43 protein-coding genes and 1 riboswitch (1 of these 44 running past the window's edge) are annotated in these 57,671 nt (G+C 43.6%); of the genes, 17 read left to right on the top strand and 26 right to left on the bottom strand.

Annotated features, from left to right (window positions below; genetic code table 11):
- Positions 1-803, bottom strand: the 5' portion of a protein-coding gene (locus KUV50_RS11445; RefSeq protein ID WP_222580291.1) for an IPT/TIG domain-containing protein. Its footprint begins 379 nt before the window's first position; 803 of the gene's 1,182 nt are visible here — the first part of the coding sequence; its start codon is at positions 801-803; its stop codon lies off the left edge, out of view.
- A 473-nt stretch (positions 804-1,276) separates the two neighbouring features.
- Here KUV50_RS11445 and KUV50_RS11440 point away from each other — a divergent pair, with 473 nt between their 5' ends.
- Positions 1,277-2,458 (top strand): 6-bladed beta-propeller, encoded by a 1,182-nt coding sequence (locus tag KUV50_RS11440; protein WP_222580290.1) that lies wholly within the window; start codon positions 1,277-1,279, stop codon positions 2,456-2,458.
- A gap of 27 nt (positions 2,459-2,485) precedes the next feature.
- Here KUV50_RS11440 and KUV50_RS11435 read toward each other — a convergent pair whose 3' ends face one another.
- From KUV50_RS11435 to KUV50_RS11415, 5 genes are all read right to left on the bottom strand, one after another.
- Positions 2,486-3,478 carry a phosphotransferase gene (locus KUV50_RS11435; protein WP_222580289.1) on the bottom strand — a complete coding sequence of 331 codons (993 nt, stop codon included), beginning with the start codon at positions 3,476-3,478 and terminating at the stop codon, positions 2,486-2,488.
- A gap of 222 nt (positions 3,479-3,700) precedes the next feature.
- Positions 3,701-4,729, bottom strand: a complete 1,029-nt coding sequence (locus KUV50_RS11430; protein ID WP_222580288.1) for a nucleoside hydrolase — start codon at positions 4,727-4,729, stop codon at positions 3,701-3,703.
- Positions 4,730-5,029: 300 nt separating this feature from the next.
- Positions 5,030-6,637: a SusD/RagB family nutrient-binding outer membrane lipoprotein gene (locus KUV50_RS11425; protein ID WP_222580287.1), complete on the bottom strand. Its 1,608-nt coding sequence runs from the start codon at positions 6,635-6,637 to the stop codon at positions 5,030-5,032.
- Between the two features lie 681 nt (positions 6,638-7,318).
- Positions 7,319-10,534 (bottom strand): SusC/RagA family TonB-linked outer membrane protein, encoded by a 3,216-nt coding sequence (locus KUV50_RS11420; protein ID WP_222580286.1) that lies wholly within the window; start codon positions 10,532-10,534, stop codon positions 7,319-7,321.
- 116 nt (positions 10,535-10,650) lie between these two features.
- A complete protein-coding gene (locus KUV50_RS11415) occupies positions 10,651-11,364 on the bottom strand; it encodes a DUF2064 domain-containing protein (RefSeq protein ID WP_222580285.1) in 714 nt (237 codons plus the stop codon).
- A 428-nt stretch (positions 11,365-11,792) separates the two neighbouring features.
- On the opposite strand from KUV50_RS11415, the gene KUV50_RS11410 reads away from it, so the two are divergent.
- Entirely contained in the window at positions 11,793-13,193 is a 1,401-nt protein-coding gene (locus tag KUV50_RS11410; protein ID WP_222580284.1) for a Gfo/Idh/MocA family protein, read from the top strand.
- 644 nt (positions 13,194-13,837) lie between these two features.
- Here the strand turns inward: KUV50_RS11410 and KUV50_RS11405 are convergent.
- Complete coding sequence (locus KUV50_RS11405) at positions 13,838-14,827, bottom strand: aldo/keto reductase (protein WP_222580283.1); 990 nt, start codon at positions 14,825-14,827, stop codon at positions 13,838-13,840.
- Between the two features lie 378 nt (positions 14,828-15,205).
- Between KUV50_RS11405 and KUV50_RS11400 the strand changes: the two genes are divergently transcribed.
- From KUV50_RS11400 to KUV50_RS11385, 4 genes are all read left to right on the top strand, one after another.
- A complete protein-coding gene (locus KUV50_RS11400) occupies positions 15,206-16,543 on the top strand; it encodes a Gfo/Idh/MocA family protein (protein WP_222580282.1) in 1,338 nt (445 codons plus the stop codon).
- A 44-nt stretch (positions 16,544-16,587) separates the two neighbouring features.
- Positions 16,588-17,805: an SGNH/GDSL hydrolase family protein gene (locus KUV50_RS11395; protein WP_222580281.1), complete on the top strand. Its 1,218-nt coding sequence runs from the start codon at positions 16,588-16,590 to the stop codon at positions 17,803-17,805.
- A gap of 109 nt (positions 17,806-17,914) precedes the next feature.
- On the top strand, positions 17,915-18,976 hold the full coding sequence (locus tag KUV50_RS11390) for a BNR repeat-containing protein (RefSeq protein WP_222580280.1): 1,062 nt from the start codon (positions 17,915-17,917) through the stop codon (positions 18,974-18,976).
- Positions 18,900-19,178, top strand: a complete 279-nt coding sequence (locus tag KUV50_RS11385; RefSeq protein WP_222580457.1) for a hypothetical protein — start codon at positions 18,900-18,902, stop codon at positions 19,176-19,178. The genes KUV50_RS11390 and KUV50_RS11385 overlap by 77 nt, the downstream gene beginning before the upstream one ends.
- Before the next feature lie 59 nt (positions 19,179-19,237).
- Here the strand turns inward: KUV50_RS11385 and KUV50_RS11380 are convergent, their stop codons facing one another.
- Complete coding sequence (locus KUV50_RS11380; protein WP_222580279.1) at positions 19,238-20,335, bottom strand: Gfo/Idh/MocA family protein; 1,098 nt, start codon at positions 20,333-20,335, stop codon at positions 19,238-19,240.
- Between the two features lie 52 nt (positions 20,336-20,387).
- Here KUV50_RS11380 and KUV50_RS11375 point away from each other — a divergent pair, with 52 nt between their 5' ends.
- Complete coding sequence (locus KUV50_RS11375) at positions 20,388-21,899, top strand: BNR-4 repeat-containing protein (protein WP_222580278.1); 1,512 nt, start codon at positions 20,388-20,390, stop codon at positions 21,897-21,899.
- Between the two features lie 191 nt (positions 21,900-22,090).
- Here the strand turns inward: KUV50_RS11375 and KUV50_RS11370 are convergent, their stop codons facing one another.
- Together KUV50_RS11370 and KUV50_RS11365 are read right to left on the bottom strand one after the other, a co-directional pair.
- Entirely contained in the window at positions 22,091-22,810 is a 720-nt protein-coding gene (locus tag KUV50_RS11370; protein ID WP_222580277.1) for a DUF481 domain-containing protein, read from the bottom strand.
- 509 nt (positions 22,811-23,319) lie between these two features.
- A complete protein-coding gene (locus KUV50_RS11365; protein WP_222580276.1) occupies positions 23,320-25,692 on the bottom strand; it encodes an outer membrane beta-barrel family protein in 2,373 nt (790 codons plus the stop codon).
- A 234-nt stretch (positions 25,693-25,926) separates the two neighbouring features.
- Here KUV50_RS11365 and KUV50_RS11360 point away from each other — a divergent pair, with 234 nt between their 5' ends.
- The 3 genes from KUV50_RS11360 to KUV50_RS11350 all read left to right on the top strand — a co-directional run bounded on the left by KUV50_RS11360 (position 25,927) and on the right by KUV50_RS11350 (position 28,503).
- On the top strand, positions 25,927-26,943 hold the full coding sequence (locus tag KUV50_RS11360) for a sensor histidine kinase (protein WP_222580275.1): 1,017 nt from the start codon (positions 25,927-25,929) through the stop codon (positions 26,941-26,943).
- 4 nt (positions 26,944-26,947) lie between these two features.
- A complete protein-coding gene (locus tag KUV50_RS11355) occupies positions 26,948-27,652 on the top strand; it encodes a LytR/AlgR family response regulator transcription factor (protein WP_222580274.1) in 705 nt (234 codons plus the stop codon).
- A gap of 194 nt (positions 27,653-27,846) precedes the next feature.
- Positions 27,847-28,503, top strand: coding sequence for a DUF1080 domain-containing protein (locus KUV50_RS11350; RefSeq protein WP_222580273.1), 657 nt, complete (start codon positions 27,847-27,849; stop codon positions 28,501-28,503).
- A 280-nt stretch (positions 28,504-28,783) separates the two neighbouring features.
- Here the strand turns inward: KUV50_RS11350 and KUV50_RS11345 are convergent, their stop codons facing one another.
- The 3 genes from KUV50_RS11345 to KUV50_RS11335 all read right to left on the bottom strand — a co-directional run bounded on the left by KUV50_RS11345 (position 28,784) and on the right by KUV50_RS11335 (position 31,803).
- A complete protein-coding gene (locus tag KUV50_RS11345) occupies positions 28,784-30,136 on the bottom strand; it encodes a cytochrome-c peroxidase (protein ID WP_222580272.1) in 1,353 nt (450 codons plus the stop codon).
- 78 nt (positions 30,137-30,214) lie between these two features.
- Entirely contained in the window at positions 30,215-31,378 is a 1,164-nt protein-coding gene (locus KUV50_RS11340) for a trans-sulfuration enzyme family protein (protein WP_222580271.1), read from the bottom strand.
- Complete coding sequence (locus KUV50_RS11335) at positions 31,375-31,803, bottom strand: OsmC family protein (RefSeq protein ID WP_222580270.1); 429 nt, start codon at positions 31,801-31,803, stop codon at positions 31,375-31,377. The genes KUV50_RS11340 and KUV50_RS11335 overlap by 4 nt, the downstream gene beginning before the upstream one ends.
- A 90-nt stretch (positions 31,804-31,893) precedes the next feature.
- Positions 31,894-31,994: riboswitch (SAM riboswitch) on the top strand.
- A 112-nt stretch (positions 31,995-32,106) separates the two neighbouring features.
- Between KUV50_RS11335 and KUV50_RS11330 the strand changes: the two genes are divergently transcribed.
- The 6 genes from KUV50_RS11330 to lptC all read left to right on the top strand — a co-directional run bounded on the left by KUV50_RS11330 (position 32,107) and on the right by lptC (position 43,801).
- Complete coding sequence (locus tag KUV50_RS11330) at positions 32,107-33,402, top strand: O-acetylhomoserine aminocarboxypropyltransferase/cysteine synthase family protein (protein ID WP_222580269.1); 1,296 nt, start codon at positions 32,107-32,109, stop codon at positions 33,400-33,402.
- Between the two features lie 45 nt (positions 33,403-33,447).
- Positions 33,448-34,467: a homoserine O-acetyltransferase gene (gene metX / locus KUV50_RS11325; RefSeq protein ID WP_410000047.1), complete on the top strand. Its 1,020-nt coding sequence runs from the start codon at positions 33,448-33,450 to the stop codon at positions 34,465-34,467.
- 202 nt (positions 34,468-34,669) lie between these two features.
- Positions 34,670-38,134: a pyruvate carboxylase gene (locus KUV50_RS11320; protein WP_222580267.1), complete on the top strand. Its 3,465-nt coding sequence runs from the start codon at positions 34,670-34,672 to the stop codon at positions 38,132-38,134.
- 330 nt (positions 38,135-38,464) lie between these two features.
- Entirely contained in the window at positions 38,465-39,907 is a 1,443-nt protein-coding gene (locus KUV50_RS11315) for a sulfatase (protein ID WP_222580266.1), read from the top strand.
- Positions 39,908-40,151: 244 nt separating this feature from the next.
- Complete coding sequence (locus KUV50_RS11310) at positions 40,152-43,166, top strand: gliding motility-associated C-terminal domain-containing protein (protein ID WP_222580265.1); 3,015 nt, start codon at positions 40,152-40,154, stop codon at positions 43,164-43,166.
- Positions 43,167-43,234: 68 nt separating this feature from the next.
- Entirely contained in the window at positions 43,235-43,801 is a 567-nt protein-coding gene (gene lptC, locus KUV50_RS11305) for an LPS export ABC transporter periplasmic protein LptC (RefSeq protein WP_222580264.1), read from the top strand.
- Between the two features lie 132 nt (positions 43,802-43,933).
- Here lptC and KUV50_RS11300 read toward each other — a convergent pair whose 3' ends face one another.
- The 12 genes from KUV50_RS11300 to KUV50_RS11245 all read right to left on the bottom strand — a co-directional run bounded on the left by KUV50_RS11300 (position 43,934) and on the right by KUV50_RS11245 (position 56,138).
- Positions 43,934-46,036: a Tex family protein gene (locus tag KUV50_RS11300; RefSeq protein ID WP_222580263.1), complete on the bottom strand. Its 2,103-nt coding sequence runs from the start codon at positions 46,034-46,036 to the stop codon at positions 43,934-43,936.
- 15 nt (positions 46,037-46,051) lie between these two features.
- Positions 46,052-46,636 (bottom strand): hypothetical protein, encoded by a 585-nt coding sequence (locus KUV50_RS11295; protein WP_222580262.1) that lies wholly within the window; start codon positions 46,634-46,636, stop codon positions 46,052-46,054.
- Positions 46,637-46,641: 5 nt separating this feature from the next.
- A complete protein-coding gene (locus KUV50_RS11290; RefSeq protein ID WP_222580261.1) occupies positions 46,642-47,292 on the bottom strand; it encodes an NUDIX hydrolase in 651 nt (216 codons plus the stop codon).
- Positions 47,293-47,351: 59 nt separating this feature from the next.
- The gene (locus tag KUV50_RS11285; RefSeq protein ID WP_222580260.1) at positions 47,352-48,125 is read right to left on the bottom strand and encodes a uroporphyrinogen-III synthase; all 774 of its coding nucleotides are present in this window, start codon (positions 48,123-48,125) and stop codon (positions 47,352-47,354) included.
- Positions 48,126-48,155: 30 nt separating this feature from the next.
- A complete protein-coding gene (locus tag KUV50_RS11280) occupies positions 48,156-49,172 on the bottom strand; it encodes a DUF4271 domain-containing protein (protein WP_222580259.1) in 1,017 nt (338 codons plus the stop codon).
- Positions 49,147-50,121 (bottom strand): porphobilinogen synthase, encoded by a 975-nt coding sequence (hemB, locus tag KUV50_RS11275; protein WP_222580258.1) that lies wholly within the window; start codon positions 50,119-50,121, stop codon positions 49,147-49,149. The genes KUV50_RS11280 and hemB overlap by 26 nt, the downstream gene beginning before the upstream one ends.
- A gap of 52 nt (positions 50,122-50,173) precedes the next feature.
- Complete coding sequence (gene yidD / locus KUV50_RS11270; protein WP_261395162.1) at positions 50,174-50,413, bottom strand: membrane protein insertion efficiency factor YidD; 240 nt, start codon at positions 50,411-50,413, stop codon at positions 50,174-50,176.
- 452 nt (positions 50,414-50,865) lie between these two features.
- A complete protein-coding gene (ahcY, locus tag KUV50_RS11265; RefSeq protein WP_222580256.1) occupies positions 50,866-52,176 on the bottom strand; it encodes an adenosylhomocysteinase in 1,311 nt (436 codons plus the stop codon).
- A 90-nt stretch (positions 52,177-52,266) separates the two neighbouring features.
- Positions 52,267-53,373, bottom strand: a complete 1,107-nt coding sequence (locus tag KUV50_RS11260) for a glycosyltransferase family 4 protein (protein ID WP_222580255.1) — start codon at positions 53,371-53,373, stop codon at positions 52,267-52,269.
- Positions 53,370-54,422 carry an NAD-dependent epimerase/dehydratase family protein gene (locus KUV50_RS11255; RefSeq protein WP_222580254.1) on the bottom strand — a complete coding sequence of 351 codons (1,053 nt, stop codon included), beginning with the start codon at positions 54,420-54,422 and terminating at the stop codon, positions 53,370-53,372. Before KUV50_RS11255 ends, KUV50_RS11260 begins: the two co-directional genes overlap by 4 nt.
- Positions 54,423-54,427: 5 nt before the next feature.
- Complete coding sequence (locus KUV50_RS11250; protein ID WP_222580253.1) at positions 54,428-54,757, bottom strand: c-type cytochrome; 330 nt, start codon at positions 54,755-54,757, stop codon at positions 54,428-54,430.
- Positions 54,729-56,138: a phosphoglucomutase/phosphomannomutase family protein gene (locus KUV50_RS11245; protein ID WP_222580252.1), complete on the bottom strand. Its 1,410-nt coding sequence runs from the start codon at positions 56,136-56,138 to the stop codon at positions 54,729-54,731. The genes KUV50_RS11250 and KUV50_RS11245 overlap by 29 nt, the downstream gene beginning before the upstream one ends.
- Positions 56,139-56,386: 248 nt before the next feature.
- Between KUV50_RS11245 and KUV50_RS11240 the strand changes: the two genes are divergently transcribed.
- Positions 56,387-57,055: a protein-L-isoaspartate(D-aspartate) O-methyltransferase gene (locus KUV50_RS11240; protein WP_222580251.1), complete on the top strand. Its 669-nt coding sequence runs from the start codon at positions 56,387-56,389 to the stop codon at positions 57,053-57,055.
- 161 nt (positions 57,056-57,216) lie between these two features.
- Here the strand turns inward: KUV50_RS11240 and KUV50_RS11235 are convergent, their stop codons facing one another.
- On the bottom strand, positions 57,217-57,432 hold the full coding sequence (locus KUV50_RS11235; RefSeq protein ID WP_222580250.1) for a four helix bundle protein: 216 nt from the start codon (positions 57,430-57,432) through the stop codon (positions 57,217-57,219).
- Positions 57,433-57,671: the final 239 nt, after the last annotated feature.

Here is a 57,671-nt window from a genome sequence, read left to right as displayed (position 1 = left end):
TAAACACGCCGATCAATCTGTGAATAAGCTACATATACATAGTCTCCATTCCTGGTTGCATTCTGATGAAGATAGTCCCATTGATCATTTTTGGTGTCTACTTTAAATAAATGTCCGTTTTCAGCACCGAAGTAAATTACATCATCTTCGTCTATCGCGATCGATGAAACCCAATCCACATCGGAAGCAGGAATACCGGTTGGAATAACATAAGGATTCCATTGACGTTCTGGATCAAAGCAATACACCCGTCGGTCATTAGCGCTGGCTTTCCATACATAAGCACCGATATATACCCTTTCTCCATCCGTCGAGGTACATCCTCCGACCGGCCGGGCAATGTTGTCAGCCAATGTGATGACCTGGCCCAGTTGCGGAGATACAAGTCTGACTCTGTTTTCATTATCTGAAATAAATAGATTATCATCTAAGTCGCAATGAATAAAGCGTGGTGATTCAAACATGGCTTCTCCGATCGGGCCATCTTTGAACCCTCCGTTCCCATTGGCATCGACTACACCCGCATAAGGGAGCACGTTGGTCGAAAGCAAATACTTGAACTGTTTTTCCGCACAGACTACACTATCTGTACCGATCACGATTGATATATCACTCAGTTCTCCGGGTTGTCGGGGAGTTAATACATACATAATGTCATCGGACACCCCGACCACTGTAGCTTTCTTTTTATTGAAGTAGACATTAATCAGGGAGGGATCGTTACCGAAATTTTTGCCAAACAAAACCATCTTTGTCGCAATACCTCCTGAATCCGGTAAAAACGAATCAAATGTAACCGGCATGGATGGGTCGTATGGCTTTACTTTTATCGGATTTTCTTCACTGTCACAAGCGAAAATTAACCCCAATGAAAGCCAAAATAAAAGTTTAAATCTAACTGAAAGAGTCATATGATTAATTGTTTATCAGTACCGCTGTGGTGAATGTCAGCAGTTGGCGTGTAATTATTAATGGCGTAACGTAAGTATAGTCATATAAATGTATAGAACTTTGATTGTGCTTTAGAGAATATAAATGGTTGAAAATACATATTAGGCTTTTCACAATATGCCGGGTAAATGTAACAAATTATTTAGAAATTTTCCAGCTGTTTTGAAAATATTATAAATTGTATAATCCCAAGTAAAGCGATAGGCGATGAGTGTCAATGGGTTGCCATGAGCGTATTAAGAAAAACTTATTCTAAATTGAGCGCTCATCGATTGGAAATGAATAGAAACAGACTTGGTCTGAGATGGAAGTTAATATTACAAGTATGGAATTTAAAATGTATTCGGTAATTCTTTTGACTTTAACAGGGATTTTGCAGTCGTGTATTGATTCTAGAAATGCTGATTTTGAACCCAGCCCTACCTTGATTACTCTGGATTTAACCCGGGATATCGAATTCAAAAATGCTCAGCTCGACGATCTGGCGGATCACCTGGAAGTCATTCAACTGGAAACGACTCCTGAATCGATCCTAAGATCAATTCGCGCCGAATTTTCTGAGAATTACATTCTGTGCCTGAGTGGAGTGCGAGCATTGCTTTTTAACCGGCAGGGGCACTTCCTGGGAAGCATGAAGCGGACCGGCATAGGTGCTGATGAATACTGGGACAGTAATCGTTGGGCGATCGATGAAACAAACAATAGGATCTATACCTACAATCCTTACAACAGTAAATTGATTCGATATTATCTCGACCGCCGGCAGGTAGAAGACGCGTTTAGCACGGAGACGAATGGATCTTTACAGGAGATGATTGTACTGAATAAGGATTCCATTTTCGCCATCCGGCACGTCAACCGTATTTTTCCTTATCAATATTACTACCTATCTCCCGAAGGTCACCTACTGGATGGGAAATCCTGGGATACCACTCACTACACGCATAGTAATACAAGTTCTTCACCGTTTTTACAGATAGATCATAAAAACCGGATTATCTTTCAGCCATCAGATACGGATACGATCTTCGAGATTCGTGGTGTTATTGATCACCCCTTGATCGCATTTAAAAAGAAAAAATATTCCAATTTTGGAAAGAAAGAAACGATCCAGCATATATATCTGAAGGGACTGGATCTTCATCGAAATGCTATACTGCATATGGTTCAAGAGGAACGAATCACAGATGGCCCTGTCGTCGTGACAAGCAAACCCATGGATCAATTTTTATTTAGATATCATGCCGGAATTAATGAAATTGAAAAATTTGATACCATTTCCTTTAATTTTCAAGGTCTGGAACTAAACCTTAGTGAACATTACTTCAGAGTTAGTGGGATTAATTCTTTTTACATCAGTATCCCTATCAATGATATCCTGGAAAAATGTGAGGACTTTTTAAATACCAACCCGGAACCTGATAAAGCTGCCCAGGTGCAGGCGTTGCAAGCCAGTTTGGATATCAACAGTAATCCGTTGCTGATTACAGGACGCTGGAAATGGTAGTTAGTGAACGTTATTGTGTGTGCTCGTTTACTCTTTCCTTATCATTTCTTCCACTGCTTCCTCCACCAACGCTTTCCTCCGCTCTAGGCCAATCGCCAATGGAAGCTGAGCCAGACCTAAAATCCGACGCAGGATTTCTGCGCTGGAAAACCGACGCTGCAACCAGGGGTCAAAACCAATCACAGCACCATATTGTAGTAAGACAGACTCAATAATCTCTTCCGGTTGATTAGCCATTTTTAAGTGGGCAATCATCACGCCGATTTCAAATTCAACGGGCCCAAAAAAGCAAAACTCGGGATCGATAACCTGGATGCCTTCGTTCGTCCTTAACCAACTGCCAGGAAAATAATCACCATGTAATAGATGATCACCATCCGCCAGATATATTGCCCCCAATTTTTTAAGTTCCTTTTTAAGTGTGGTGTTCCCTTTTGCGCGATGAGCCACTTTCTGTAAACCCGGCAGAATATCATCAAGATTTATACCATTGTCATCCAAATAAGGATATACAAAAATGTGCTCGTGATTGAGCTCCCGCATAGCCTTATTGGAGATGTAATGATCTGTATTTTCCCTGGAAATCGAACCATGTAATGTGGTGACGAATCGGATCAATGCCGAAAGATCCTTTTGGTTCAAAACCTGGTTTTCCTGGTAAAGAAAAGTGAAGTCCCTTCCAGCACCCAGATCCTCCATATTCATCACATTGTTTATGGTGTCCAGCCCGATCAATCTGGGCATCATTCTACTCAATGCATCAACAGTGCCGATCAATTTATAAAACATTGCCTCTCGCTGGACCCGCTCTGGTGGGGCGGGGACGGAGGGATATTTCTCCACAAAATCCCGGCTTTGTTTGATGATAAAGCTTCGACGGTTGGTGATGATCCGTAGGGTGAAATTCATGTTTCCCTCTCCAGGTTTTTCAACGCCTTCGATCGTTTCGTTATCCTGAAGCCATCCCTGATTTTTCAGATAGGTTTCTAAGGGTTTTATCGTTGGTTGTAATATTTGCATAATTGCTTGATGTTAAGAGTTAAAGCACAAATTCATTTTTAATTCCGTCAAACATGACGGGGCAAAAACACTCCCTGTATAACAATTCTTGGACGCTAAACACAACCGGTCTCAAGAACCGGGAAACGCGTCTGTTTTGAATGTTCCTATCATGTAAGGCATTGAAATTATTTTGTATTTTTCAAATCAGATGAATGGCTTCGGGTACTGCATCATACTTAATCATTGTTTCAATAAGCTCCTGATCAATTTTTCGTGATAGCCATCCGTCACCTCATAACAATAGAGGACCGGATACCCCGGACCCTTGTCACATATCAGGTATTGTTTGAAAGTCCTTTCCTGAGATTCTCCGGCAGTATCATCCGGATGTATTTCCAACCTTGCATTCAATGATTCAAAGACCAAATCCCCGGGAGCGGTGATAAAATGACTGGCCAACACATCAAAGGGATTGAAGCCCTCAGCGCCCTGATTCAGCCATTGCTTAAGCCAAGGACGAGAAGCCTCTGCAAGCCATCGATTGGCCGGCATGCCATTGTTGATTCTATCCAGATCATTTTTCTTCAACCACACCTTATTGGATATTTCAAAAGGACACAACACGATGGGCACTTTGTTTTCGAAAAGTACCCGAAATGCCGTATTATCCAAATCAAAATTCAGGTCTTGGGCTCGATTCCCCTGCGTGCCAATTTTGAAATAATCGGTGGGCTTTCGCCGGCCGGCCACCAGGACTATCTTTTCAATCTGATCACTGATTTCCGGGTAATTCAATAGCAGCAGACCGATGTTGGTCGCGGGACCAATTGCCAGAATGGTTAATTTTTCTTCCTGGAGAGCCTTATGCAGCGCTTCTGCTGCATCATTGGTTTGGACTGCATTCAGATCAATAGGTTCACCGGCTCCTTTGTACACAGGTACTTCTTTCCTGGAAAATTCCTTGCTCATTTTTTGGCCTATTGCAAAGGCATTATCAATCGTGGTGTTCCCAAAAACAGTGCTTATCCCGACAATGTCCACCACCGGAGATTTCATAAGTTGGAGCACCGCATAACCATCATCCACATCGCTGTAACCTGGTTTGTGGTGACGCTTCATGCCTACGGCCAGGTCCGCATCAATCCAGACTTTAGTTTTGGCCGGGGAGGGATTGGCGGGTTGAGTGTGGACGGATGCCGGCCACACGAGAAGGAGGGTAAAAAAGAAACCGGCCAAAGATGTTGTAATTAATAAGTTGTTTTTGGTCATAAAAGTTGTTTTAAATTTTTAGATATTGGTGGTCTGGTCTAATAACTTAGGCTGGTTATGAAGGTACTGCAGTATTTCAATTTACTCATTGCGACCTCGCGAAGGTCGACATTTGGTCAAACACCTTTGCTAACATAGTTTTGATCTCGCTGAGGTCTTTAAGTTTCCACATATTATCAACTTCTTGCCATATTGAAATTATTAAATTTGAGGATGAACCCAAAATATTAGAGCACAACCCCATGTGAATACCGGTGGCATCGTGCACAAACCTGTTGCAGTCAAACCATTGCAATGGCTTTATTGGAATCGTTCCCACCATCCTTTATTGTTGATATTATCCCCGCCCATTCGGGACACGGCTCCCTTATAATTTTCAGCATTGGTGGCTTGTTCGGATTCGGGATAGAGGTACCGGACCGGATACCGATCCTCGTTCAGATTATCCGGCCCGGGCTTCAATTCTGGAATTCCGGTTCGACGTACATTGAACCAGGCTTCATGACCTATTCCTATCAGTGAAAGCCATTTTTGTGTCATTATTTTGATCAGGTTATTCTCACCATTCAATGCTACGGATGTTTGATTAAAGTAATCATTGGGGACCTCCAGCCCATAATACTCAAAACTGGCGCGGATGCCTTCTTTGTAATATTTCCCAGCATCTGCCTCGATAAAGTCTCGTTCAGCCGCTTCTGCCAGAGCAAATTGCACTTCGGAATACTGCATAAACTGCGCATTTACTCCATTGGGAATGTCTCTGAATATAGAACCAAAAAGGGAGATGTCACTGAGATTGATGCCTTTCTCGCTAATCGTTTCAGGGGTTTGTCCATTTTGCAAGCCCTTATATTCGGGATGACCACTTGTTGTGCTTTTTTCGGTTGGCTGGTATAAAACAGCAATCCGGGGATCATTCCAGAGAGTCAGCACAGAATCTACCGTTTTAGACATCCGGTGTTCCTGGTAAAGTCCCAATGCCGATGCTGACATTGGCCATTGATTTGGAGCTGAACTGAGGTATGGAACTACAGCATTTTGAGAGTTGGATGAGATCAATTTATCCGACTCAGCCAATTCTTGGATCTCAGAGTAGTCCGAAAGCCTATGGCTAATACGCATCAGATACCGCAAACGGAGTGAATTGGCAAATCGTATCCAACCATCCAAATTATTATCAAACAGGATGTCACCGGCAATGGGGGAGGAGGTGTTTTTCAGGGTGTGCGCTGCCCGCTTTAGCACAGCGAGAATGCCGGTTTGGGGATCGGTGTAAATATTTTTCTGCGTATCATATTTTGGAGCATAATTTCCGTCGATGGCTTGTACGGCTTCTGTGTACGGTACATCACCCCACAGGTCGGTGAGTTGTGAAAAGAGGTAGCTACTTATTATGTCCCCTACGGCCTGGTAGGCCTCATTGGTTCCTTCGAGTTCCTGCATCGAACGGATATCGCTAAGTAATCGAAATATGGTATTCCAGTATGCGCTGTTTCCTCCCATTTCATACCGGTCTATCCGCTCGAACTCGGGACTTGCCGCAAACTGAGCCAGAAAATTGGCCAAACGAAATCCCTGATTATAAGCACTTTGGTCTGCGGCTTCAAAAATCACATTGGTCAATAAAAACTGTGGGTGTACTTTTTCCGGGGTGTTTGGGTTTTCATTGATTTGATCAAAGTCATTGGTACAACTGGACAAGAATAAAATGAAGAAAAGCACTAGTGCGCTGGGAACTAAATAGCTAAAGTTATGCTTCCCGCTGATTTCGCAGATTCTCGCTGATTTACTCTCTAACCACGCCGATGACGTGGTAATATCTGCGCTGATCTGTGTGATCTGCGGGAGACATTGGTAGCAATAGAGACTTAGTTCTGCGTGCACTAGTGCAAGTGGAACAAAGTTCATGATACTATAAGATTCTGGCTGGGCAATCTTTGCTCTTTCGCTAATCCTCCCCGCTAGGTTTCCAATCCTTTTCCGAACCAGATTGGTAAGCCAGCGGATTGATCTGAACCATTGGAAGGATTGCCGAGCTAAGGTTAGGGATATAGTAGCCGGCGGGGAGCAAAAGGGTCGTAGGGATATACGCCAGAGTCGGACACGCTGCTGAACCCCTAAATACCACCAATTTAGTTTCCAAAAGGCTAGTGTATGAAACGCTAAGTGAGTATACCTATTTAGATGATGGTGCTTATTTTCTTTTTCTACTTTGCCTTGATGCAAAGTAGAGCAAAAATCAAGAAAAAATGAATACTCACGCGCAGGCAGGCACCCGCTCCCACGCATTTTTTCCGGGCGACCCGTCCAATTAGTCGTGTTCCACGCGTGCTCTTTACTAGTACTATCCACTTGAGCAAGTTTTATAAATTGAGAGTTTATATATAGAATTTGTTCTATACTTGGTTTTGGACCAAAATTCGAATGGGTATTTTTGATCTGACGGATAGCCGTAAAGCTAGGGATGAGTTGCCTGGCCATTAAACTTTGGCTTAAGAACCTGGAAAGCCTTTTGAAATTAAATGGAGAAGAGAATATTCTCCATGAATGTACCAGGAAATAATATATTTGATGTTTCATATCTGTGTTTTAAAATTGAGTTTTTAAACTGACGCCAAAACTCCGGGTCGAAGGATAGGAAATGTCTTCGACACCATAGACGATATTGCGATCCTGGAAGGCATTCAGTTCTGGATCAAAATGCGGGTTTTCTGTAAATAATAGCAAATTGGTTCCTACGAATCCCACCCGGATTTTTTCAAAACCGATCGATTTCACCATGCTTTCCGGGAGCATGTAAAAAATACTGAGCTCACGCAACTTGAGGTAGGAGGCATCGTACAAAGCGGTTGCTTCGTTGCCCCGATCATAAAAGTTATTATAGAACAGACTGGCGCTAACCGATTTATTGTTAGGAATATACTGAGGTGCCTCATTGGTTCCGATGTTCACAATCCCTTCGCCCACTACGCCATTTTCCCGACCCTTCAAGGTCTCTTTCAGAACACCAGATGTACTTCCAATGGCTTTGGTCCGAGAAACGATCGTTCCGCCCTTTCGCCAATCCACCAAAACGGTCAATGCAATATTTTTATAAGTGATTTTATTATTGAATCCCATGATAAAGTCGGGATTGTAATTACCCAATAACCTCAGGTTCCCATCTTGGATCGGTAGCCCGTTCAAGCCATAAACGATTTGTCCATTCCTTTCCTCAAATCCGGTCCCATACATATCACCTACCTGGCCATTTTTACGTGCAATGTAAAAAACGGTATTCGACCCTCCACCACCTCCGAAAATTTTTGCTGTGGCAGTGACGAATTGATCAACCCCTTCCGGAAGCCGCGTGACCAGACTATGAAAGGCCATAAAGTTCACGGAAGACCACCAACTAAAATGATTTGATCTGATGGTCTCTGCACTCAGCATCGTTTCCAATCCCCGAGTGCGAACCTCCCCACCATTAACATTGTAATTCTGAAATCCGCCGGCCGCCGATATGGGGCGAGATATGATCTGATTGATGCTCACATTTTGATATATCGCGAGATCAATCTGCAATTTATCCTGAAAGAACCACGATTCCAGTCCGGCTTCATACGCATTGAGCCGTTCAGGTTTTAAATCGGCATTTTTGAGCACTGTTTCATTGGTCACTTTAAATTGACTGCCATAGTTTTGATTAAATAGGTAAGTCTGGGTGTTTTGGTAGGGCTCGGTGTCATTGCCTACACTGGCTGCACTCAAGCGGAGTTTTAAGTAGGACATCCATTTAGGAAGTTTCACCCGGTTGGAAACGATGTAGCTCATTCCGGCAGAATAATATCCGAATGAGTTGTTGTCCGCAGGGAGGGTGCTGCTCCAGTCATTTCGGAAGGTTAGATCAAAATACAAGGAATTTTGCATCGCGATATTTCCGGTGGCATAGACGCTGTTGATCCTTTTTTGAAATCGCTGGCTGTTTCCTTTCAGCGGTGTTCGTGAATTGGACAGCGTATAGATGCCCGGAATTGCCAGTTGGGAGGCTTCGGAATATTGATAGCCGATCTTTTGGTCAAATCGATTGATGCCGGTCGTGAGGGTGTATCGCCAGACATTTCCGGGGGCTGACCGGTAGGATACGTCCGCATTAATATTGAGTTCACTGAATTTTACCTGGTCTTCCCGGTAGGAGCCCTGAGGATTGGCGTTGGTACTCACTGCTCTGCGGAAGGCCCGATTATCGTTGTAGGTGTCATACCCTGAGCGGTAGGTCAAACTTAGATTATCTGTCAGGTCATACGATATGGTACCATTACCCAGCACTCGATTTTTATGGAAACTGTTGGTGTTTTCATACAGGGTCAGATAGGGATTGGTTATCCACAGATAATTAAAGTCGTAATGCTGGATCCCTTCCTGACCAGCCTGCCAATAATTTTTCAATGATCGGATGTCGGTTTGCCGGCCGGTCCATATGAATCCGTACATCACATTTTCGTAGCCATAACCCAGGTTGGGCCGGTTTTTACTTCTGCTGTTGATGTAGTTTAAAAAACCAATTACGTTTAGTCGCTCATTGATATCTTGGTTGAAGCTGATCGACAGACCGTCTCTTTTAAGATCTGTATTGGGCAGGATGCCTTCATTCCGTAAATTGTGGTACGAAATCCGGGTGCTTCCTTTGTCGTCCGTAGAGCTTAGTGCAATGGTGTTTTGATAGGTCAGTCCAGTATTAAGAAAATGGCGAACATTATCGGGCCTGGATACCCAGGGCGTGGGCGTAATGGGAGTGTATGAACCATCTGGTAAGGTCCGGGCGATCACATCACCCGCGCGTACCGGATTTCCTTCGATGTCTATGGATGGACTGTCAAACTGCGGGATCTGTATCCCCTGGTCTAGTCTGGGCCCATAACTGCTGATCCCCCCATCGTTCACCCCGGCACCCTGACCATTCTCGAAAGCGTATTGACCGTTGGATCCACCACCGTAGGTGTTTTGATAGTCGGGGAGGGTTAACGGTGTTTCGGCCGTGATGGAGCTACTGGTGGTTATTCCCAATCCCTTGCTTCTTTTACCCTTTTTTGTCGAGATCAGCACGACGCCATTTGCAGCACGGGCTCCATAAAGCGCTGCAGAACCGGCACCTTTGAGGATGGATATGGACGCGATGTCATCGGGATTGATTTCCGCGCCGCCATTGCCGTAATCCACCTCCTGCAATGCACCATCATTTGTGAGGTCGCTCGTCACCAACTCGTTACTGACCGGCATTCCATCGACGACGAACAACGGTTGATTACTTCCACTAAGTGAATTTTCACCTCGAATCACGATGCGGGAAGAAGATCCTACGCCCGATGATCCATTTGTAACCTGAACGCCGGCTACCCGGCCGGATAAATTATTGAGTAAGTTGGTGGATGGCACTGTAGTTAAGTCTTCAGAATTCAGCTCTGAAACCGAGGAAACCAGCGATTGTTTATTCCGTTCGATACCCAGAGCAGTAACTACAATTTCATCGAGTGTTTCGAGGGCATTTTGCAAAATAATCGTGTCTGATATTTTGTTGTTTTGGACTCGGATGTCCCGGGTTTTGTACCCAATGGATGAGATCCGGACGGTGAAATCATCAGAGTTGACTTTTAGTTTAAAACTTCCGGATTCATCCGTAATGGTATAATTCTGGGTTCCTATTTCATTCACTGTAGCATATGGAATTGGTTTGTAATCAGTTGATAATACCACTGATCTTAAAGTATGTTGTGAAATGGATGCCGTAGCAATTAATTGAAAAATTGAAAGGAATACAATCTTCATTTTATATGTACCTGTTAAATGGTTTCAATGACTAAAAGAGCAGTAATACCATGACATACGGGAAATACCACCCGGTAGATTTATGTGGGTCCATGAAATATGGAGGGAATGATCATTTAACAGTAAACCGGTGGTGCACGGAGTAAATAGCGATGTCCGGCGAAAGGGTGAATTGAAAGTGTCTGGTCTTCAAAGTTGAAGGAATGATTAAAAATCAAAAAGGAGGAAACGAGCCGGAAAATCAAGGTTCCCGGATTTCTCTTTGCGTATTGTATGACTGCTGATTTTTTATCTATATCTGAGAGCGGACTGAAGCAGTGAAAATCAATGTTCCGGGCTCGGGCTTGCTGAATAATCGATGAAAACAGGTTGTCAGACATCCAAGGCAACATGCAAAACCGTTGTTCATTGAAAATAGCTTTGGAAAAGCCGATTAAATATATCCCGCCATCGGAGGATGGGCCCAGCACCAGATCCTGGTGGTTCAGTTGATCAATCCCTTGAAGCAGAATATCTGTGGTAAGTTCTGGACAATCATTGCCGATGGCTAGCACCTTATCATAACCAAGCGCAAACACATCTTTAAAAGCATTGCCGAACCTCTCTGCAAAGGTATTTCCCCGCTGTTTGGTCTCATCAATCCAGACAACATCGCCACAACTTGCTTTCGTGATTGTTTTGGTTTGATCAATCAGTAATTCAAATAAATTGCGTGACAGCCTTTTTTTATATGGACCAAAAAGGGCTTTGCGTTCTGCCTCTCTTTTCGATGACAGGGAAAAAACCATCAAGGCAGTATCGCCGCAGTTATTTTGTCGATGTATGTTCACCAGGATAAAAGTAATGTAAAATTCTCAGAAGAAGAATTTTGCTTTTCGTTGTTGATGGGTTAACGTGCTTTATACACCATGTCAATCTACTCTAAAGCCTATTTATACTGTGTGCCATATGGTTAAAATCCAAAATATCCTTGATACTTTTCGCAGGAGTTCTTCTATCGGAAAAAAGTTTTTCGCTTATCATGCGCAGCGGTCGACTGTCTCTCCTTTACCCACGTTCGGGCTGAGACTACATCCACCCCTGACTGTATTCATCGAAGACCATGGAACTTGCGGGCTAGCCCCATTATGGGTATGATATATGGTGCGCAGTTTGTTGTAAAACAGGAGCAACCAACCTATTTCAAGATAGAAAATTAATTTTTATCCCCATATAGCATTAATTCATTAACTTGGCTGTTTAAATAAAAATCGGATCAATGAAAAGAAGAAAATTTATCAAAAATACAATGGTGGGAGCAGCTGCCATGAATGTACCTTTCATCCTTAATGCCCAAAGTAGAGGAGCGAACGATCGTGTCCGGGTCGGGGTGATTGGTATCCGTGGAATGGGGCAGAATCACATCAAAAGCTATAATGAGCTGGACAATGTGGAGGTGGTTGCGATTTGTGATGTTGATGAAAACTTGTTTGAGGATGTTATTGATAAACATTTTACCAGCAAGGGGCTCAAGCGACCGAAAACATATGTCGACATGCGAAAACTTTTCGAAGATAAAAACATTGACGCGGTGTCGATCGTGACGCCCAATCATTGGCATGCATTGGCAGCGATATGGGCTATTCAGGCAGGTAAGCATGTTTCCGTGGAAAAACCAGCCTGTTATAATATTTACGAGGGACAAAAACTACTGGAAGCGGCAGATAAGTACGATGTGATTGTCCAGGATGGTGCGGAGCAACGAAACAATCCTTGCGCAATTTCTGCGGCAGAATTCTTGCATTCCGGACAGTTGGGCGAAGTTTACATGGCCAAAGGTGTCTGCTTCAAAAGACGAGACACGATTGGTACCTATCCCGATGGGCCTTTACGAGCTGGTCAAACCCATCCACAAGGAAATTTCACCCGAAAGTATATGTCTAAAGTAGATTATGATTTGTGGTTGGGGCCTGCACCAAAGCGACCTTTCAACCCCAATCGATTTCACTACAACTGGCACTGGAACTGGGACTACGGCAATGGCGATATGGGGAATCAGGGCGTCCATGAATTGGATATTGCACGGTGGGGGCTAAATGTGGGGTTGCCTGAGAAGATTTCTGCGGTTGGCGGGCATTTTATGTTTGATGATGCCCAGAATACCCCCAATGACCTCATGGCTATGTTTGAATTTCCAAATCCGGAAGGAAAGGGTGATAAGAAAAAAGTGTTGCAGTTTGAAGTACGACACTGGTACAGCAACCAAGACATCCAATTGAGTGATAATACCACTGATTCTACCGGCTATATGAAGAGTTCTAAAAACAATATTGGAAACCTCTTTTTTGGATCCAAGGGCTACATGGTCAAAAATGTCGATGAATGGAAAACCTATATGGGAACAGATGGCGACCCCGGACCATCAGGCAGTGGTCTGGCTGACAACTATAAAAACTTTATAGATTCCATCCGTGCCAATGATCCTTCCATGCTTAAAGCTAAGATAAAGGATGGCGTGCATTCTTGTATGGTGATGCATCTCGGAAATATATCCTATCAATTGGGCCGGACTTTGGAGTTTGATCCTCAAAGTATGCGGTTTAAAAATGATCACGAAGCCAATGCGATGATATCCAGGGAAGCATACCGGGAACCTTTTGTAATTCCGGAGCGAGTGTAATTGTTAGGACGTCTCTCTACTTCGTAACGGGAGGTAAACTTCGCTATTAGGTGTTGGGGCGTTTTGTTGTTGGGTATCTCACGAAACAACTTCTGCCAATTTTTGGCAAGAGGTGATGCTGGTGTCTGCCACTTTCAGTGCAGGCTTGTGTGTGCGGATAGTGTTTGGCACCTGGACGTCAGGCTCCCCCAAAAGTTTCAGACAACCCCCATTCCCACTTGCTATGGCAGAAGATGTCTGTCACTAACTCTGGTAGCAATTGCTTGGTTCTGGCTTGTCCAGGTTAGGGATTAGGAGTTCGGAGTCAACCGAAACAGAATTAATTTGGTTTGTTTACCCCCGTTACATTTAGTACCTGAGATCAGTTTAGGACTGATTACATTCTATCATACTGAGCCTTGTGCCTTACGGTTTTATTCGATCATGCTGTGGGGTTTGGCGAAGTTGTTTGTCGTATGAGGTTGGTCGGTTTGTCAATGTATGATAAGAATTTCTCGAGGAAAAATCCCGTAAGGATGACAGGTCATAGCCAGGGGCGTGAGACCCTGGAGAAAGTTATGTTATATTTGAGTCCATCTTGGGGACGGAAGAAATGAGATATATAAGTATGGTTAAGATTTGGATGGGCCAGAAAGAATAGCTTATCATTGATCCAGAATGGCTTCGATCTTTTGAAGTTCTTCTTCACTAAAGGCAGGACATTTTAACCCGGCTACCGCTTCTTCGATTTGCTGGACCTTGCTGGCACCGATCAGAATCGAGGTAACTCGTTCATCTTTTCGCAACCAGTTCACCGCCATTTGTGCCAGGGATTCACCCCGTTCCTGTGCCATATTGTTCAGCGCTTTGATTTTGGATATTTTATTATCCGTGATTTGTTCGGGTTGCAAAAAATGACCCCGGAAAGCTCTTGAATCCCGGGGAATTCCATGTATGTATTTATCGGTTAACAACCCCTGTGCCAGAGGTGAGAAAGGAATGCATCCGACGCCATTTTTATCCAGCACTTCAAGGAGGCCCTCTTCCGGATCCCGGACGAACATTGAATATTTGGGTTGATGGATCAGACAAGGTGTCCCCAGTCGTTCCAGAATGTCAAAAGCCTCTTGAGCCCGCTTTGGGGGATAATTTGAAATACCCACATAGAGCGCCTTACCCTGACGTACGATCAGATCAAGTGCAGACATCGTTTCATACAAAGGCGTGTCCGGATCGGGTCGATGATGGTAAAATATATCTACATAATCCAGCTTCAATCGTTTCAAACTTTGATTCAGGCTGGCCACGAGATATTTTTTACTGCCCCATTCTCCATATGGGCCTTCCCACATGTCGTAACCGGCCTTGGAAGATATAATCAGCTCATCCCGATATTTTCGCAAATGACGATCCAGAATGTCTCCAAAATTGCGTTCGGCGCTGCCATAAGGTGGACCGTAGTTGTTTGCCAAATCAAAGTGTGTAATTCCCAGGTCAAAAGCCCTGAAAAGGAGTTGCTCATAGTTTGATCGGACATCTACATCTCCAAAGTTGTGCCAGAGGCCCAGTGAGATCGCAGGCAATTTGAGCCCACTGTTTCCGCACCGGTTGTAGATCATTTCATGGTATCTGGAATTACTCGCAGAATAGCTCATAGTCGATAGTTTTTGGTTGATGCAAAAATAAAATCGATTACCCTTACCACAACTCCAGATGGCCGAAATTGCGCTTGCATTTGACAGGCAACGGAAAAGATCGCAAGGTATAAAAGGCCGTAAAATACAAAAATGAAATCAATTGTGAAAAATTTGGAAAAGTTGAGGTGGAGAATGGTTCTTTAGATCTTCCGAGCTCAGAATATCTTTTTAATTTCTCCCGATTTCTTAACTATTTGCAAACCATTTTATATATTAACGGATCTTTACAAAAGGGGGGGTGAATTTAACTTTTGACCGGGCCCTGTGAATCAATTTTAACTCCAAGTTTCAACTGAAAATTGGACGAATAACTTATCAATTTTTAAATCAATAAAAATGAAGTCATCAAGAAGATCATTCATTAAAAAAACGACCCTGGCCGGATCCGCTGCCATTGTTGCTCCCACCATTGTTTCTGCAAACGTTTTTGGTGCGAACGAGCGAGTCAACGTAGCAGTTTTAGGGATCCATGGTCGTGGGAAAAGCCATATTAAGGGATTTATGGCCCAGGATAATGTACAAGTTACCACCTTGTGTGATCCCGATATGAATCTTTTAAAAGAACGCCAGCAATCGTTTAAGGAAACCTACAACAAAGATGTAGCCCTCGAACAAGATATTCGTCGGGTAATAGCAAATGATGATATTGATATTATCAGCCTGGCCACGCCTAATCATTGGCATGCACTGGCTACTATATGGGCTTGCCAGGCGGGCAAAGATGTTTATGTAGAGAAACCAGGTTCTCACAATATATGGGAGGGGCGTAAGATGGTGGAAGCTGCGAATAAATACAATCGGATTGTACAACATGGGGTTCAGTTGAGAAGCTCACCTGCTGTGAATGAAGCGATCGGATTGTTGCGCGATGGATACATTGGAAGAGTGTATATGGCGCGTGGGTTGGTTTTCCGATGGAGACCCAGCATCGGGGATAAAGGCTTTTCTCCCAAACCGGATCATATTAATTATGATCTTTGGACCGGACCTGCTCCTAAAGTACCATTTACGGAGAATCTGGTTCATTACAACTGGCATTGGCACTGGGATTATGGGAATGGCGATGTCGGTAATCAAGGTATTCATGAGACTGATTTGTGTATGTGGGGACTTGATGTGGGATTCCCGACTCAGATTACCTCGATGGGTGGAAAATTTCTGTGGGATGATTCCAAAGAAGTACCCGAAGTGCTGACTTCTGTGTATAACTATCCGGAAGAAAATAAGATTATCCAATTTGAAGTTCGTCCGTGGTGTACAAATACGGAGGAAGGGGTAACGGTAGGAAATATTTTTTATGGTGATAAAGGAATCCTGGTTGTAGATGGGTATGATAAATACAAAACTTATTTAGGCAAGGATAGAAAACCTGGAAAATCAGGCGAAGATGGTGGACCTTCCGGAACGGGAATGGATCGCGGCGCCGGTGGCACAGATGGGCATATAGCCAACTTTATGGAAGCGGTCCGTAAGCAGGATAAGTCTATATTAAACGGACCGGTTGAGACAGCGCACTTGTCATCAGGTCTGGCTCATCTTGGAAATATAGCCTACCGGACCGGACGGGTTCTCGAGTTTGATCCCAGTAAAGAACGGTTTGTCAACGATCCGGAAGCAAATACTTATTTGAAAGGCCATTACCGGAAAGGGTTCGAGATTCCTGAGGTGGTATAGAAGATCAGAACCTGTCGGGCTTTAGGTGTTTAAATGAATTAACGATGACAGATGTCTTCAAGACTGTTATCCCGTTATTGGTTCTGTTTTGTGGAATGCTTCAGGGTCAAGGATTAGACCATTTATGTGAGCAGGACAGTCAGACGTCCTGGTCTCAGAAACGGTCTGGCTTGCAAAATGCGCTGCGGGTTTTTGAGAGCAAAAGCTCGGCTCGGGTGGCCTTTTTGGGTGGGTCGATATCATACAATCCCGGTTGGAGAGATAGTGTGATGCAATATCTTCAGCACAGATTTCCTGATACTGAGTTTGATTTTATTGCCGTGGGTATCCCGTCCATGGGGTCGACACCCGGAGCATTTCGATTCGAGCGGGATGTATTAAGGCACGGACGCATTGATCTACTGTTTGAAGAGGCTGCCGTCAACGATTTTACGAATGGGCGAAGCACCCAAGAACAGGTCAGGGCAATGGAAGGCATTGTACGGCATGCGCGAGCATCTAATCCGATCATGGATATCGTATTTATGTATTTTGTAGATCCGGATAAGATAGATACCTACCGCGCGAATGACGTTCCCTTGGTGATTAAAAATCATGAGAAGGTGGCGATGCACTACAATATTCCCTCGATTAATCTGGCCAGGGAAGTGACCGACCGGATGGATGCAGGAGAGTTTACGTGGGCAGATGATTTTAAAGATTTACATCCTTCTCCGTTTGGACACGGGATCTATGCCCGCTCTATAATTTGTTTTTTAGAGAATGCATGGGAGAAAACAATTCGTTCTGAAAAATCAGTAAGAACTCATCCTTTGCCAGACAAACTGGATAGGTACTCGTATGATGCAGGCCGGATGATTGAAGTCACGCCAGAAATGGTTACAGAAGGGTGGAAATATGATCCTAATTGGATACCGTTGGACGGAGCGAACACTCGTCCCAATTATACCCATGTACCCATGTTGATCGGAAATGAACCCGACAGCCTATTGAAGTTTCGTTTCAAGGGTACGGCTGTGGGAATTGCAGTAGCATCCGGACCAGATGCGGGTGTAATCGAATATCGGATTGATGACGAACCGTGGAAAGTTCAAGATTTGTTAACGAAGTGGAGTGGGGGATTGCATTTACCCTGGTTTTATACACTGGATGGTGAACTTGATGAAGGCAATCATCTTCTGGAGATTCGCCTTAAAAAGCAAATTCAAGCCGACCACAGCGGAAATACCTGCCGGATTCGATATTTTTATGTGAACGAATGAGGCTAAGGCTAAGGTAGAGGTAAAGGTAGAGAAGGGGAGAGTTTTTGGCTTTAGTTTTGAATTTTGGTATTGGCATGTTGTTGCACAGTCAATTATTAAAAATATAGACGTGAGATATTTAATTTTTGTATCCATTCTTTCCTGTTGGGTTTTGTTAAATAGCTGTGTTCAACTATATGCTCAAAACCAGATTGTCAGTGACGAGCGTTCTGATTCTTCAGTCATCACGCAGGTCATGGAGATTGATAAGGTATGGGCGGGACATCCGGTTGGTTTTTGCCTGTACACACATGAAGAGCGGCAATACGTTGCATACTACAATGCGAATCGGAACATGGTCGTGGGGCAGCGTGATCTTGCAGATCAACAATTTATACTAACTGAGATGCCGGTTACTTCGCGAAAAACACATCGGGGAACCAGTACAGTGCTTGGTTGGGATAGTCACAACTCCATAACAATGGCTGTGGATAAGGCGGGCTATATTCACCTGACCGGGAATATGCATGTCCATCCTTTGACATATTTCAGAAGTACGCAGCCCCACGATATTTCAACCTTGCAACAAGTATGGCAAATGGTTGGTACTGAGGAAGATCGGGCAACATATCCTCATTTTATGAAAGACCAAAAAGGGAGATTGATTTTTCATTATCGAGATGGCGGAAGTGGTGACGGAAATGAAATCTATAATGTTTATTCCACCACATCCCAAACCTGGAGTCGTTTGCTGGATGTCCCGTTAACCGACGGACAGGGCTTGATGAATGCCTATCAATCACAACCGCACCTGATGCAGGATGAATGGTATCATATGTATTGGGTGTGGCGGGATACACCGGATTGTGCCACCAATCATGATCTTTCTTATATGAAGAGTCCTGATTTGATTCATTGGTATGATGTTCGCGGAGAGCAGATAGAATTACCAGCTACACTGAATCAACCATCGTTAATAGTGGACCCTATTCCGCCGGGTGGAGGCATTATCAATTTGGCAGCGCGGATGGTATTGGATCCGAAGAATAAGCCAGTCTTTGTATATCACAAATATGATGAAGAAGGAAATATTCAGTTGTACCTAGCCAGATACCATGATGGGGGGGTGGGGCATCAAACCCATTACCACCTGGGATTACCGATGGGAATTTTCAGGCCGGGGAAGTATTGATGTAGAGGTTCGCATCCATGGATTTAGAAACCGTGCGGATGGAAATTACGAGATAGATTCCTGGCACATTAAGTACGGGCCTGGTACGCTTTTACTCAATGATGATTTTGAGGTGATCGGAACCGTTCTTAAATCAAAGTCATTGGAAGAAATATTACCAGTCGATTTTTACGAGATTAGTGGGGACTTTCATTGCGTATGAACTGCGCAAAAACAGAATCCCAGAATCCTATGAAAGCCGACACCCCTAGTCCTAGAATCTTAGTCCTTTAATACCACCTTTTTTCCGGTCTGGGCACTCCATCGCGCTGCGTCCAATATTTCTACCACGATCATATTATTGTCCAATGAGGATAAATCATGGGGATCCACCTCAATCTCTTTCCGGATCACCGCAGCCAGATAAGAAAAGGGATTGTCATAGGGTTTTGACCGCTCTGATAGTGTAGCGGTACTTGCTGATTTATTCGTCCTGAGATGCATTTTTATATCGTGCGAATTGATGGAAGAAAAAAATCCATTTTCTCCATAAATCGTCATGTCCTTGCGACTGAAAGGCCAGTTCCAGGAGGCTTGTATGATTACTTGTCCCTCCGGGTATTCCAGGATGACTGTGGCTTCATCATCCACCCTAGGATAGAGATCAGGTTTTAGCTGCTGCGTAACCCCCCACACAGCATTGGGTTTTCGGTTCTTCATCAACCAAGTTGCCAAATTGGCTCCATAACAACCAAAGTCTACAATTGCACCCCCGCCATTGAGTTCTGGATCTGTGAGCCATTCTAGAAATTCATTACTGCATCCGATTTCTATCGGTCCGCGGTGTCCGTCCCTGATGACCATTTTCCGTACCGTTCCCAATTCATTTTTATTTACCACCATGTGGTATGCCTTGTGGTTACTTGGATACCATGTGGTTTCATAGTTGGTCAACAGGTGTATGTCGTACTTGCGAGCCAGTCGTTCCATTTCAAGGGCGTGTTCCATGCTAACCGCTAATGGTTTCTCCACCATAACATGGATTCCCCGGGGTGCACATGTCTGTACTACCTCAAGATGTTCGTAAATAGATCCGAAAGCCATCACAGCTTTCGGGGCGGTCGCGTCGACCATTTCCTCCAAAGAATTATAAACCAGATCCATGGAAAATCCATATCGATTGGCATACTTTTTCGCTAATTCATAGTCAGGTTCTGCAATTCCTACAATTTCAATATCATTTTTATGGTCGTCGTTAAAGACCCAATTAACATGATCATGCGTGAGTCTGGCAATACCTATTTGAACCGGTTTGGTCGTGTCTGATGACTCGGTCGCAAAACTTAAAATCGAAAGAAGCGTGAAGATCAAATGGATCATCTTTTTACGAGAAAGATACATATATTTATGATTAATAAATAAGAATCAAATAATGAGATTACTCCACCTGCTTTTATTAATAACGCATCTGATCATTTTCTCCTGTAGTAGTTTAAAATCCGGATCTAAAGAGAACAGTTCATCTAAGGACCATGAGCAAACGGAAAATAAGTTGACAAACCGGGTTGTTCAGTCTGAAAATCACTTTGAAGTGTACACGCACAATCTGGAGAATACGCGAATGGATGGCTACCGGGGCATCTGGTTTGAACTCGGACAGAAGTTTGACTACGGAGATAAATATTCCGGCGGACTAGGAACCTACACTGCAAAGCATGTGCCCTTAGCCGTGTATGCTCCAAAAGTAGATCAGACCTTTTTTGTGTATGGCGGAACGCCGAGCGATACTTCCCGTCATCTACTATGTATGATCGGTGTTTATGATCATAAAAGTGGAATGGTTGCTCAACCAACCGTGGTTTGTGATAAACAAGGGGTAATTGATCCACATGATAATCCGTCCGTGATGATCGATGATGAAGGCTATATTTGGGTTTTTGTGAGCGGGCGCGGCAAAAAACGGCCGGGCTTCAAATACCGAAGCCGTGAACCATTTTCAATTGACAACTTTGAAAAGGTTACCGAAGAAGAAATGACTTATCCGCAACCCTGGAATACCAAGAGTGGTTTATTGCACTTGTTTACGAAATACACTGGAGTTCGTCAACTATACTGGGAACACAGTCAAAATGGTATGCAATGGAGTGATGATCAGTTGCTTGCTGCGATTCCCCAGGAGCCTGGTGAAAAGTCGGGACATTATCAGATCAGTGCCACCTGGCAGGGTAAGAGGGTGGGCACCTTTTTTAATCGCCACCCGCAGGGAAACGTAGACCAAAGAACGGATCTTTATTATTTGCAGACGGATGATTTGGGGAACGTATGGACCGATGCTGCCGGAAACAAAATTGATATTCCGGTGATTGATCCCCAAACTACTGCTCTTGTCAAAGATTTTTATACGGAAGGAAAAAACATTTATTTGAAAGACATGGGGTTTACAAAACAAGGGCATCCCGTTGGACTATTTATAAAAAGCAATGGTCATGAACCAGGTCCGGAAAATGCGCCCTATGAATGGTTTATTGCCCAATGGAATGGAAAGAAATGGGATATGAGTGAGGTTACAACCTCTGATCACAATTATGACATGGGTAGTTTGTACCTTGCTCCCGATAGATGGCGGGTGGTGGGACCAACCACTTCAGCGGCGGAATCACCGCAGCCCTGGGGCGTCGGTGGTGAAGTTGTGATATGGACATCCACGGACCAGGGAAAGACATGGGAAGAGGAGAGCCAAATTACTCATCAGAGCCGTTTTAATCACAGCTATGTTCGCAGACCTTTTAATTTTAAACCACCTTTTTGTTTTTTTTGGTCTGATGGAGACCCTCATCAATTCAGTTCTTCTACCATCTATTTTGGAGATTTTGAGGGCCAGGTTTGGAAATTACCCGGCCATATGAATCAGGAATGGATGGTTCCCGAAAAAGTGGTTGAGTAATTTTGGCATCCATGGAAAGGAAGGTGCTTTCGAAAGAGAAGTTAAACGATATATTACTTTTCCATTCTTTAATCGATGATATACCATGCACCAATTCATACTATCCGAAATAGTCTTGGTGCTGATCGCTTTTATCCGTGAACGAGTATTTCTGATCCCTTATTCTAGCTGCATTAAGCGAGTAGGTCTTTTTAGAAATTATATTCCAGCCCTGTCTTGATTTGGAAAGTACGGCCCGGAGCATCTTCCGGTGGTCGATTGTCCCAGGTATAGACCGAAGAAACTGTCAACAATAAATTTTCATTCAGCCCGACTTTCAGTTTTTGCTCGTTGAAGAACCGGTAATCACTGATTTTACCCAGGGCGGGCTGATAATAACTGGTAGAATACAGCTGTGTATGATCATTGATTTGGAAGGTCATACTTAGATAATTACTCAACCGGACATTCGTATTTATATCTTGATCATCGTTTTTGATTTGTTCATACTCATACATAGGCAGTATCCCCAGATACATTCTGAAAGAATTTTCGCCGACCAGCTTCAAGCGCAGACCACTACCAGCAAGAATTCTAAAATCAAGCCGGGCAATTTTGTTGTGTTGTATTTGTGTGAATGATTCCCATCGAAGAAGATCGGTAAACTCATGGCTATATCGTAAATGAAGAAAAGCAGCATTCTGAAAGGCAACTTCTTCTGATTTATTGATTTTATAATCTCCTACCAGGATCAGAATGTCGCGTTGCCATTTGTGTTGGATATGTGATTGAATTCCGAGGGAGTAAATGATTTTTTCATTGTCCAGATAGCTGCCATTAAGTGCAATGTTTCCGGCAAATCCGGTGGTATCGGTTTGTTTCCGCAATGTCTCAACGTTAACGATTTGCGTAAAAGCGATGGTCTGAACCATGCTCAATAGAACTGCGATTACTATAATTCTAATGAAATCGATGGGTCAACGATTTGGATTCGCCGTGAATATATGAAATGATTTTAGAATTCTTATTGGAGAATTCAGAATTCAGATTTGTTTTTAAAGTAACTGCCGACCGTGAACCAAATACATTTCCTTGTAAACCCTTCACTTCCCACAAAGACATATTGCCTTAGGTCCATAAAAACAACCACCATGCCCTGTATCGGCCCCAAATTCCATAGGGGCAAGCTGACTTTAGGCGCTCGAGATGAGATGAAAAGCTTTCTCATCTCATCTACAATTGCAAGATAATTTATCGCGGTCAAAATTTCATGAACAACTATATTTTTCTACATTATAGCTATGGTTTAACACCAAGGAAAATCACCCCGACATAATTTATACCACGCATTGTAAATCAATACGAACTATTTCACAGAGATTCAACCAATCCATTTAGACTATCTGGAGTGGGCTCACCAATAATCATCCACTATTAACAATCAATGTCTCCGCCCGGAAGAATAGGTCATGGCTTCTCCTTTACCAAAACCATAGCTGACACCCAATGTAAAGGTTCTGCGTCGATTGGAACGACTGTACAAATAGTAGCCGGGTTTTTCGGTAATGGACTCCCGTATCCTGGAATCGAACAAGTCTCTCACGCTCGCATTGATGACAAATTTTCCTTTGTTGATTTTTTTTCGAACTCCTACATCGACCGAAGGAGAACCCGTAATATCGGATTGAACCGTTTTGTATCCGGATCGATAATAGCCCGTGATTTCCAGTTCGAAGTCTGCAGGCAGTGATAGGCTGGACATCAAACGACTGGACCACCGGTTCCCGTTAAAATCAAACGATTGATTTTCATATTCCCCTTCTCTTTTGTAAAAGTTCCAGTTGAAGTCGCCGTTGAGTGTCCACCATTCAGCAGCAATAAATTTTCCATTCATTTCCAATCCGGTTGCCCGGTTGGTTCCGACATTGAGAGGAATCGTGGTCTGCACATTGTCGGAAAATGAGGTAACTCGTTCTACCATGTTGGTCGTAAAAAGATGAAATATGCTGGCGTTCAGCGTTGCCTTTCCAAGCTTAAATATGCTTGTTAATTCATAAGAATCAGAATACTCAGCTTTTAAATTTGGATTCCCGGTCCGTATATTGTAATTGTCTCGAATATTAAAAAATGGATTGAGGTCCCACAGTCTTGGACGAAATATTCGACGCGAATAGCCGGCCTGCAGTGAAACTTTATCAGACATCTTATAGGAGCTGTGCAGAGTTGGAAAAAAATCCGTATAATTTTGAAGGTTGTCTTCATCTGTATTGGTAAGTAAGGTGTGTAAATCGGTGTTTTCTACCCGTACTCCTAATTTTATCCCCCATTTATCTTTTTTATATGCACCGGTGGCATAGCCAGCCAACACTTTTTGATTGTATTCAAATACATTGGTAAGTGCCGGGTCAATGATCCATTCATCATCCGCAAAGTTGGAAACTGAATAGTCATTACCCACATCATTGATAAGGTATTGACCGCCTGCTTCCATTGTGATAACGTCATTAACCGGATTGGTGTAATCTAATTTGAAGGTGTAGTCTGCTTGTTGGAACTTTGTTCTTGTTTGTTGATCTGTGTTGAAATCTGCTCCCTCCACGACACTATTGGTGAATTCTGAAGATTGATCTTTCCCGAAAAAACTACCCTGCGCATTGAACAGCAGGAGATGGTCTTCATTGTCCTCAAATTCTTTGCTGTATTGCAGGTCATACTCCCACTTCGGATTGATCGCTTCTGTAGTTTCTTCCCGGTACCAGGATGAACTGGTTTGATTGATCTCATCAACCAGGTTGTAATTGGTTCTGGAAGGTTGGTCTTCTATTTCGTAAGAAAAGTTTCCGGTCAGTGTAATGATGTTGCTCTTATTAAGATGATAATCTGTGCCAAGCGTGGCATTGTAAAATAGTTCATTTCGATAGGACGTACCGGTGCTTACAAGAGTTGTTTGGTTGATGCGATCTATGTTCTCAGACTTTCTGTCGTAAGGATAGGATCGGTAGCCTCCGCCCAGCTGGGTGAATAAATTAAATCGATCCGTCCGTTTGTTCATGCTCAATCCAATGCTGTGATTGTCCGGCAATCCCGTATTTGCAGTTACAGATCCATTCAAGCCTCTGTTTTCCTCTTTTTTTAGAATAATATTGAGTATTCCTGCGGTACCTTCTGCGTCATATTTGGCTGAAGGATTCGTGATAACCTCAATGCGTTCAATCATATCTGCTGTGATGGTTCCGAGGGCGTTGGATTCTTCATCGGCTAATACAGATGGTTTTCCATTGAGAAGAATTTTAACCCCGGAATTTCCACGGAGTTGAATTTGTCCCTCGATATCGACGTTCACTGATGGAACCTTGTTTAGCACTTCCAATGCACTCACGCCGGTGCTACTGATGTCACTACCGACATTAAATACACGTTTATCGAGATCAAACTCCATGGTTGATTTCTCACCGACGATCATAACCTCTTCAAGGACCTGGCTGTTTTCAATTAATGCAAGGGTTCCTAAATCAACCTGGTTATTTTGAATACTGAGGTTGGACAGCTTCTTGGTTTCATATCCCATAAAGCTGATTGTGATAAAAATATCAGCAGTGTTTGAAGTGACAGAGAAGGTGCCATCTTCCTGGGTGGCAGCTCCCGAAATCATGGATTCCGTATTCTGATCACTGATCACCACCGTGGCATAGGGGATGGGGGCGCCTGTGGTTTGATCTTTGACTGTGCCCTTGATCGTAATCGTATTGTTTTGCGCAGCTGAAAATACGTGCAGAATAAGGATTAACAGAGTTGTTAATTGAAATGACTTCATGAACGTGGTTTTAGATTTTCGAGCTTGAAATTAAAAGTGTAAAATAAAGCAATTAGTGGATTAGATGAAAATGTTCTCTACAAACAACTAAACTATACCCGTCAACGACAAAATGTTTTAAGTGCTACAATGAAGATCCGTATATCAAAGAGGGTATAGAGCCGTTCATCCCGACTATTAGGTTGTTTACAGAATGTCGCTCGGTTTTTATGGAAGATGGCTTATATTTATTAGATGACAAAAAAAATTAAAGGAATTCCATACCTGGAATATATTTTTTTCCTGGCATTGATCTTGGTCGTTTTTATATTTTATTCTTTTGATCGTCGTAACCCCGGAATCAGACCATACCAGGTAGTATCATATCTGAATTTGGTGTGGGCAGCATTGTTGGTAAATTATTATTTGTTGCCGCGTTTTTTTTATACCAAAAAATACCTGCGATTCCTGCTTTATTTTTGTGTAGTGGTAGCCGTCGTCATATTCGTGGAAGAGAATATCCTGGAAAAAATTTATTTTCCAAATACCCGGGGTAAAAAATTCTTAGGTGTATTTTACAACCTGTTGGGGACCCTGCCGACTATTACTATATTATGTGGATTCAAATTTGCATGGGACGTACTGGAAAAACAGAGTGAATTAGAGAATCTGAAAAGTACCATTCAGGAAAGTGAATTACAATTTCTTAAGTCACAAATCAACCCGCACTTTCTCTTTAACAATCTGAACAATGTCTACTCGCTTTCGATAGAAAATTCACCCCGAACTTCAGAAATGATACTGGAATTGTCGACTTTTCTTCGGTATATGTTGTATGAATGCAAAGCCAGGTATGTACCGCTTAAAAGAGAACTGGAGCAGTTACAAAACTTTATCAATTTAAGTGAAATGCAAATTGAAGGGCGGGGAGAAGTAGAACTTTCGATTGATGACATCTCTTCTGACTATCAAATTGCACCATTGATTTTAATGGTCTTCGTGGAAAATGCATTCAAACATAGTTCGTCTAGTCAGGTAGATGAAATATCCATATCGATTCAGATATGGATGGAAGCGCACAACCAATTTCATTTCCGTTGTTCGAACAATTATCTTTCAGAATCCAATACCAAAGAACTTTCAAGTGGAATTGGCCTGAAGAATGTAAAGAAAAGATTGAATTTATTATATCCGCAAGATCATAAACTTGATATTTACCAAACCGACTCCCATTATGAAGTCAACTTGATATTGTCTTTGAAGAAAATATAAATTAATGGATTGCATCATCATTGAAGATCAGGCGCCAGCCCGGCGAATCCTCGAAAAGTATATCGAAAACATGGGGACACTTGAACTGAAAGGCAGCTTTACGGATGCTTTAAAAGCCATGGCATATTTAAAAAATGAAAAGGTGGATTTTATCCTGCTGGACATTCATCTTCCCAAAATATCTGGAATTGAATTTTTAAAATCATTATCACATCCGCCACAGGTAATATTGACCACAGCATTTCAGGACTATGCACTGGAGGGGTATGAACTGGACGTGGTCGATTACCTTCTAAAACCCTTTTCATTTCAGAGGTTTGTAAAAGCGGTCTCTAAAGTATCTGTTAATAAGACATCGCTTCATGCGGATGAAGGTCCATATTTCAAAAAAGGCGCTCCATTGGACTTGTTTATTAAATCTGGTTATGATCACATTAAAATTCATGTCCCGGATGTTTTATTTATTAAAGCCGACTCTGATTATACTGAACTGTATTTGCCCGAACAAAAACACCTGACGTCCGAATCCCTCGGGTATTGGGAGGACTTTCTTGATCAAAATTATTTTGCCCGGGTTCACAAATCCTATATCGTCAATGTGACCAAGATAAAAAAGGTAACCGGCGGACAGATTTATTTGGACAACAATACTGAGATACCCATTGGCAGAGTGTATAAAGACGACTTTATGAGCAGATATATTCATTAAATCAGCACCTGTCATAAAATTATGGGTCTTAAAAATATCAGACGGTTAAAATCAGGTCTGCCAAAAGCTGTTAATATGAGTTGAAGGAGAGCAGACCTCGCCATATTATTTTGTTTTTTAATAGACCTTTTCTCGAAACGTTTCTGATAATTTTATACCTTGTTACTTTATAAAGCACTCAAAAGTATTTTAAAATGAAAAACCTTTTTTATTGTTTCACTATTGTATTTCTGATTTCAAGTATGTCTTGCTCTACTACTGCACAGAGCGGTGCTAAATCATCTAAAGATGGATGGATTTCGCTTTTCAACGGCGAAAACCTCGATGGTTGGAAGGTCGGGGAAAATGCATCCACATTTTCAGTGGAAGATGGGATGATCAAAGCCTATGGTGAAAAAGCGCATCTCTATTATGTGGGGGATGTAGAGAATCATAACTTTCAGAATTTTGAATTTGAAGCGAAGGTGAAAACCGAACCTCGTGCAAATTCCGGGATTTATTTTCATACCCGGTACCAAGAAAAAGGCTGGCCACTGCATGGTTACGAAGTACAGATCAATAATTCCGGCGGCGATTGGAAGAGAACAGGGAGTTTGTATGATATAGTGGAAGTGGCCGAAAACTATGCAAAGGATAATGAGTGGTTTACGGAGTACATAAAGGTCGAAGGCAATCGGGTAATTGTTAAGATCAATGACATTGTTACAGTAGATTACACCGAACCAGAGAATCCAAAACGGGAAGGTGAACGGGTGAACCGGATTTTGAAAGGAGGCACTTTTGCACTGCAGGCGCACGACCCCAATAGTGCGATCTATTTTAAAGATATAAAGGTGAAGCCGTTACCGTGAGCAGGGTATTAGGAATTAGGGCGCTTCGCTTTTAGGTGTTAGGAATTACGGTGCTTCGCTGTTGGGACGCCTCAACGGCCAGGACGGCACAAGCTCTCCTTCGCGACTATACATAGTGAACAGGATTTTAAATTTTGAAAAAAAGATGTGTGGCTACGACACGCTTCGCGACGGGAGGGAAACTGTGCTTGGGTACGCTGTGGGAGTCTTTGCTATGGTACGCTAGGAATGTCTGTTCTCTCAATTCCCAACGACCACTGCCCGCCCACCCAGTTTACCATTACTCAACGCATCGCATCTCTTGAATCGAAACCGGATCTGCATTTGGAAAACAATTGCCGGAAGGCAATGCATCGGGTTTATAACGGGTGACAGAGGGGTCATCCAGACCATTAGCCAGAAATGCTGTGATGTCATCCACCTCGTTCGCTGTCAGTCCCAGCGGCTTAAAATTCGATGCAATGACTTCTTCAGGAACCTCCGGATTTTCCGGAATGGCCTGATTAAAGTACTCGACAACTTCCCGAAGATCCCGTTTGCTGCTTCCGTGGAAATAAAAAGGGGTACCGGTGAGGTTGTATAAGGTGGGAACTTTAAATTTATGAAGGTCTTCTTTGATCCCTGTAAAAAATCCACGACCATAGTTCTTATTGCGGGCTCTGGGTTCATCCACAAAGGTGGCCAGATCATTGAGGTTGTTTACACCAACCGCAAAGAATCGGGTGTCACTAAAGGCCGGTCCTGCATGACAAGAGGTACAATTGGCCTTGGAGTAGAATAATAATGCGCCCCGCTTTTCCTGATCTGTCATGGCGTATTTGTCCCCTTTAAGCCACTTTTGAAAGGGTGCTTCGGTGGTGTTTATCGTGCGAAGATATGCGGCCATGGCGAGTGCGACGTTCCTGGCGGAATACCGTTCCGAAACATCTACGTTCGGAAAAGCTGCGTCAAAATAAGTTCGGTAGCCGAGTGTATCTGCGATCTCGGGATCCATTTTCATTCGGTGCAATTTGAAGCCTTCCATCAATTGGGTTTCCAGTCCTTCGAATCCCAGATTATTCAGATGTAGTCCTTCATCCACATCGTCTGAAAAACGGTGTTCGAACCCTTTGTTGGCCTGTCCGGATCCAAAAGAACCGTTCCACTGTGTGTTTTTTGCCGAATAAGCCACATTCAATACCGTCAATGGCCTGATACCCTGTACATCCAGCGATGCAGCATCCGGGTAAACCTTACTCTTAAACCGGGCCTCACCGCGATTCCCGGTACCAACTCCTCCATCTCCAATTCCTTGTTTTCGTCCTGGTTTAAAGTCTGATTCTGCAATGTGACAACTGGAACAGGAATAGGTGCCTTTACCGACGTCGTACTGTGGGTCTAGTGCTAAACCCGTTTCAAAGAAAAGAAAATTACCAAGTTCTACTTTTTCGCGAGTCAATGTGTTTTTAGGGTCTTGCGGAATGTTGGCATAATCTCTGGAATCTGCAAGAACCCAATATGACAATGTATGGTCAGGTGCAGCCGATCGAATAGCGTTTTCAAGTTGCAGATCCAGGCTGCTGACATTCATCACATCCTGTGTACAGGCGCCAAATGTCAAAAGTAATATCGCCAGAAAGTAAAATTTGTTCATAGGTGTAGTGGATATAAAAGAAACCTTTTCTCCTGCACAAACATAAAATGATCCAGGTTACCCCAGGATTTTATTTCGTTAAACTTTGGCTAAAGCCTGTTTGATATCTGAATTGATGTCCTCCACGGCTTCGAGACCGACCGAAATACGGATAAGTTGATCGGTGATTCCTGCTTTTTTTCGATTTTCCGGATCCATTTTACTATGCGTTGTTGTAGCCGGATGCGTAACAATCGATCGGGCATCGCCCAGGTTTGAAGTGATGGATAACATATTAAGATGGTTGATGAATCGAAAAACCTGCTCGATATCACCATCCAGTTCAAATGTAACAATTCCACCGCCCATACTCATTTGTTTTCTGGCCAGTTCATAGTGCGGAAAATTGGATAAAAAAGGATAATTGACCTTTTTAATGGTAGGAGAACTGCTTAGTTCCTTGGCGACAGACAGTGCATTCTCCGAATGAGCTTTCATGCGGAGTGGTAGTGTTTCCAGACTTTTCGAAAGTAACCAGGCATGAAAAGGCGATAGGACAGGACCGGTGTGCCGGGCCATAAAAACCACTCGCTCCATTAGGTCTTCGTCGCCGACGATGATGCCACCCAGGACACGACCCTGGCCATCCAGGTATTTGGTGGCGGAATGAATGATCAGGTTCGCTCCATAATCGGCCGGTTTTTGGAGAATAGGTGTGGCAAAACAATTATCAACTATAAAGAGTAAATCGTGCGTATTGCATAAAACACCACAAAATTCCAGGTCGATTATTTTTAATCCCGGATTACTCGGTGTTTCCACGATCAAAAGCTTTGTTTTATTAGTGATTTGCTCTGACCATTCATCTTTCTGGTCGGGGTCGACATAGCTGACAGTAATACCAAAACGAGGGAGGATCTGATCCAGAATCTGATGGGTCGAACCGAACAAAGCACAGGATGCAAGTATGTGATCACCCGCTGACAAAAAACTCACTAAGCCCAGGTACACGGCAGCCATGCCTGAGGCGGTTGCAAATCCGGCTGGTTTATTCTCCAAAAGGCACATTTTTTGAATAAACTCATCCAGGTTTGGGTTTGAGTACCTGGAATAAATCTGTCCTTCCAATTCATTGGAAAAAGTGTCCCGCATCTGTTCTGCACTTTCAAATGTGAAACTACTCGTCAAGTACAGCGGTGTATTGTGTTCCCTGTATGTGGTTTGATTCGTTTGGGTACGGATCAATTTGGTTTGATCTTTCACGGTTTTTTTTCATTGATGATCTCAAAAGTATACCCAATATCAGCTGTTTTTTTGAGTATTTGAGCTACCGAACAATACTTATCCATACTTAACTCAACGGCTCGCTTCGCTTTTTTGTCCTCGATGTCACCAAATAATTTGAAGTGAATGTCAATATGAGTAAATAAGGAAGGAACCTTTCCTTCTTCTCGCTGTGCTCTAATGTTTATTTTTATATCATCTAAAACCTGTTTTTGCTTTTGCAAAATTGAAATGACATCAATGGCAGAACAACTGCCCATTGCCATCAGCACCATTTGCATCGGTCGTACCCCTTGGTTTGTCCCGCCTATGCTTTCTGAAGCGTCGGTCTGGACGGACAGTCCGTCTTCATTAAATGACTCCAGATGAAACTGTCCTGATTTGCGTTCGATCGTAACTTCCATACTTTCCTTTTCGGTTTTTAATTGATTAATGCAAAACTATCAAAATTATTTTTACATTTGCTAATCGAATCAATTCTCAAGGCAGATTGATTTTTATACAGAAGGGTGGAGAGAACAGGCTCTGCGAAACCCTAGCAACCGCTACTTGTAGAAAGGTGCTAAATCCTGCCAAGAAATTGGGGATATAAAAACAATCATCAATTTTTCTGATATTTATATACCTATATTTTTTGTTCAGGACGCTGTAAAACGGTACGAACACCTGTAATTTATTAATTATTTAAACCTTCAAATCAGAAAAAAATGGCAGATTTAAAATTTGAGACACTTCAGGTGCATGCAGGGCATGAAATTGATCCGACATCCATGTCTAGGGCTGTACCCATTCATCAGACGACCAGTTTTCAGTTTAAAGACTCCGAACATGGTGCGAATCTTTTCGCGCTGAGAGAATTTGGTAATATTTATACGCGGATTATGAATCCGACCAGCGACGTCTTTGAGAAAAGAATGGCTGCATTGGAAGGGGGGACTGCTGCCTTGGCAACTGCGTCAGGTCAATCCGCTCAGTTATTGGCCATCACGAATATCGTCGATTCAGGGCAGAATTTTGTATCCTCCCAGGATCTTTATGGTGGAAGTTATAACCAGTTCAAAGTCACCTTTAAAAGAATGGGGATTAATGTAAAATGGGCTGACCCGACTGAACCCAGCACTTTTGAAGATCAGATTGATGAAAATACTCGAGCAATTTATATGGAAACCATAGGGAATCCAAGTTACAATGTTCCGGATTTTGAAGCGATTGCTGCGATTGCTAAAAAGCACGATTTACCGCTTATTGTTGATAATACCTTCGGGGCTGGCGGGTATCTGTGTCAACCCTTAAAGCATGGGGCCAATGTCGTAACACATGCTGCAACCAAATGGATCGGAGGACACGGAACATCGATCGGTGGTGTGATCGTAGACGGGGGTAACTTTAATTGGGGAAATGGAAAGTTTCCACAGTTTTCTGAGCCATCAGAAGGGTATCATGGTATGAACTTCTGGGAGATTTTTGGTGAGGATGGACCTTTTGGAAATATTGCTTTTGCCATACGTGCCCGGGTCGAAGGGTTGCGTGATCTTGGACCCGCTCCAAGTCCTTTCAATAGTTTTTTAATGATTCAGGGCCTGGAAACATTGAGCTTGAGAATGGAACGAACTTGTGCGAATGCTTTAGAGCTTGCAAAATGGTTGAAGGATCATCCAAAAGTAAAATCGGTGAACTATTTGGGGCTCCCTGAGCATCCGACCCATCAGGTTGCTTTAAAGTATCTTAAAAATGGATTTGGAGGCGTCCTTTCTTTTGAATTGAACGGCGATAAATCCGCCGCTATCAAAGTTGTAGATTCGTTGAATTTGATTTCTCATTTGGCCAATGTCGGTGATTGCAAAACGTTGATCATACAGCCTGCGGCTACGACGCATCAACAATTAACCGATGAAGAGCAGCGCAACGCGGGTGTCAACCCGACCACGCTACGGATCTCTTTGGGAATTGAGAATATCGAGGACATAAAGAATGATCTGCAACAAGCATTTGATCAAATTTAAAATATTATAATGGCCTGATGTCTAAAAGATGTCAGGCCTCATTTTATGAGTTTGAGCACTTTTACATACAATCAGCCTTTTCCTTTGGAAAATGGAGAAGAATTACCCCGGTTTGAATTGGCGTACGATACGCTGGGGACGATAAATGAAAATAGATCCAATGTTATCTGGATCTGTCATGCTTTAACTGCCAACAGTAAACCACAGGAATGGTGGCCTGGCCTGGTGGGAGAGGGGAAGGTATTTGATCCCCGCAAGCACTTTATTGTCTGTGTGAATATGCTGGGTTCTTGTTATGGGAGTACCAACCCCCGATCTGTCGAACCCGGTTCCAAGAAACCCTACGGGGACCGATTCCCTCTTCTGACCAACAGAGACATGGTTCGTGCCATGGACTTATTGCGTCAGAAATTAGGCATTGACCAGATCGTCCTGGGAGCCGGCGGTTCCATGGGTGGTCAACAATTGCTCGAATGGAATATTATGCACCCCGAGTTATTCGAGAATATATTTGTGATCGGAACAAATGCGGTCCATTCTCCCTGGGGAATCGCTTTTAATGAAGCGCAGCGAATGGCCCTGGAGGCCGATCCGACGCTGTGGGATTCAACACCTGATAGCGGCAAAAAAGGACTGGAAGCTGCACGGGCAGTGGCAATGTTATCTTATAGGAATTATCAGGCCTTTCATCAAACTCAACAAGATCATCCTGACAAACTAATTAATTACAGAGCCAGTACATATTTACAATATCAAGGTCAAAAATTAAGCAATCGATTTGATGCCCAGTCGTATTACTATCTGACCCGGGCCATGGATAGTCACAATGTTGGCCGGGGAAGAGGCGGTGTCGAAGAAGCGCTGTCACATATTCGGGCGAGAGCCTTAGTCGTGGGGATAGAATCTGATTATTTGTTTCCGGTGAATGAGCAACGAAGGATTGCCAAATGTCTAAAACTCAGTCATTATCTGGAGATATCCACACCGTTCGGTCATGATGGATTCCTGATTGAGTGGGATCTTTTGGATGATATGGTTCGTAGTTTTTGGAATAATAATACCTGAATCTGCGAATGAATTTATAATTTTGAGTTTTTAATTGTTATTTCGCTGGATGATAGCTATTATGTTATCCGTATTTAATGGAATCGGTTAGTAATCCTCTTAATCATCCTGGATGTGAATGAGACTATGGATTGCTGCGATACCATACATTTTGACAAGATAGTATCCTTATACCTAACAACTACTAACTAACACCGAACATATGGAATACCAACACAAACGTTACAAGAAATTATTAGTAGCTAACCGGGGTGAAATCGCCATTCGCATATTCCGGGCAGCGACAGAACTCAATCTTCGAACGATTGCAATATATACTTTCGAAGACCGGTATTCTTTACACAGATACAAAGCGGATGAAGCTTATCTCATCGGACCCAAGGATGAACCATTGAGTCCATATCTGGACATTGAGGAGATTATTAAAATAGCCAAGGACAATGAGGTAGATGCTATCCACCCTGGATACGGATTCCTTTCAGAAAATGTACATTTTGCCCGACGATGTCGGGAAGAAGGAATCATTTTCGTAGGTCCCACACCAGAAACAATGAATGCGCTCGGTGATAAAGTACGCGCCAAGGAGATTGCAGAAAAAATGAAAGTGCCTACCATCCAGGATAGCCAAATAGATATTGATTCTGAAGATGCCGTTCTTAGTGAAGCCCGGCGTATCGGCTTTCCGATTATGGTGAAGGCCGCTGCAGGCGGTGGTGGTCGCGGTATGCGGGTTGTCCGGACAGAAGATGACTTGGTATCCGCTTTTAAAGAAGCGCGACGTGAAGCAAAAACGGCATTCGGTGATGATACAGTTTTTCTGGAGAAGTTTATTGAAAATCCGAAACACATCGAGATACAGATCCTCGGGGATCAATATGGCAATCTTGTTCACTTGTACGAGCGGGACTGTTCGGTCCAACGCCGGTTTCAGAAAGTAGTTGAAGTGGCGCCTAGTATTGGATTGAGTGATAGCACGTTACAGCAATTGTATGACGCCGCACTTAAGATCACCCGGCATGTAAATTATGTGAACGCCGGAACGGTAGAATTTTTGGTAGATCAAGACCAAAATGTTTACTTTATCGAGGTGAACCCCCGGATCCAGGTGGAACATACCATTACCGAGGAAATTACCGGGATTGATATTGTCCGGACGCAGATACTGATTTCTATGGGGTATGAACTTTCTCATAAGCTGATATATATCAAAAGTCAGGAAGATATCAAAACTCAGGGTTACGCGATACAATGCCGGGTAACAACGGAAGATCCGGAGAACAACTTTAAACCGGATTATGGTACACTGATCGCCTATCGGTCTGCTAGTGGTTTTGGTATCCGACTGGATGCAGGAAGTGCTTTTCCGGGATCAACCATTAGCCCGTTTTTCGATAGTATGCTTGTCAAGGTGACCGGATGGGGGCGTACTTTGGACGGAGCAGCTGATCGGCTCTATCGGGCATTGATCGAGTTTCGAATCCGTGGAGTGAAAACCAACATTGGATTTTTGTTGAATCTGCTCAATGACCCTGATTTTAGAAATGGTCAGGCCACGGTCAATATGATTGCTGCAAAACCTGAGCTGACCAATGTGATGCGACGCAGAGACCGGGCCACAAAATTACTTCGATACTTGGCCGGAGTTATCGTGAATGGCAACCCGGATGTAAAGTATATGGATCCCACCAAAACAGAAAAACCAGCTGTAGTTCCGGATTTCTCACCGAATGCGGATTATCCGAATGGAACCAAACAACTTTTAACTGAGAAAGGACCCCGGGAATTTGCAAATTGGCTAAAGAACGAGAAGAAGATTCATTTTACGGATACGACTTTTCGCGATGCACATCAATCCTTGTTAGCGACACGGATGCGTACATTGGATATGCTTAATGTCGCTGAAAGTTTCGCCAAAAATCATGGTCAGGATGTCTTTTCGATGGAAGTATGGGGCGGAGCTACTTTTGATGTGGCACTTCGGTTCTTAAAAGAAGATCCATGGACGCGATTGCAGTTGATCCGGGAAAAAATACCTAATATTTTGCTCCAGATGCTCCTTAGAGGCTCAAATGGGGTAGGGTATAAAGCATATCCCGATAATCTGATCGTGTCTTTTATAGAGAAAGCTTGGGAAAATGGGATCGATCTGTTCCGAATCTTTGATTCGCTGAATTGGATCGAGAATATGCGGACCAGCATCCGAACTGTAGTGAATAATACCGATGCATTGGCTGAAGCATGCATTTGCTATACCGGTGATATTTCTGATCCCGAGAAGCAAAAATATGATCTGGAATACTATGTAAAGCTGGCCCGTGAGCTTGAGAATGAGGGAGCTCATATTCTTGCTATTAAAGATATGGCCGGCTTATTAAAACCCTATGCTGCTGAAAAACTGATCCCTGCTCTGAAAGAGTCGGTTTCGATTCCCGTGCATTTGCATTCCCACGATACATCCTCTATGCAATCTGCTACTTATCTCAAAGCCATTGAAGCAGGAGTCGATGTGGTGGATGTAGCATTGAGTGCAATGTCCGGATTAACCAGCCAGCCAAATTTCAATTCTTTGGTCGCCACCTTGCAGGGGCAGCCCCGAGGAAGAGACATTGACCTGAAAAGCCTGGATCGGTTTTCGGATTACTGGGAAATTGTAAGATCTTATTACTATCCTTTTGAAACGGAGTTACGAGCTGGTACGGCCAGCGTGTACCGCCACGAGATTCCCGGGGGACAATATTCCAATCTTCGTCCACAGGCCCGTGGATTGGGGCTCGAAGATAAATTTGATACCATTCGGGAAAATTATCGGATCGCCAATAAGCTCTTTGGAAATATTGTTAAAGTGACCCCTTCGTCAAAAGTGGTCGGGGACATGGCTATGTTTATGACGTCCAACAACCTGACCGAAGCGGACATCAGGACGAAAGCGAAAGAACTTTCTTTTCCGGAAAGTGTAAAAGCATTATTTAAAGGTGACCTCGGACAGCCTTACCAAGGTTTTCCGGAAGAATTACAAAATGCAATCCTTCAAGATGTCACCCCATATACCGATCGTCCCAATTCCCAATTGGATCCCATTGATTTGGAGTCTGAATTTGAAGATTTTAAAACGACCTATGGGCCCTATGTAAATTACCTCGATTTTCTTTCAGCAAAGCTTTATCCTAAAGTTTACGAAAAATATCAGGAACACTATGATAAGTATGCCATGGTCAGGACTTTACCGACCTGGTCATTCTTCTATGGAATGAAAGAAGGAGAGGAGATTCTTGTAAATATGGACAAAGGGAAAACCCTTCTCATAGAATACGTGTATAAGACCACCCCCAATGATAATGGCGAAGTGTTTGTTACCTTCAAACTGAATGGTCAAACACGAACCGTACGGGTACAGGATGACTCAGTGAATGTAGTCGTCAAAAAGCATCGTAAAGCAGAGAAGGTTACTGAGGTTGGTTCTCCATTGCAAGGTAATCTTTCTAAAATTTTCGTTGAAGAAGGTGATACCGTAAAGAAAAATCAACCTCTGTTTGTCATAGAAGCCATGAAAATGGAGTCGACCATTGCATCACCAATGGCCGGGGTCGTAGAAAAAGTTTTCCTCACGGAAAAAACGATGGTGGAACAGGATGATCTGGTCGTGGAAATACAGCCCGAAAGAGGATGACACCTGAGTTGCTTGTCATAACAATGCAGTCAGCTGGTTATGGGAATTGATTTTTATTCCGTTTTAACCGACCCATGGAGAGAAAAGATCTAATGTCGATTCTTCAGCTTTGTTCCGCGACTAAAACTGAGGCAGCACGCAGAGGATTGTGCCGAGGTAGTTCTTGCGGTGATGTGTAGGCGCTGATGGTTTATGCACGAATAGTAAAGGATACGGAGGCATGGTGCAAGGAAGAATGATCAGCGTGTAGGATTTATTGGTAGGGCGGTAGCCACGCCAATACCTTCGGATATTTATTACATGAATTTGGATCAATAATTTAGTTAACTCGTGCGATTTATACCCCTTTTCTTTTTCTTTGTAACCAGCTATGTGACGGGACAAACCTCTTTGGATCTACCCAATATTGTGCTGATTATTGCCGATGATATCGGATGGAATGATGTAGGTTGCTATGGGAACGAAGTGGTCAAAACCCCGAACATGGACCGGATCGCACGCGAGGGTATGCGATTCGACAATGCCTATTTGACGACCAGTTCATGCAGTCCCAGCCGGACAAGCATTATCTCAGGCAGGTATCCGCACAATACGGGCGCGGCTGAGTTGCACACCCCGCTACCTCCGGAGGTTGGTATTTTTCCGGAGAAATTGCAAGAAGCGGGCTATTTCACCGGCCAAGCTGGGAAGTGGCATATGGGTAATGCGCCCAGACGGGGTTTTGATGTGATTTACGATGGGCGGGATGATTTAGGACCGGGTGGTGAAAAAATGTGGGTTCCTCTATTGCAAAACCGACCGAAAGATCAGCCTTTTTTTCTTTGGTTAGCAGCTACAGATGCGCATCGGGGGTGGGGACCAAACATGTTTGAGGGCCAGCACCATCCAGAAGATGTTCAAGTTCCTCCATTTCTGGTGGACTCCCTAGGAACCCGGATGGATTTAGCCAAATATTATGATGAAATTATGCGGTTTGATTACTATATCGGAGAAGTCGAACGCGAACTGAAAGTACAAGGGGTTGCAGATCAAACTTTGATCATGATTATTTCAGATAATGGACGGCCTTTCCCCCGGTGTAAAACACGACTATATGATAGTGGAGTTAAAACACCCCTGATTGTAAAGTGGCCCCACGGAATGAATGGAAAAGGACAGACTTCTGGAAGTCTGGTTAGTGTGATTGATATCGGTGCTACATTGCTTGAGGTGGCTGGCGCGCCACCTTTAAAAAGCATGCAGGGCCAGAGTTTTCTTAAATTATTCAATGCACCAAATATGCCATTTCGAAACTATATATTTTCAGAACACAATTGGCACGATCATGAAGCATTGGAACGAATGGTGCGTACAAGAGATTATTTATATATACTCAATCTTCGACCAAATTTGCCTAACCAGGGACCCGCAGACTCCAATAACAGCCCATCTTTTGTGGAACTAAAAGATAAAAGAACGAAACATCAGTTGACAGCAGCCCAGGTTGATGTATTTCTGAGTCCGCGGCCTCGGGAAGAACTGTTTGATTGCCAAAGAGATCCATTGCAGCTTATTAATATAGTAGCAGATCCGGCTATGGATACGAAATTGTCAGAGTTACGCAAGATCATGATGTTGTGGATGGAACAGACGGGGGATACTCATCCAGAGCAACTCACACCGGATTGGTACAGTCGGGAAAGTGGAGCCGCACTGGACATCGATCGAAAAAGGGGAGAGATGCCGGGTGCTTCACAATCGGCTGTTTCGGTATCTGATCCCGGACCGTTTTGATCCAAACACATGTACCCTCATTAGATTTTTTGACACAGGATAATGATCTCTGCATTCCGAAAGCTCAAGGGGGTGTGGGCGAGAAGACTGAAGAATGGTTCCACTTAACAATGTATTAAAAACCGGACCAGGTAACAGGGATATAAAAAGAATGTAATACCTTGATCGTGAAATGCCGCGCTGACGGCTTGGATGGCTAAGACGCTAAGAGATAGTCGATTTTATACTCTGATTGGACTCGTTTATGAGGATCTTATTACCATTTATTTTTACCTTTTTGCTTTATTCTCATGGAATAACGCAAGTGGGAAGTTCTTGCAATGATCCGGTATTACTTGACACCTTGATCGATTTGTGTTCTGAAAATGGAGCCTACAATCTGGGAAACCAAACTGATTCCGGTGTAGATCGGCCTACGTGCTTTCCACAAGATTCCGGCGTAAAAGATATCTGGTTTCAATTTAAGCCTACTTTTGAAAATATAAATATTGTGGTCAGAGGGGCTTCCCGGTTTGATAATGAAAATACGCTCCTGCAACCCCAGATGGCGCTTTATAAAGGAGATTGTGATGATCTTGGAATCGTAAGTTGCAACTCCGATGCCCGGAACCTGAATTTTATAGAACTTACTGTCGGGGATCTGGACTTGGGAGCCACCTATTTTCTCCGGGTCAGTTCCAGGAACAATGATGATGGTCGGTTCCAGCTCTGTGTGAACAATTTTCAATTTACGCCTGAATATTCATCCGACTGTCCTGATGCTACCGTGCTGTGTGACAAGGAAACCATAAAGGTCGATCTGGTTTCGGGAACCGGAAAAATCCAAGATGAAGCTGATGATACGTGTCTGGATACCGATCCTGTCACTGGAGAAGATGATGGTAATTCTGAATCTTCTAGTGTTTGGTTCAAATGGATTGCCCGCAACGATGGGGATTTGACATTCACGTTGGATCCTATTAATCCGGTCGATGACCTTGACTTTGCCGTTTTCGAGTTGCCTCGCGGACTTGATGATTGTCAGAACAAAAAAGTTATCCGATGCATGGCCTCCGGAGAAAATGTGGGGGAACCCTTTGATGATTGGAAGGTATGTACTGGACCCACCGGACTCCGGGTGGGAGAGACGAGTACGTCAGAACAACGAGGTTGTCAGGAAGGAAATACAAATTTTTTGGCGCCCATTAAAATGGAAGCGGGGAAAGCCTATGCATTGATCGTCAATAATTTTAGTGAATCGGGCTCCGGATTTCGGTTGGAATTTGGGGGCGATGGTGAGTTTGCAGGTCCTGATGCCAAAATGATATTTCTCGATGATAAGCCTGTTTATTGTCCGGACGAAGAAATTCGATTTTATGCGGAGGAAAACAGCATCAGTGGTCAGATAACTTCATATGAATGGGTGTATTCCGGCACAAGTACATCTGGAAACCTGAACGGCGCCGGTCCTCATTCCATTTCTTTTTCTGAGGGGGGGAGTAAACCGTTGATTCTTAACCTGGAAAGTGATATCGGATGTGTGACCGCATTGGATACTGTTATTGAAGTAGAAGACCCCATCGAAATAACCGCTGTAGTCGATTCAATTTCGTGTCATGGTTATGGTGATGGTCAGATCAGCGTTAATTTTGATTCGCCGTCACCGGTGACCGCTTCTTTTTGGTCGGATGGAAATACGGAACAGATCCGAACAGATCTTGAACCCGATGCGTACACCTTCACCGTACGCAATGAACGCGGATGCTCAGCTTCTGAAACCTATCTGCTGGAACAGCCCTTGCCGATTGTGATCGATCAGATTCTGACCAATGCATCGTGTGGAGGTGGGATGGATGGTTCGATTCGGCTGGATGTATCAGGAACTTTTCCGGAGTTTGAGTATGATTTTAAAGATGGTCAGGGGTTTACCCACGTAGATACCCGAACGGATCTACAGGCAGGTATTTACCCGGTCTTGGTCCGTGACCAGATGGGGTGTCAAGAAGACACGCTTGTGCTGCTCAGCGAGATCGATCTCAATGTGGATGAATCAATGCTCCATGAACCGAGCTGCTTTGGGTATTCAGATGGCCAGATTGAGTTGATCGTTAACGGTGGTCGCCAACCGTATGAATTTGACTTTGATACGACAGGTAATTATAGCTCCAATGCCTCGTATGGCAATCTTCAGGCGGGAACCTATTACGTCGCGATCAGGGATCAGGATGATTGTACAGCTTTTAAACAATTACAACTGAATCAACCCGATTCCATGACGGTAGCAGTGGATACGACCCATATTTCGTGTTTTGGGGAACAGAATGGTAAGATTAGTATCTCGGTGGAAGGCGGAACCCCGGATTATCGATATCAATGGAACAACGGGGCGAATTCCCCGCTATTGATTAATGTACCTGCCGGAGATTATCATGTTGAGGTTTTTGATCAGAATGATTGTATTGCCGAAGCATCTTTGACGCTACGGCAGCCGCCAGAACTTCAAGTTCGCCTCGAAGAAAAAATGGATTTAGTGTGTTTTGGCGACCAGAATGGATTGATCCGGGTCGCAGCGACGGGCGGAAGTGGAGAATATATTTACACGTTAGGAAGTAGTACCCATTCGCCCACGCCGGTTTTTAATCAATTGGCTGCCGGTCAGTATAAGGTCTCCGTTCAGGATGAAAACGGTTGCAATAACGAGATCACCGTGAACCTGACTGAACCGGAAGAGTTGGTGGTACAAATAACGACAGAGGGTGACTCAGCAAATTTCATACGTTTGGGTCAATCGCTCGAATTGGGGAGTGCTTATGAGCCACCAGACCGCCAAATGTCATGGAGCTGGTCACCAATCGATCGGGTTGACTGCGAAGATTGTGCCCGGGTATCATCGATGCCGGTGGTTAATACGACTTTTACCTTGACCGGTACTGATCAGGATGGCTGTACGGCACAAGACGAGTTGCAAATACTTGTAATTCCTTTGAGAACTGTCGGAGTCCCCAATGTGGTGATTCCCGAGGAAGGAGGTCAAAACAGTTTTGTGACCATCTACGGTGGACCGCATATTGCGCGGATTGTAAAATTTAATGTATTCGACCGGTGGGGCAATTTGTTATTTACGCGATCAGATTTTCCACCCAATCAGTTTGAACTGGGATGGAACGGTCGAGTAGACGGGAAAAAGCTTATACCAGGCATCTATGTGTATAGTGCTCAGGTCGAGTTTATTGATCAGATTAAAAAAGATCTGGCAGGAGAGATCTTACTAATTGAATAAGCAGTCAACCAATTGGATCACTCTGGTGTTGAAGTAAATAGTTCCTGGAATATGACAGTTAATACAATATGAAAATACAACCAATACCAACCTTCGGTACCATGCTGCTGCTGATATTATTAGCCTTTGGATGTGATGATAAGGAGGTAGTTTCGGAATTGATCGTTCCGAATGCAGACGATATGGAAAGCGACATAGCCTATGATGTGACGATGGAGTATACAGACGATGCAAAAAAACTAATGGAACTGGAGGCTCCGGTGCTTAAACGAAGAACCACCAATCCCGAAAAAGATATCTTTCCGGAAGGGATCCTGGTTACTTTTTTTAAGGAAGAAAAATCTTATGCGACCCTGACATCGAAATACGCAGAGCGATTGCCAGATAGTTATCTGGTGATTGCTTCTGACAGTGTGGTATTTGAAAATGTCCAGGGTGAAAAATTAGAGACCAGCCAATTAAAATGGGATGAACGTAAAGGAAAAATATTTACGGATCGGTTTGCTCGGCTGACCCGGCCAAATGAAATCATTTATGGTTATGGTTTTACGGCCAATCAGGACTTTACAGAGATTGAATTCGAAAAAACGACCGGGAAACGTCCCCTTCCGCAACTGGAAGGTTTGGTGAATTGAAGCGGGAAGGAGACAAAGTAACATTGAATGACAACTTAGCAACTCCGAAAGATGCAGCTTGGTCGCTGTTATCCGTATTGTTCAGGTACATGAATACCGGAGGAAGTAAGCACTTCCAGATTGCTCCATCCTCTACATTCCTTTCCGGGTCACGCTAATTCTTTTCCGGGAAATGTCCACCTCCAGTACTTTGACCTTCACTTCCTGGTTGATTGACAATTCTTCAGCGGGGTCTGATATAAACCGGTCAGCTATTTGTGAAATATGAAGAAGAGCAGATTCTTTTATTCCAATATCCAAAAATGCGCCGAATTTGGTCAGGTTTGTGACCACACCCTGTACTATCTGTCCATTGGACAGGTCATCAATCCGCTCCAGGCCAGCTGTAAATTCTCTTGGTGTTGCCTTTGATCGGGGGTCCAGTCCCGGTTTACTCAATTCCTTGATGATATCATTTAGGGTTGGTAGTCCTGTCTCCGGCGTGATATATTTGGTGAGATCTATGGTCTGTAGAATCTCATCATTGGCCACCAGTTGTTCTGTCGTTTTTCCCAAATCATGAGCCATTCTATGAACCAGTCCGTAAACTTCCGGATGGACTCCGGTGTTGTCCAATGGATTGAGACCCTTCTTCACTCTTAAAAAACCCGCACATTGTTCAAATGCTTTTTCGCCGAGTCGGGGAACTTCTTTTAAGGATTCAATACTGTTTATCCGTCCTTTCGTCGTGCGATATTCAATGATGTTGCCCGCCAAAGTAGGGCCTAACCCTGATACATAACTCAGCAGATGTTTGCTTGCCGTATTGACATTGATTCCCACTTTGTTCACACAAAATTCAACGGTTTCTGTCAAACTTTCTTTTAATTTCTTTTGGTTGACATCGTGTTGATATTGACCTACACCAATAGATTTGGGATCGATCTTGACCAGCTCCGCCAATGGATCCATAAGCCGACGTGCAATGGATACAGCGCCACGAACAGTAATATCTTTGTCGGGAAATTCTTCGCGGGCTAATTCTGATGCCGAATAAATCGAAGCTCCGTCTTCATTGATAAGAAATATTTCGGTATTTTCATTCAGTGTTGTTTTTCGGAGCCATTGATAGGTTTCCCGGCCTGCCGTACCATCTCCGATAGCGATCGCCTGGATCTTATATTTATGAGCCAGCTTTACGATCATTTCCTCTGCTTTGGTGATTTGGTTTTGAGGCGGATGTGGATAAACGGTGGTATGGTACAATAAGTTTCCTGAATCATCCAGGCATACCACTTTACAACCCGTCCTGAATCCAGGATCAATACCCAGGATGCGTTTGGCTCCCAATGGCGGTGAAAGTAATAGTTCAGCGGCATTTCGTGTAAAAACCCGGATCGCCTCCTCATCCGCTTTTTCCTTGGCGTCTTTGAGTACTTCATTTCTTATGGAAGGTAGGATCAATCTTTTCAGAGCATCATGTATGGCAGCTTCCAAGTAGGGAACCGCATCGCTATCCTTTTTGATATAATACCGGCCTATTCTATCCATGACCTCCTCGAACTCCACATCGACTTTCACTTTTAAGACCCCTTCTGCTTCCCCTCTCAATACGGCTAGTAACCGATGGGATGGCATTTTATTTAGATATTCATTTGAATCGAAATAATCTTTGAATTTTTCTCCTTTTTTTTCCATGTCTTTCACCATTCTCGCATGCAGCATGCCTTTCCTGGAAAAAATATTTCGTATGATATTTCTGACGGCGGGATTTTCGCTGACCCATTCTGCAATGATGTGTTGAGCACCTTCAATGGCGTCCTCTGCCTTGCCAAATCTTTCAGCCTGTTCCCGAACGTTATGTGATTTCTGAGCCATGATAATTTTTGCCAGACCTTCGTAACCGGCTTTTCGGGCTTTGGCTGCCTTGGTTTGTGTTTTTCTTTTGAAGGGAAGGTACAAGTCTTCCAGCTTCTTATCGTCCCAGCATTTTCCAATAGTAGTCCGAAGGCGGTCGGTCAACTCACCTTGCTCCTCGATGGATTTTAGGATACTTTCTTTTCTCTTGATGAGGTCTTGCAGTTTTTTGTATTCATTTTGTATGGTGGAGACCGCAACTTCATCAAGTGAACCTGTTTGTTCTTTTCGGTAGCGTGCTATAAAGGGAATGGTGGCGCCCTCATTCAAAAGATTGATTACCGGGTTGACTTGATTTATGGCAATACCACTTTGCTGGCTGATTATTTTCGAAATCATGGTTTTTGATCGTGTTCAGTTAGAAAAATTTTCCTTGCTCAATTTTAATAGAATGTTTTTGGACCTCGCTTGATAAGCTGCAGAATGTTCCTTTCGCTGAGCTAAAAGGATCTGTTTGAGTTGATCTGAAATCCAGGGTTGCGTGTTTCTTAAATGGAACAAAGTCTGCATGGCGTAGGCCTTTGTGGCGACTTTGTGATTTCCAATCAGCCAATCAAAACAATGCTCTACGATGTTGCGTGTATGTTCAGGAGTTATTTGATCGACAAAGTTAGCATCATTTTGCGCATATTTTTCGGATACCAATTCATATATTTTTGCCAAAGGCCGAAGACAAGATTCGCACTGTTTCTCACAACTGGTCATTCCCTGGATACCCATGATGAGGAGATCCATTTCTGGCAGGACCCATTCCAATCGACGGTGACACACAAACTCCAATACCCAACACGCCCGGTGTGAAATCAGCTCGTCCTTGGAAAAGCAGTAGTGAAGCAGTGCTTCAAACTGATCCGGTTCTGAAATAATTAGGTCAGCAGTCCACTGCCGACTATGTCGTGCAGCCGTGGTGTTGATCAAAGCTTGACGCAACTGATTCATAGCGTTTAGGGTTTTGCTTCTAACAGATGCAATAGTTCAGAGAATATTAATGCGGTTGCTCCCCACAGGGTCTTACCAGCTACATCAAAATAGGGAACATCTTTAATTAATTGCCCCCTGATAATAAAATCTTTTCGTTGAATCGCATATCTGCTGTTTAAATGAATCAGCGGACTATCAATAATGGAGGCTACTTCCTCCGGATTTGGTCTAAGTTCAGGGAGCTTTTTTTTGAATGCAACGAAAGGGTAGACCAGAAAGTTGCTCACCGACACGTACAAGGGGGTGAGCTGCCGGGTGGGGTGACTGATGGGAAGTCGTACCCCGATTTCTTCATCCATTTCACGAAAAGCACAGGCTTTTAGAGTTTCGTTTACTTCTCTTTTTCCACCTGGAAATGCAATCTGACCCCGATGTTTGTCCTGTACAATGTGGTTCGAACGCTGGATAAAAAGTATCGAGGGAACACCTTGACTGGCGTGAACCAGTAGCACTACTGCCGCATGTCGGGCATCCGGTGGAGTTGGCGTGAGATAACGGGGGGAGTCTACCAGCATATCCAAAGACTCGTGACCGGGTAGGTCAAGTGTTGGATTATGTAGTATTTCGTCCTCGTATTGATGGAAAACCGAGGTGTACGTTCTATTATTGTTCATGCTAATCTGGTTCACAAATGTATCCTTTACCAGATCAAACAACAAATAAGAAAAACCGTTTACTCTTCGCCTTTGATTTCTTTGATGTAGTTCTCCAGTGCCATGGACATAGAAGGAGCATCGGTCGATGGTGCTTTAATGTTGATCTTAAGTCCTTTTTCCAATACCGCTTTACTGGTGCTGTTTCCGAAAACGGCTATTCGGGTTTCATTTTGCTTAAAATCAGGAAAGTTCTCATAAAGAGACTGGATCCCCAACGGACTAAAAAACACCAATACATCGTAGGTAATAGCTGCCAGGTCGGAAAGATCACTGCTAACCGTTTTATACATCATGGCTTCCTGATAGTCGATTTTCATTTTACTAAGAAAATCCTGCACTGGTTTACTACCCAGGTTCGAGGTGGGTAGGAGGAATTTTTCTTTCTTATGTTTCTTCAAAGCATTTTCCAGGTCGGAAATTAATCGTTTACCTACAAAGACTTTTCGCTTTCGATAGATAATAAATTTTTGAAGATAATTCGCAATAGCTTCCGACAAGCAGAAGTATTTTGTGTCGTCGGGCATTTTGATCCGCATTTCCTCGCACAGACTGAAAAAATGATCGATGCTGTTGCGGCTGGTGAATATGATGGCTGTATATTCATCCGGTTTGATCCGGGTTTTTCTGAATTCTTTTTCCGGTACAGGCTCTACATGTATAAACGGACGCCAGTCAATTTGAATCCCGTATTTATCTTCCAGTTTATAATAAGGGGAATATTCGGGTTTAGGTTGTGAGACCAGAATCGTTTTTACGTCTGGTGCCTGGTTTGTTTGATCTTTTTTCGCCATATCAAGGAGTGCAGTTTTACCTTATTTCTATCAATAGTGTACCAAAATATCAGCTAATAATACCGCGGGTACTATTTCAACGGCACAAAAGTACAAAATATATTGGAATAAATGTTTAGAAAGAAAAAATTTGGCATGTAACATCGCCTTGAATTGACGATACAGTAAAAGTGATGCTATGCATATGAAGCAGATTATCAATGCAATAAACAGATATTTTATCGGTAGCACGGAAATCATCAGGACCAGTGGAATCATCCACAGCCCGATCAATCCGCCTGATAAAATCATCCAATATTGATAGAATTTTACCTCAAACGGTTTGTCGACCAATCTGGAAGTCAGGTGAAGGACAACATGTTTGATCACAAAAAGCAATACGACAACACCCTGGATGGTCAAATACTCATAAAAAGTGGATGCTTTTCCATAATTTTGAGCGGCCCGGAAGATGATGAATCCTAGTCCAAGTAGAAATAAGATGTTCAAATATATGAATAATCCAGGCTTACGCAGATAGGTATCCCGGTATAGGAATCTCAAAAAATTTTCGTGTACAAACGCTTTTCGCAATGGAGGGAATACCTTTTTATCATAGATGAATGCCCCCAATAAAATCAACAGTAGAATCAGATCGAAAACATAAAACCACCACGAGGTGTCTTGAATGTCCACATCTGAACTTATTTCTCCGGGGGGAACTGGTCTGTTGTTTTTCTCTGAGATCGATGGGGGGGCTGTGGTTCGTTGTGTACCAATTATTACCTCCATGGAGTCCACATTTTGTCCCACAGCCAATGAATCCGAAAAGGGAATTCCGGGGGTGAATTCATCGTTTGATGTCGAAGGCGGTGTCGAACTTTCCTCTGGAACCTGAATATTGAGTTCGGACGTGTTACCCGGTTGTGAACTTGTGTCAATGAGCTCTCGAGACTTTATTTCAAAAGGGTTTTGTGACTGTGCCCCCAGGTCTGTGAAGCCTGTTGCCAGCCAAAAGATAAATAGCCAGATGCAATTCAACTTAATTACTAACGTGATTTTTTGCATATCTTTTCGCAAAATAGGTGATGATCAAATCACTACCGGCCCTTTTCAGCGCGGTCAGTGTTTCCGGGAGTGCCTGGTTCAGATCGACATAGCCCTGAGCTGCAGCGGCCATCAACATGGAATATTCGCCGGATACATGGTACGATACGATGGGAATATGAAAATTATTCCGTAAATCCCGGATAATATCCAGATAATGGAGCGCGGGTTTGATCATGATGTAATCCGCACCTTCCTGCATGTCCAGCTGACCTTCGATGAGCGCTTCCCGTCGGTTCGCCGGGTTCATCTGATAGGTTTTTTTATCGCCCCATTTGGGTGTACTGTCGAGCGCATCGCGGAAAGGCCCATAAAACGCACTCGCGTATTTGGCGGTGTATGACATAATTCCCACGGAAGTATGGCTGTGAGCATCCAGCGTATGGCGGATATGCTCCACCCGGCCATCCATCATATCCGAGGGACCGATCAAGTCAAATCCCGCATTGGCTTGAGCCAGTGCCATCTTGCTTAGGATTTCCAGCGATTCATCATTGAGTATTTTACCGTCGGCCACGATTCCATCATGACCTTCAGAGCTGTAGGGATCCATGGCTACATCGCTAATCAGACACAGCTCTGGAAACTGATTTTTTATTTTTTCAGCAACTGTGAGATAGAAGCAGTCAGGATCATAACTGTAACTGGCCTGCGGATCTTTTTTGGACTCAGGTACCGCAGGGAAAAGCATGACGGCCTGTATGCCCAGATCCATAGCTTCGGCAATTTCATCCAGGATGCCTGCTTCACTGTGCCGATACACATCAGGTAGCGTGGATATAGCTTCCTTGGGACCGGTACCCGGCATGACAAACAATGGATATATTAAGTCATTTACCCCCACCCGGGTTTCTTGATTCATCGCCCGGATGGCTTTGGATGCTCTGTTTCGTCTCGGTCTTCTTAGCATGATTCTATATATGATAATCTATGAATAATGAGCAGGTCAGAAGTATTTATTTCTAATCTTTTAGACGGTCCTTGAGCGGTACGGGGTCATGACCATGCGGCCCCCACGGGTGACATTTGCTTATCCGCTTAACCCCGAGGTAGATCCCCTTAACAGGGCCCCATTCACCGATCGCATCGATCATATACTGTGAACAGGTCGGCTCAAAACGGCAATTTTTACCTAGGATCGGCGATATCAGAATCTGATACACGCGGACCGGAAGAATAAAAATCTTTTTGAGCACTGCCATCATTTGTTCTGAACTTTAGATGTTACCCGTATGAAAGTTTCTTTTCTGCGCCTCCATTGAGCTTTATATAAATTATTGGCGTACCGAAACTAAATACCGGTTACTATATCGCCCGCGAATCTCGTTGATTTTAGCAGAACTTAACGCATAGCGACACGCATTGTGCCGCTTATTGTGGTAAAAACCTCACCTCCGGCGAGGTGGCTACAGCGTTGTGCTGCGAAGTTTACGGGAGACCCAACACACCTAACAGCGCAGCACCCTAACCCCTAACCCCTAACACCTAACACCTAACACCTAACACCTAACACCTAATACCTAATACCTAATACCTAATTCCTTATACCTAACCCCTTACCCCTAACACCTAGCACCTAGCACCTAGCACCTAGCACCTAACACCTAACACCTAACACCTAACACCTAACACCTAACACCTAACACCTAACCCCTTAATACCTATAATACTCCGGCTTGTAGGGTCCTTCCTTGGCCACACCGATGTACGCGGACTGATCATCGGTCAAAGTTTCCAACTCAACGCCTATTTTAGCCAGGTGCAATCGGGCTACTTCTTCATCCAGGTGTTTTGGAAGGGTATATACTTTATTTTCATACTGGTCCCCGTTCCCCCACAATTCCATCTGAGCCAAAGTCTGATTCGTAAACGAATTGGACATCACAAACGAGGGGTGACCGGTGGCGCAACCCAGGTTTACCAATCGACCTTCTGCCAGAACGATAACATCAGAACCATCAATGGTGTACTTATCCACCTGAGGTTTGATTTCAACTTTGGTATCGCCATAGTTTTCATTGAGCCAGGCCATATTAATTTCATTATCAAAGTGACCGATATTACAAACCACTGCCTTGTCTTTGAGCAAAGGAAAGTGTTGTTCTGAAATTACGTTTTTATTTCCTGTGGCCGTGACTATAATATCGACTTCTTTGGCCGCATCTTCCATTTTCTTAACTTCAAACCCGTCCATAGCAGCTTGAAGTGCACAGATGGGATCGATTTCTGTTACAATGACCCGGCAACCGGCTCCGCGCAAGGAAGCTGCAGATCCTTTTCCGACATCCCCGTATCCGGCAACTGCTGCGACCTTACCCGCTAACATCAGATCCGTCGCCCGGCGGATGGCATCCACACAAGACTCCTTACATCCGTATTTATTATCAAATTTGGATTTTGTTACAGAGTCATTGACGTTAAAAGCCGGGATGGGTAATTTCCCCGTTTTCTCCAATTCATAAAGTCGGTGGACGCCTGTCGTCGTCTCCTCACTAACACCTTTGATACCTGCGATCAACTCGGGGTATTTTTCAAAAACGATCGCTGTCAAATCGCCGCCATCGTCCAGGATCATATTCAAAGGTTTGCCGTCTTCAAATCCGAAGATGGTTTGTTCGATACACCAGTTGTATTCTTCTTCGGTCTCTCCTTTCCATGCAAAGACGGGAACACCGGTCTCCGCAATTGCCGCAGCGGCGTGATCCTGTGTGGAGAAAATATTACAGGATGACCAGGTCACCTCTGCACCCAACTCAACCAGGGTCTCTATCAGTACGGCTGTCTGAATCGTCATGTGAAGGCAACCGGCTATACGAGCACCTTGAAGGGGTTTGGAATCTCCGTATCGTTCTCTCAGAGACATCAATCCCGGCATCTCGGCTTCCGCCAGTTCAATTTCCCGGCGACCCCATCCGGCCAACTTGATATCTTTGACTTTATAGTTCAATTTGGTATCTACAGACATACTGATTAATTATAATTAATAAATTAAAGTTCAATTTTAAAACGGTGACTACCGGGAAGCAATTGCATCCCGTAATCGGATGCAAAGGTATTACTTTTCAGTAATATCCCGATACAAATTCATGATTTGTTCCGTCAGAGCCACCCGGTCAAAAGTGTTTAAATGTTCTTTCACCTTAACAGCATCAGGCGGAGAATGTTTGAGACTTTTTACAATTCCTTCGGAGATAGAATCAATCGAGTATGGATTCACATAAACCGGCAGTTTGCCACCAGCCTCCGGCATCGAACTGGTGGAAGAGGTGACCACCTTCGAACCACATGCCAATGCTTCCAAAACCGGCAGACCAAACCCTTCATACAACGAAGGATACAAAACGGTTTCTGCCAGTTGATACAAGGCAGGCACGTGCTCAAACGGAACCGGTGTACGGACCTGGACCCGATCATCCAAGTTTCTTGAGTGGAGGTATGCTTTGATTTCCTGTTCATAGTGATTGCCTTTTCCAAAAATAAGCAATGGGATCTGATCTGCCCGGGGCAATCTTTCCCAGGCTTGAATCATCGGCAGAATGTTTTTTCGCTTCATCAGCGCACCCACATAAAGCATGTACTCGGCGGGGAGTTTATACTGACTTTTAATAAAGTCTGAATCATCTTTCGAAAGCCGGGGTTGGTAAAACTGTCGATCGATCGGCTGGTAGATGACGCTTATTTTGGCAGGGTCCGCATGGAACCGTTCGATAAGATCCTGCTTTGTAGCTGCACTAATGGCGATGATCCGGGTACTTTCCCGAATGCATTTTTTTGTTTTTAGGCGATAAATTATGCGATCATGCCAGGGGAAATCCGCTTTGACAATATCAAAAATGACATCATGAATGGTTACTACAGATGGAATACCCGTTTTGTGAATCCCAAATGGAAGCTCATTGGATAGACCATGAAAGAGATCTGTTTCTGATCTGAGAATATCTTCTTTAATGCCCATGCTTCGCCACAAAGGATTTGTTCCAGTCGGGGTGATGATTTGTTTGGGATTAAAAAGATGGTTGTAATCCGATACAGGATTGGGGGTGAAATAGAGATATTCTTCTTCAGGATAAAAGGAGTTTAGATTGTGAATCAGTGTCCTGGAGTAATTACCTAAACCGGTACGGTTGTGAAACGCTCGCTTTGCATCGAATCCTATCTTCATGCTGTATTTTTTGATACGGGGTCCTTCTGAGCTGAGAGTAGGTAAGGCATGTAATCCTGATCATAAGCTTTTAGAAGCAAGTGACAGGTTTCTTCGATGGTCTGCTCAATGGGTGTAAAGGTAAATCCAAGTAACTTTATTTTTTGATTGTCATAGTTAAAATCCTGGTAAGCGTTGCGTACGCTGTCTCTGGTGATCACTGGCCTGGATTGAGTAAGCTTTGATTTTACCTTCTCCAGAAAAACAATTGAGCTGGCCACCCATTTGGGGGCACTAATGCTGGGAGGATCCACGTCCAGATGTCGAGCCATTAATTGAAAAATATACTTAAAGCTATAGTTGTCTTGGTTGATTATATATCGCTGATTTACATGATGTAATGTCATAAATGACACGGTAATTTTGGCGACATCTCTGACATCGACAAACCCGGTACCGCCCGGGGGGTAGTATTTTAATCCTTTGTGAATTTGCATAAACAGCCGACAGGATGAAGCATTCCAATCACCGGCACCCAGAATGATCGACGGGTTGAGGATCACCGCATCCAATCCCTCTGCAACTCCTCGCCAAACTTCCATTTCACCCAGTTGTTTGCTTCGACCGTACTGAGATATATAATGGTCGTCGACCCATTTGGTTTCCTCCGTGATGGGGACCCGCCGGCGAGTTTTCGCTATAGCTGCTATGGAAGAAAGGTGAATGAGCCGGGGGATCTTATGATGCAGACAGGCATTGACGATGTTTTCTGTACCCTGGATATTGATATCATACACTTTTTCTTTATCCTCTGGGGCGAAAGAAACCAAACCGGCGGCGTGGATGACCCTGGATGCACCTTGAACCTGGTGGTAAATGTCATCGACATCCAGAAGGTCCGCAGTGTGCCATTGAATGGAATGTTTAAAGGAATTAACCAGTCTCATATCACTGGTTTTCCTTCGGATCGCATGGATGTTCTGAAAGCCTTGATTGATTAGTTCCCGCAGGATATATGCCCCGAGAAATCCGGTTCCACCCGTCACCAATACTTTATCTTTTTTATTCATCCGGATCATTCTTCTTTGAGTTTGAAGGTATAACTGGCGACAGAATCGATTTGTTCACTGGTGAGCACATCTTGAAAACCCATCATGGTGACCCGGCCATTTTTTATGATTTCCACCCGACCTTCTTTGGAAAGTCCGGAACGGGAAAGGTCGATGGCGCCAATGGCTGCCAGCTTGCCGTCGACACCGTGGCAATTCACACAATACGCCTGGTAAATTTCTTTTCCTGTTTTAAGTTCAGAGGTTGACTGACACTGCATCAAAGTGAAGATCAATAATCCTAAAAGGATGGGGGTGTATTTTATTTTATGATTCAATAGCATGGAGTGTGTCATGTACGGTATTCAATAAATCTTTTACACTTTCTCTGGATTCGGATTGTGCATAGACCCGAAGGACCGGTTCCGTACCGGAGGGTCTGATCATTACCCAATCGCCATTGTCCAAGGTGTATTTGAATCCATCCAGGTCTTCGCTTTGAGCTATTTTGCGATCACCAAACTGGTTAACAGGGTGACTCCGGAGGTGTTCTAGTATCATTTCTTTTTTTTCTGAACTGATGTGCAGGTCGTCGCGATCAAAAGTAAACGGTCCCACTTTGTCGTAAATATTCTGAATAAGCTGTGTCAGCGACTGGCCCGATTTGGCCATGTATTCAAATATAACCAATGCGATCCAGATGCCGTCCCGTTCGGGAATATAACCGGTCACTGCAATTCCTCCGGATTCTTCACCAGCTACCAGAATGTCCGTTTCCTGCATACGCTGAGCGATGTATTTAAATCCGACCTTGGTCGTTTCAACATCAAGGCCGTACATTTCAGCGAGTTGTTTGACTTTGTTGGTAACCGAAAAAGTAACGATGACTTTTTCTTTTATTTTTTTGTACTGGTATAAATACTCCAGCAATAGCAGTAAAATGTGATGAGAGTCAACAAAATTTCCATTTTCATCATACATGCCGATCCGGTCTGCATCACCGTCGTGCGCCAAACCCACATCGTACTGGCCTGGATTATTTCGGATGGTCGCAGCGAGTTCCTGTAAATTTCGGTCGATGGGTTCCGGCGCTTGTCCATGGAAGGAGGGATTGTGTTCACAATGCAGAAAATGGGCATCGGGAAATAGTCTTCGGACTGCCCTTTGGCCGGCTCCGTACATGGCATCGTAGGCAATTTTCAATCCTGAATCATGGATCGCTTGCAGGTCAAAAGAATCCCGGACCTTATCGATGTAAATGCTTTCGAGATCTTTGCAGTGTAGCAATTTCTTTTGCTCTAATTCCTCCAGCGTTAGGACCTGTACAACGGGTGCGTCGGGTATGCGATCTTCCACAGCTGCTACTTCTGCCGGTATGCTCGGTCCGCCGTGTCTGGACTTCAATTTGAACCCGCTGTAGGTAGGAGGATTGTGGGAAGCTGTAATGACAATGCCCAGATCGGCTTTTAGATGGTGAACAGCGTAGGAAACCATTGGGGTCGATACAAACGTGGCATTATTTAATACAACCTGAATTCCCATGGAGCCAAGGACGCCGGCTACCAGTTCTGAAAATGCCTGTCCCTGAAACCGGCAATCATACCCGATCACCACTTTCTCCATCCCTTGTTCTTGCATAAATCTTCCCGTCCCTTCTGCCACACGACGTACATTTTCAAAGGTGTATCCGTCCGCAATGATGGCGCGCCAACCATCTGTTCCAAATTTTATTTTCATCCTGTAGTTTTTCAGTGAGCCAAGATATATATTTATTTATGAAATGTATAGAACCGGATTGAAAATCAAATGTCAGAGGCAGGGTTGTCGACGGGTTAAATCACGACTTTTTTATCCATGGAGGTTTGGAAACTGGGAGCTGGAATTTGACAACTAAAATTTGAAATCAAGATATATCTGTATCTTTATCCTGCGAACATGTTTTTCATCACTATGCAGTGAATAAAGTAAGCGAAGGAGTAATACATATGTCAAAATATAAAGATACGTACCGACACCGGGGGATGCGCCGGCAATTAATAAAAAAGCTTAGACGTAAGGGGATAGATAATGAAAAATTATTGGAGGTCATGGGGGCGCTTCCTCGACATTACTTTTTTGACACGGGCTTCGACGACTGGGCGTATAAAGATGTCGCTTTCCCAATCGGGGAGGAGCAGACCATCTCCCAACCATACACGGTCGCCTATCAGACCAATCTCCTTGAGATCACGGAAGGGGATAAAATCTTGGAAGTGGGGATGGGAAGCGGTTATCAAGCTGCGATTCTGCACGACATGGGGGCAGCGGTCTATACCATCGAACGGCATGAAAGCCTCTACCTCCGGACGACCCGTCTTTTAAAAGAATTGGACTACGATCACATTCATACTTTTCTCGGCGATGGATTCCAGGGTTTGCCGCATCTGGCACCTTTCGATAAGATTCTGATCACTGCAGCGCCCGATAAGATGCCCGTGGAGCTGCAAAATCAATTGTCGGTGGGTGGGTTTATGGTTTTTCCATTGGGTGGACAACATGAATCGCAACAAATGATCCGGTTAACGAAAACAGACGGCGATCCGGTCATTGAACGGTTTGACTACTTCCGGTTTGTGCCGATGGTGCGCGGGGTGAATAAAGCTGAAAGCGAATAAAGCTCAAAGTTGAAAGGGCCAAGCTGAAAGCGAATATAGTTTAAAGCTGAAAGGGCTAAGCTGAAAGCGAATAAAGCTCAAAGTTGAAAGGGTCAAGCTGAAAGCGAATATAGTTTAAAGCTGAAAGGACCAAGCTCAAAGCGAATAAAGCTGAAAGCTGATTAAGTGCGATTAATAGAATTAATCAATCCTTTGATCATGGACGCAATTTCAATGGCATCGGATTCCAGTTTTCCTAATTCTTCTTGTGATATCCAATTTCGTTTTTCGAATAGTATAGCGAGAGTTACCGTTTCGTAAAGTGAGCCTCGAGCGATATATAAATATTGGACAAATTCCTTTTGAGAATTCCTACCTTTCCCTTCTGCTATATTCATAGAAACAGAAGATGATGCAGATTCGAATTTCTCGATGAGTCAATAATGCTTTTGGGAGGACTTCAAATTCTCAGAGAGAGCAATAGAATAATTCGCAAATGCAATGGCTTTATGCCACACGGGCTTGTTTAAAATTTTGTGTATTCGCTCAAAATTGATTCTGATTTCATGAGTAAAGTTAAATAATCATTTTATGACTTTCACCCGATCCGGGAATAAGATAGTCAGTTGGTTAAAAA

The organism is Membranihabitans marinus (genome assembly GCF_019802045.1).
GTDB classification, from domain to species: Bacteria; Bacteroidota; Bacteroidia; order Chitinophagales; family Saprospiraceae; genus Membranihabitans; species Membranihabitans marinus_A.
This window is presented reverse-complemented; position numbering and strand designations above follow the sequence as displayed.

Bases quoted from the DNA above. Each gene is read 5' to 3' on its own strand.
- KUV50_RS11380 (WP_222580279.1), bottom strand. From the start codon at position 20,335: ATGATCCATTTGATCTTCACGCTTCTTTCGATTTTAAGTTTTGCGACC.
- KUV50_RS11250 (WP_222580253.1), bottom strand. From the start codon at position 54,757: ATGACACACTCCATGCTATTGAATCATAAAATAAAATACACCCCCATC.
- KUV50_RS11375 (WP_222580278.1), top strand. From the start codon at position 20,388: ATGAGATTACTCCACCTGCTTTTATTAATAACGCATCTGATCATTTTC.
- KUV50_RS11400 (WP_222580282.1), top strand. From the start codon at position 15,206: ATGAAGTCATCAAGAAGATCATTCATTAAAAAAACGACCCTGGCCGGA.
- ahcY (WP_222580256.1), bottom strand. From the start codon at position 52,176: ATGTCTGTAGATACCAAATTGAACTATAAAGTCAAAGATATCAAGTTG.
- lptC (WP_222580264.1), top strand. From the start codon at position 43,235: ATGAAAATACAACCAATACCAACCTTCGGTACCATGCTGCTGCTGATA.
- KUV50_RS11355 (WP_222580274.1), top strand. From the start codon at position 26,948: ATGGATTGCATCATCATTGAAGATCAGGCGCCAGCCCGGCGAATCCTC.
- KUV50_RS11385 (WP_222580457.1), top strand. From the start codon at position 18,900: ATGATGGGGGGGTGGGGCATCAAACCCATTACCACCTGGGATTACCGA.
- KUV50_RS11255 (WP_222580254.1), bottom strand. From the start codon at position 54,422: ATGAATAAAAAAGATAAAGTATTGGTGACGGGTGGAACCGGATTTCTC.
- metX (WP_410000047.1), top strand. From the start codon at position 33,448: ATGAGTTTGAGCACTTTTACATACAATCAGCCTTTTCCTTTGGAAAAT.
- KUV50_RS11300 (WP_222580263.1), bottom strand. From the start codon at position 46,036: ATGATTTCGAAAATAATCAGCCAGCAAAGTGGTATTGCCATAAATCAA.
- KUV50_RS11310 (WP_222580265.1), top strand. From the start codon at position 40,152: ATGAGGATCTTATTACCATTTATTTTTACCTTTTTGCTTTATTCTCAT.
- KUV50_RS11425 (WP_222580287.1), bottom strand. From the start codon at position 6,637: ATGAACTTTGTTCCACTTGCACTAGTGCACGCAGAACTAAGTCTCTAT.
- KUV50_RS11435 (WP_222580289.1), bottom strand. From the start codon at position 3,478: ATGCAAATATTACAACCAACGATAAAACCCTTAGAAACCTATCTGAAA.
- KUV50_RS11395 (WP_222580281.1), top strand. From the start codon at position 16,588: ATGACAGATGTCTTCAAGACTGTTATCCCGTTATTGGTTCTGTTTTGT.
- KUV50_RS11280 (WP_222580259.1), bottom strand. From the start codon at position 49,172: ATGCAAAAAATCACGTTAGTAATTAAGTTGAATTGCATCTGGCTATTT.
- KUV50_RS11320 (WP_222580267.1), top strand. From the start codon at position 34,670: ATGGAATACCAACACAAACGTTACAAGAAATTATTAGTAGCTAACCGG.
- KUV50_RS11350 (WP_222580273.1), top strand. From the start codon at position 27,847: ATGAAAAACCTTTTTTATTGTTTCACTATTGTATTTCTGATTTCAAGT.
- KUV50_RS11260 (WP_222580255.1), bottom strand. From the start codon at position 53,373: ATGAAGATAGGATTCGATGCAAAGCGAGCGTTTCACAACCGTACCGGT.
- KUV50_RS11360 (WP_222580275.1), top strand. From the start codon at position 25,927: ATGACAAAAAAAATTAAAGGAATTCCATACCTGGAATATATTTTTTTC.
- KUV50_RS11365 (WP_222580276.1), bottom strand. From the start codon at position 25,692: ATGAAGTCATTTCAATTAACAACTCTGTTAATCCTTATTCTGCACGTA.
- KUV50_RS11410 (WP_222580284.1), top strand. From the start codon at position 11,793: ATGAAAAGAAGAAAATTTATCAAAAATACAATGGTGGGAGCAGCTGCC.
- KUV50_RS11285 (WP_222580260.1), bottom strand. From the start codon at position 48,125: ATGGCGAAAAAAGATCAAACAAACCAGGCACCAGACGTAAAAACGATT.
- KUV50_RS11240 (WP_222580251.1), top strand. From the start codon at position 56,387: ATGTCAAAATATAAAGATACGTACCGACACCGGGGGATGCGCCGGCAA.
- KUV50_RS11405 (WP_222580283.1), bottom strand. From the start codon at position 14,827: ATGAGCTATTCTGCGAGTAATTCCAGATACCATGAAATGATCTACAAC.
- hemB (WP_222580258.1), bottom strand. From the start codon at position 50,121: ATGCTAAGAAGACCGAGACGAAACAGAGCATCCAAAGCCATCCGGGCG.
- KUV50_RS11235 (WP_222580250.1), bottom strand. From the start codon at position 57,432: ATGAATATAGCAGAAGGGAAAGGTAGGAATTCTCAAAAGGAATTTGTC.
- KUV50_RS11370 (WP_222580277.1), bottom strand. From the start codon at position 22,810: ATGGTTCAGACCATCGCTTTTACGCAAATCGTTAACGTTGAGACATTG.
- KUV50_RS11295 (WP_222580262.1), bottom strand. From the start codon at position 46,636: ATGAATCAGTTGCGTCAAGCTTTGATCAACACCACGGCTGCACGACAT.
- KUV50_RS11440 (WP_222580290.1), top strand. From the start codon at position 1,277: ATGGAATTTAAAATGTATTCGGTAATTCTTTTGACTTTAACAGGGATT.
- KUV50_RS11245 (WP_222580252.1), bottom strand. From the start codon at position 56,138: ATGAAAATAAAATTTGGAACAGATGGTTGGCGCGCCATCATTGCGGAC.
- KUV50_RS11290 (WP_222580261.1), bottom strand. From the start codon at position 47,292: ATGAACAATAATAGAACGTACACCTCGGTTTTCCATCAATACGAGGAC.
- KUV50_RS11420 (WP_222580286.1), bottom strand. From the start codon at position 10,534: ATGAAGATTGTATTCCTTTCAATTTTTCAATTAATTGCTACGGCATCC.
- KUV50_RS11330 (WP_222580269.1), top strand. From the start codon at position 32,107: ATGGCAGATTTAAAATTTGAGACACTTCAGGTGCATGCAGGGCATGAA.
- yidD (WP_261395162.1), bottom strand. From the start codon at position 50,413: ATGGCAGTGCTCAAAAAGATTTTTATTCTTCCGGTCCGCGTGTATCAG.
- KUV50_RS11430 (WP_222580288.1), bottom strand. From the start codon at position 4,729: ATGACCAAAAACAACTTATTAATTACAACATCTTTGGCCGGTTTCTTT.
- KUV50_RS11345 (WP_222580272.1), bottom strand. From the start codon at position 30,136: ATGAACAAATTTTACTTTCTGGCGATATTACTTTTGACATTTGGCGCC.
- KUV50_RS11335 (WP_222580270.1), bottom strand. From the start codon at position 31,803: ATGGAAGTTACGATCGAACGCAAATCAGGACAGTTTCATCTGGAGTCA.